The sequence below is a fragment of the Corynebacterium sp. Marseille-Q2823 genome (genome assembly GCF_903645345.1).
GTDB classification, from domain to species: domain Bacteria; phylum Actinomycetota; class Actinomycetes; order Mycobacteriales; family Mycobacteriaceae; genus Corynebacterium; species Corynebacterium hiratae.
The window spans coordinates 1-56,652 of the sequence record NZ_CAHJXS010000007.1 but is presented as its reverse complement, the minus strand read 5'-3'; the positions used below and the strand labels follow the sequence as shown (position 1 = coordinate 56,652).

The window sequence follows — 56,652 nt, the reverse complement described above, 5'->3', positions numbered from 1 at the left end:
TCGTGAACAGCTCAATGCAGTGATCAAGGCCTATGACGTCCGTGGCGTCGTGGGCGAGGATATCGATGACGCCCTCGTGCGCGATACCGGCGCGGCCTTCGCCGCCATCCTCCGTGAAGAAGGGGAGACCACCGTGGCGGTAGGCCACGATATGCGACCGTCCTCCCCGCAGCTGGCCGCCGCTTTTGCGGAGGGCGCTGCCGCGCAGGGCCTCAATGTCATCCAGCTCGGCCTGACGTCGACCGATGAGCTGTATTTTGCTGCTGGCCACCTGAATTGTGCGGGCGCTATGTTCACCGCCTCCCACAACCCAGCTAAGTACAACGGCATCAAGCTGTGCCGCGCGGGTGCTGTTCCGGTGGGCCAGGAGACCGGCCTGGAGCAGATTAAGGACATGCTGATCGACGGCACCCCGGCCTTCGACGGCGAGCCAGGCACCGTGACTGAGCGCGAGGTGCTCGGCGATTATGCTGCCTTCCTGCGCGGCTTGGTGCCGCTGGAGAATTCTCGCCCGCTCGTCGTCGCGGTGGATGCCGCAAACGGCATGGGTGGCCACACTGTCCCGGCGGTCTTTGAGGGGCTGCCTTTCGACGTGCGTGACCTCTACTTTGAGCTGGATGGTACCTTCCCTAACCACGAGGCCAACCCGCTGGATCCGAAGAACCTGGTGGACCTGCAGAAGTTCACCGTTGAGCAGAAGGCGGACATCGGCCTTGCTTTCGACGGTGATGCCGACCGCTGCTTCGTGGTGGACGAGAAGGGCCAGCCGGTGCCGCCGTCCGCCATCTGTGCGCTGGTGGCGGAGCGCTACCTGGACAAGTTCCCCGGTGCCACCGTCATCCATAACCTGATTACTTCGAAGACGGTTCCGGAGCTCATCGCGGAGAAGGGCGGCAAGGCCGTTCGTACCCGCGTGGGCCACTCCTTCATCAAGGCCCAGATGGCCAAGGAGAAGGCGGTCTTTGGTGGCGAGCACTCCGCTCACTACTACTTCCAGGAGTTCTGGAATGCGGACTCCGGCATGCTCGCCGCCATGCACGTATTGGCGGCCCTGGGTGAGCAGGACAAGCCGTTGAGCGAACTGATGGCGCAGTACTCACGCTATGAGGCCTCGGGTGAGATCAACTCCACCGTGGAGGATCAGAAGGCTACAACGCAGCGCGTGCTCGATGAGTTGGCGGACAAGATTGAGTCCGTCGACGAGCTCGATGGCGTGACCGTACAGCTGAAGGGCACCGACGCGTGGTTCAACGTCCGCGCCTCCAACACCGAGCCGTTGCTGCGCCTCAACGTTGAGGCCAAGACCGCTGACGAGGTACAGGCCATCGTCGACGAGGTGCTCGCTATCATCCGCGCCTAGCGTGTGAAGGCACGTGCCTTCACACTAATTCCTTGAAGAAAAACTGCCCTATCTGACGATTCTCCCCGCGTTCATTGCGGTGGGAGCGATAACTTCGTCAGATAGGGCAGTTTTAATTGGGACGAGCCGGCTTAGCCGCGCGAGTGGTTGACCATCTCTTCCCACTCGACGAACTTCTTGCGCTCGCGGCCCTCGGCCTCACCCAGTGCACGCTCGGCGGCGTCAAGCTTCTTCCAGCCCTCCCAGGTCAGGTGCTCCAGGCCCTTGGACTCGAAGAGCTCGACGATGTCCTCGTCACGGGAGTGGGAGAGGTTGCCTGCTTCGGCGTCGGCAAGCAGCATGCCGATGGTCTCCGTGGCATCGGATTTGGTGTTGCCGATAAGCCCCACCGGGCCGCGCTTGATCCAGCCGGTGGTGTACAGGCCCGGCACGACCTCACCGTCGAGGTCAACCACGTGGCCGCCGTCGTTGTTGATGACGTTCTTCTGCTCGTTGAAGGGGACACCCTCAATGGCATCGGAGCGGTAGCCCACAGCCAGGTAGACGGCCTGAGCCGGCCACTCGGTGAACTTGCCGGTGCCGGAGACGGAACCATCGCCGTTGAGTGCGGTGCGCTCGGTCTTCACGGCAGTCACCTTGCCGTTTTCGCCGATGAACTCCACCGGCTGCTCGAAGAGGTGGATCTGCAGGGTGTGCGGGGCGTCCTTCGGCTCGCGGATGGCGTAGCCTTCCAGGGTCTGGCACACCAGGTCGCAGGACTTGGCCTCTTCGCGGGCCTTGAGGGAGGCCTCGTCGTAGTCGATGTCCTCCGGGTCCACCACCACGTTGATGGTCGGGGAGTGGTCGAGCTCCTTGAGCTCCAGTGGAGTGAACTTGGCCTGTGCCGGACCGCGGCGGCCAAAGACGCGCACGGTGGTGGCCTGGTTCTTGGCCAGGGACTCGTAGACGTTATCGGGGATTTCCGTGGCTTCCTTAAGCTCATCGCCGGTCTTGGCCAGGATGCGGGCCACGTCGAGGCCCACATTGCCCACGCCGATCACTGCGACGTCGGTGGCGGAGAGGTCCCAGGAGCGCTCGAAGCGCGGGTTGCCGTCGTAGAAGCCAACGAACTCGCCCGCACCATGGATGCCCTCGAGGTCGGAGCCTGGGATCTGCATGCCCAAGTCACCAACGGCGCCAGTGGCGAAGACGATGGCATCGTAATACTCCTCGAGTTCGGAGACTGTGACATCGCGGCCCACGGTGATGTTGGACAGAAGGCGGATCTGGTCGGTGTCAAGCACGCGGTGCAGGGAGTTAATGATTCCCTTAATGCGCGGGTGGTCCGGAGCCACGCCGTAGCGGATGAGCCCGAAGGGGGCTGGCATCTGCTCGATGAGATCGATCTGAACGTTGCCGGCGGTCTTCTTCACCAGGATGTCGGAGGCGTAGATGCCGGCTGGGCCGGCGCCGATGACGGCTACTTTCAGGGGCTGCTGGGTCATGATGGCCTTTCGGAATGTTGTAGTAACTAACGAAAGCTTAGGTCTAAACAAGCGTGGGTTTCATTGAACCGGCTTGTCTGCTGTAGGGCAACTGGGCCTAATTACATTCGGAGAACATTGTGGCATAAACCCAGCGTGCTTTGCATATTCGGGAGAAAATAAAAAAGACCGCTTTGTCTGTTTTGGCTAGACCGGTAGGTTTTCACTAACCGACGGAAGGCAGCAGATTATGACCACCGCGACGAAGCGACCAGCCCGCGCAAAGAAGCCAGAAGGCCAGTGGAAGATTGATGGCACCGCGCCGCTGAACTCCGACGAGGAGATTAAGCAGGCCGACGATGCCCTGGCCGTGCGCCAGCGCGTTATCGATATCTATTCCAAGCAGGGCTTTTCCTCCATCCTCGCCGAGGATCTTGCCCCGCGCTTTAAATGGTTGGGCTTGTACACCCAGCGCAACCAGAACCTTGGCGGCGAGATGACCTCCAAACTCAGTAACGCCGAGTTGCAGGATGAGTACTTCATGATGCGCGTGCGCTTCGACGGCGGCCGCGCCGATCCCGCCAAGTTGCGTGCCGTAGGAGAGATTTCGCGCGACTATGCGCGCTCCACCGCGGACTTTACGGACCGTCAGAACATCCAGCTGCACTGGATTCAGATTGAGGATGTCCCCGCCATTTGGGAGAAACTGCGCTCTGTGGGGCTAGATACTCTGCTGGGTTGCGGCGACGTCCCCCGTGTCATCCTGGGCTCACCGGTAGCGGGAGTGGCCGCCGACGAAATTATCGATGCCACCCCGGCCATTGAGGAGATCAAGAATGATTACCTCTTGCGCGATGAATTCCATAACCTTCCGCGTAAGTTCAAGTCCGCCATCTCCGGCAACGCCCGCCAAGACGTCACCCACGAAATCCAGGACGTTGCTTTCGTGGGCACGAATCACCCTGAGTACGGGCCCGGCTTCGATTGCTTTGTCGGCGGAGGCCTGTCGACCAACCCGATGCTTTCGCAGTCCCTCGGCGCATGGATTCCGCTCGAGCGCGTGCCGGAGGTATGGGCCGGTGTGGCGCGCATCTTCCGCGACTATGGCTTCCGCCGCAACCGCAACCGCGCGCGCCTTAAGTTCCTCGTAGCGCAGTGGGGCATCGAGAAGTTCCGAAAGGTATTGGAAGAGGAATACCTCGACGCGCCGCTTCTCGACGGCCTCCCGCTCCCCATCACACCCGGCAACCGCGATCATGTGGGCGTGCACCGCCAGCAGGATGGCAAGTTCTACGTCGGCGTCAAACCCACCGTGGGGCATGCCACTGGTGAGCAGCTCATTGCCATCGCCGACGTGGCTGAGAAGTTCGGCATCAGTCGCATTCGCACGACACCGATGAAGGAGCTGCTCTTCCTCGACGTGGAAGAAGCGGATATCCCCGCCCTGTCCCGTGCCTTGGATGAGACGGGCCTGTACTCCCAACCTTCGGAGTTCCGCCGCGGCGTCATCTCCTGCACCGGGCTGGAATTTTGTAAGCTCGCCCACGTGACCACCAAGGCCCGCGCCATCGAGCTCGTCGACATACTGGAAGATACCCTTGGTGACCTCGACGTCCCGCTGTCCATCGCCCTCAACGGCTGCCCTAATGCCTGCGCACGCTCGCAGGTAGCGGATATCGGTCTTAAGGGGCAGATCGTCACCGACGCAGACGGCAACCGTGTCGAGGGCTTCCAGGTCCACCTCGGCGGCGCCCTCGGCCTATCCCCGGACTGGGGCCGCAAGCTGCGCGGACACAAGGTGGTGGCGGATGAGGTTCCGGACTATGTCATTCGCTTGGTCAACAAGTACAAGGAACAGCGCGAAGACGGCGAACAGTTCCGCCACTGGGTCCTGCGCGCGGACGAGGAGGACCTGCAGTGAATTTTCGCCGTCAGCCCAACCCGAACCGTAACCACCCAGCCTTTTGTCCCTACTGTGCCGGGACAAACCTATTTCCCGATGAGGAAGATGATTTTGCCTGGAAGTGCGAGGAGTGCCTCCGCATCTTTTCCGTACGCTTCCACGGCCAGGACGATGCCCCCGTAGCGCCTGCGCCGGCGGTCTCCTCCACGGAGGCGCTGCAGCGCTCTCTCGCTCGCCGCGGCCACTCCACCGCGAAAGCTCACACTTGAGGAAACACACCATGACCGCCCCGACCGCTACTACTGCTTTACTAACCCTGTCACACGGCTCACGCCACCCCGAGGCCGCAGCGAACGTTATGGCCCTGACCCACGCCGCTGGCGAGCTAGCCGGGGTGCCGGCTACCGCCGCACACTTGGAATTCAATGACCCGCCGCTCGATGAGGCGGCGCGCAGCCTAGCAGCGCAAGGGGTACGCGAGGCGGTCGTTGTGCCTTTGCTCTTCACCGAGGGTTACCACCAGCGCATCGACGTTCCTGAAGCATTAGCCCAGGCTTCTGCGGCATCTGGAGTGCGCCTTCACCAAGCCCGTGGACTCGGTACCGGTGAGGACATGGCGCGTCTGCTGGCTGAGCGCGTCCCGGAGGGGACAGATACCGTCGTGCTCTATTCTGTCGGCTCCTCTGATGAGCGTGCCAACGCCGCCGTTGCTGATCTAGCGCGTCGTGTCGGTGAGCTTGCCGGTTGCACAGCGAAGGTTGCCTATGCCACGCGTGGTGAGCGCCAGCCCGTTGGCGTGGACGGAAATCAGGAAGTCGTCGTGCCACTCTTTGTGAGCCCGGGGCTGCTCTTAGATCGCCTCGACGAGGATGCAGGGCGCAGCGATGGGGAGACTCGGCAGATTCTCCCTCCGCTGGGTGAGGCACTCGCCGGCATTGTCTCCCACCGTTATGCGGAGGTGGCCCATGCGTAGCCTCATTCTCATCGCGGTTGCGGGTGCTGCCGCGCAGCTTGTCGACGGTGGCATCGGCATGGGCTTTGGTGTTACCTCCACCACCATCCTGTTGCTGGCGGGGTTGGGGCCCGCGACGGCCTCCGCCGTGGTGCACGCCTCGGAGCTGGGTACCACCTTGGTCTCCGGAATTAGCCACTGGCGTTTTGGCAACGTGCATTGGCCTACGGTGCTCAAGCTCGGTGTGCCGGGAGGCCTGTCAGCCTTCATCGGAGCGACGGTTCTGTCTAACCTCTCTCTCGAAGCTGCCGCGCCCGTAACGTCTGCGATTCTCGTGGTCCTAGGCATCAACCTCGTCTGGCGCTTCTCGCGCCCACGGAGCCGCACACCGAAGGAGACTCGACAGCACTCCACTCCTCTTCTCGCGGGGCTCGGCCTGGTGGGAGGCTTTGTCGATGCTTCGGGCGGCGGTGGCTGGGGCCCGATTTCCACCTCGACGCTCATGGCGGTCGGCCGGGAGCAGCCGCGGCGCATCGTCGGCACGGTCAACACCGCAGAATTCCTCGTTACTTTTGGCGCCACGGCGGGCTTCATCGTTGGCCTCTGGGAGGAGATCGTGGCTAACGCTGCGGCGGTCGTAGCGTTGCTTATCGGCGGGGTGATCACCGCACCGATTGCAGCCTGGCTTATCTCGCGCATCAACCCCACGCTCCTTGGGGGATTCGTGGGCACGGCTATCGTGACGCTGAATATTCCTAGGGCCCTAGGGTGGGCGCTGGCGCATCAGCAGATCCTTCTTTTGCAGGTCGCTGCGCTGGTCCTCGGAGTTGCTCTCACGGTCTGGGCGAATCAACGCCGGGCTCGATCCGCGCAGGGCGCGGAGGGGGATAGCGCTTCGCAGGAGCGCACCAGCAGCCGTGTCGTTGAAACGACGGAGCCGACCGGCCGCGAGGGCGCCCATGCGGGAAGCTCCGCGGATTCGGAGGACGAGCGCGTCGGAGTGGACTAGAGCTCGGGGCTAGAGCCCAGCAACCTCGCCGATGACGATGACCGCCGGGGGAGCCACCGAGTTCTCCTCCATGGTTGCGCCTAGCTCGGCGAGCTCGCAGTGGAAGGCCCGCTCACCATCGAGGGAGCCTTCCTGAATGATGCGCACGGGGGTGTGGGGGGAGAGGGAGGCGTCGATCAGCGCGGCGGCGATGGCAGCTGCGTTCTTGACGCCCATGATGACGGACAAGGTAGCCCCGGAACGTGCCAGTGCTGCCCAATCCACCAAGGACTTGGGGTGGCCTGGCGGCAGGTGCCCGGAGACCACAGTGAAGGCGTGCACAACCCCACGGTGGGTCACCGGCGTTCCCGCCAGTGCGGGTACCGCGACCGCCGAGGTCACCCCGGGGACGACCTCCACCGGGATGCCTGCCGCAGTGAGTGCAGTGAGCTCTTCGAAGCCGCGCCCGAACACATAAGGATCCCCACCTTTGAGGCGGACCACGCGGCGCCCCTGGCGGGCGTTGTCAACCAGAATCTCGTTGATGCGCTCCTGGGCTACTTGGGCGCGGTAGGGGATCTTGGAGACGTCGATAAGCTCCTTGGCGTCAATATCGCACAGCTTATCCAGCTGGGCGGTGGGGCCGAGGTGATCGGCCACGATGACCTCGGCTTCCTGCAGCGCCCGCATGCCGCGCACGGTGATGAGATCCCACGCGCCAGGGCCGCCGCCGACAAGGACTACCGGATGAATGCTCATGGAGGCTCATCCTAGCTATGCTCGGGCCTATGACTTCCTATGACCCCGAGTCCGTGAGCTTCTTCGACATCGCCCACGAAGGCGCGCAAGCTCGCGTGGTGGCCGCCGCCGTACCGGAGCTGGCTCGCGTGCTGGGTGGGCTGCGCCCGCGCAGTATCGTCGTCCTTGCCGCTGACCAGGTTTCCCGCGCAGCCGCTCACGTTGCTGTGGGCTTAGCCGAGCCCGCCGAAGTCCCCATCATGGTCAGCGAGTCACTACCGCGCTTTACCGGTGCCCTCGACGTCGTGGTGGTGGCGGGAGATAGCCCATGGGCGGAGCGCGCGCTGCATACCGCTGCGCGCCGGGGTGCGACGACCGTCCTCCTCAACGAGATCGAGGACGCCCCCGAGGACACCATCGTCATCGACAACCTGCCCACCGCCGAAGGGGTCTCCCCGGTGCGCGCCATCGCGGCATTGCATGCAGTGCACGCGGTGCTCAGTGAAGACCCGGTACTCGTCTCCCGCCGGCTGGAGGATGTCGCCGATGCCGTGGACCGCGAGCTGGAAGCACTGTCCCCGCAGCGCGATTCCACGACGAACCCTGGCCGCGCGCTGCGTGAGTTCGTGGACGGCGGCCGGGTTATCCACAGCAGCGGGCCCGATCCCTATGCGCTGTCAGAAGAGCGCACGCGCGTACACCTCGGCGCGCTTGTTGCTCGCATGGCCGGCGCGTTGTGGGCGGCCCACGGTCTGGGCGGGACCGTTGTTGATGCGGAAGGCTTAGGGCCAATCTTGCAGACCGCTCCGACGGATATCTTTTATGACCCGTTTGAATCGGAAGACCCTTTGGTACCCTTGAGAGTTGTTTTATGGGGACAGGAAGAGGCGAACCTTCCCCATTCTTTCGCAGCGGCGAGCGCCGACACCTCCTGTGGGGAATTGGCCCGCGCGCTGCAGCTGATTACGCGCAGTTATGCCGCGACCGCCTACGACGTGAAATAGAGGAAGTCAATGAAGTTGCTCACCAGTGCAGCCCGCAATTACTCGTGGGGCTCACGCACGCTGATTCCGACGCTGCTCGGCGAGCCGGAGGCTCAAAGCCCGGTTGCTGAGCTGTGGTTTGGTGCGCACCCGGCGGATCCTTCAACGATTGAGGGAGAAAAGCTGGATGAGATCATCGCCGCGGATCCACAAGGACAACTGGGGAAGCGGGTAGCGGATACATACGGCGCCAGCTTGCCCTTCCTGTTGAAGATCCTGGCGGCGGCCGAGCCGTTGTCGCTGCAGGCGCACCCGTCTAAGCAACAGGCCGAGGAAGGCTTTGCTCGCGAGAACGCGGAGGGTATCGAACTCACAGCGGCCAATCGCAACTACAAGGATGACAACCACAAGCCGGAGCTCATCGTGGCACTCACAGAGTTTTACGCCATGGCGGGCTTCCGCCCCCTCTCGCAGACCCGCAGCCTCTTCGCGGCTTTGGACTGCGAAGAGCTCGCGCACTACGAGGGCATGCTCGATCCGGACCCCGCTGCCGAAGGCGACAGCCTCCGCGCGCTGTTTACCACGTGGATCACTATCCCCAGCGCTAAGCGCAAGGAGCTTATCAGCGCGGTGGTAGCCGCGGGTGAGCACCTGCGCGAAAGCCAAGCTGGTGAACCGTGGATGTCTACCGTGATGGGGACCGTGTCGAAGATCAACGAGCAATACCCGGGGGACATCGGCGTGCTGGGCGCGCTGCTGCTGAACCACATCGTCCTGCAGCCGGGTGAGGCGATCTACCTCGACGCCGGACAGCTGCATGCCTATGTGTCTGGTCTGGGCGTGGAGATCATGGCCAACTCCGATAACGTGCTGCGCGGCGGCCTGACCCCGAAGTTCGTTGACGTTCCTGAGCTGGTCAAGGTCCTGACGTACCAGGCGGCGGAGGATCCGCGAGTGGAGCAAATAGCGCACGCAGACGCAGCTGGAAAGGAAGCAACGGGCAGTATTACGGGGGCCACGGCGTGGGCCTACCCGGTGCCGATTGAGGAATTCTTGCTGGACCGCGTGGAGCTTTCCGCTGCGGACTCCGCCGAGGTAGACAGCGACGGCCCGATGATCCTGCTGTGCACCGCTGGCGCGGCCACGGTGAGCAACGACGAGGGGGAGAGCGTGGACTTCAGCGCTGGCCACGCGGCATGGATTCCAGCCAGCGACCCAGCCGCCACGATCCGTGCCGCGGAGACCGAAGGCGCGGAGGTATTTGTCGCTCGCGTCTAGAGCTTAAAGGTGCACCTTTTAAGGTGCACCGCTTCTAGAATGCAACGCTTTAAGGATGCACCGCTGCTGGTTCGGCGGCGGGTTCCATGGGGTTCTCGCCCGGCTTAACGGCGGTGGGGGTTTCTGCGGACGGTTCCTCCGCGGCGGGGACGTCATCCGTTGGGGCTGCCGGGGTGGGGGCCTCATTGGTCCGGTGCGCCTCGGATTCACGCGCCAGCGACTCTAGCGCTCGTTGCCGTGCTGGGCAGACTCGTCCCACTGCTTTCGCTCTGCTTCGGTCGGCTCCCGGTGTTCCGTCACGAAGTCAGGCTCTGCCGCAGGCTTCGGTGCTTCTTGGGCGAGCCCGGCCGGCCGCGGGATGAAGGAATCAGAAGCCTTAGGGGAGTCCTCGCCCTGCGGGGATATAGGGGCCTCGGTGGGTTGCTGCTCGGTCAACTGGGGGTTGTGCTCGCGTTCCCCGCGGGATTCCTGTGGGGCCGAATCCTGCGGTGCGGCAGTCTGCGGCTCCAGGGTGGCCGGCGGTGGCGTTGACTCGGTGTGCTGCGGGGTAGAGCCAGGTGCCACGGATTCGGAGGCCGTAGACGGGTCAGTCGAGGGAGCTGTCGCTGGGGTGGTAGCAACCGGTGCCGGCGGGTTCTGCACGTTCTGTGTCGCCTGCGGTTGCTGGTTCTGCAGCGAGGAGACGTTATCCGGGCGGTAGACGGCCGTGGGGCCAGCGGGCTCCGTGTTGTTGACAACGGCGTTCGGCGCTAAGTACGGATCCTCTGCCGGTGCAGCAACCGGCGTGTGCGAGTCCTTCGACTGGGTGGTCGTCGGAGAAGCCGTGGTGGTGTAGGAGTGCGTCGCTGATGAGGACGTGGTGGCTGTGCTGGACACCGCGGTGGCGGCCGAGGGCTTAGCCACGACGGATTCGGGTGCGCTCATGCGCCACACCGCGACGCCCACGGCGACGGCACACAGGAGGCCGGCCGCCACGAAGGCGAGGATGCGGCGTGAACTGCTCGTCATGCGGGGCGCTCTCCTAACTGCACAAAGGTCACAAGTCGGTAACAACGATAGCACGAATATAGGGATAGTAAATGGCCTGGGCAATAACCCCTGTTCATAATTCTTTCTACGATGCAGGCAGGTCGGCGTTACGGAGAACTGTGGCGCAGCTGTAATAAACGGGCTCATTGGCCGAAGCCTTGCATAAGGGCGCCTAAAGAATGGTAGAAATTGGATTAGATAGCGGCTGGCGGTGGGCGCGCCCCACGACGCCACACTGACCCACCGTGGACACAAGAAAATAGACCCCAACATAAACCCCCTATTCGCGTAAAAGATGAAGGAGAAACAATGAGCTCATGGGATGAGGACATCTTCGCCGACGAAGTCAACGTCGACTTCTTGGATGAACTGGCAGACCTTGAGGACGAAGAGATCGTTGCCGCGGTCGATGATGCCTGCGCCCTGGCGGTCTCCGGTGAGGATCAGACCGAGGACGAGCAACGCAACGCGCTGGCGGCGGCCACGATCGCCGCGATTTGGGCGGGCGCCCCGTTCAGTGCCGGGGAGGTCGTTGAGGACTACCCGTTCATTCGTGATCTGGCCGGTTCCGGTAGCGAGAACCTCAACGAGCACGCCCTCGAGCTGCTCGAAGGCGTCGAGGAGGACTACGACCTCGAGCCCTTCATCGAGGCGCTGTCCTAGTACGCCAGCATGCTGATCAGTATTGAAGGAATCGATGGTGCGGGAAAGAACACCATCACCCGGCGCCTGCGGGAAGAGCTTGCTTGTGAGGTTTCGGTCTTAAGCTTCCCGCGCTACGAAGACTCCGTGCACGCGCAGCTCGCACAGGAGGCGCTCTATGGGCGCATGGGAGATCTCACCGATTCGGCTTACGGGATGGCCACTCTCTTCGCCCTGGATCGGTGGGGCGCTAAGGAACAGCTGCTCGCCGCCGCCGAATCCACAGACTCCTTGCTCATCCTGGATCGCTACGTGGCATCGAACGCGGCCTACTCCGCCGCAAGGGTGGGCGGGGAGCTCATCGTTGACTGGGTCTACGAGCTCGAATTCGAGCGTTTTGGCCTTCCCATTCCGCAGTTGCAGATCTTCTTGGACACCGACGTCGAAGTCGCCGGCCAACGCGCCGTGGCCCGCGCGGCGGAGGATGAGGGGCGCCATCGCGATCGCTATGAGCGGGATGCGGGGCTGCAGGCCCGCACGGCCGCTGCTTACCGTCGTCTAGCGCAGCAGCAGTGGGCTGGGCAGTGGATCGCCACCGCGGATGCCGATATGATTATCCAAGCTGTCAAAGAGCTTGTAGGAGAACAATAACGTGGCACCAAAAATCTTGGTCGTGGATGATGACCCGGCAATCGCCGAAATGCTCACCATCGTGCTCGAGGCAGAGGGGCTGGAACCTATTGCCGTCAACGATGGTAACGAGGCCATCCCAGCCTTCCGTGAGCACGACCCAGATCTGATCCTGTTGGATCTCATGCTGCCGGGCATGAACGGCGTCGATATTTGCCGTGCCATCCGCACCGAGTCCTCCGTGCCCATCGTCATGCTCACGGCGAAGACGGACACCGTCGACGTGGTCCTCGGCCTCGAATCGGGGGCGGATGACTACATCACCAAGCCCTTCAAGCCCAAGGAACTCATTGCCCGCATCCGTGCGCGCCTGCGCCGGATCGACGGGGGCTCGGGAGAGGTCATCGAGGTAGGGGACCTGCTTATCGACGTTCCCGAGCACACCGTCACCCGCAAGGGCGGCGAAGAAATCTCGTTGACCCCGCTGGAGTTCGACCTCCTTTTGGAAATGGCCCGCAAGCCCGGGCAGGTCCACACCCGTGAGGCGTTGCTCGAATCCGTTTGGGGTTACCGCCATGCCTCGGAGACTCGCCTCGTCAACGTGCACGTTCAGCGCTTGCGCGCCAAGATTGAGCACGATCCGGAGGATCCCCACATCGTCCTCACCGTGCGCGGTGTGGGGTACAAGACTGGAAAATCCGCCGAGTAAAGGACTGCCGCTATTTTTGGTTGGTTAGGGCGAGCCCGGGATGGCATCGTCGAGCGCTGGCGTACGTCCCTGCAGACACGCGTGCTGGGCATGATGCTGGTGGCCTCCACGGTGGTCATGATCATCCTGGCCTACGCTCTGGTGTCGGTGCTTACGCAGCAGCTGGTGAGCCAGAAAGAGGACACCGCGCTGCAAGAGCTTGACCGCGCCCGCGTAGCCGTGGAGCAACAGATTGATGCGACAGGAACGGCTAACTCAACGCAGGTGCGCATCAACTCCGCACGCGCCGCACTGGGGCAGATGTCGGCACAGCAACCCGATGCTCAGGCCGTGTACGAACCGGTTATCCTCGTGGAAAACTCCGACGGCACGGCCACCACCTCGCCGGAGGGCTACCGCATCCCCGATGGCATGCGCGAGCTCGTCGGTCAGGGCCAAGTCGTGCAGCAATACGCCACGGTGGACCAGCAGTCGGGGGCAACATATAACGCGCTGATGGTGGGCACGCCCATTGAAAGCGATATCCCGAATACCCAGGTCTACCTCGTGCTCTCCATGGAGTCTGAGGAATCGACGATGGCGCTCATGCGCGGATTGCTCTCTGCTGCTGGAGTGGTCGTCGTGGTCCTCCTCGTGGGCATCGCGTGGCTGGCTACCCAGCAGGTGATCGTGCCGATTCGCTCTGCTTCCCGCATCGCGCAGCGCTTTGCCGCCGGCCACCTGCGTGAGCGCATGGTGGTCAACTCGGATGATGAGATGGGCCGCCTTGCCTCCTCCTTCAACGACATGGCGGATAAGCTCTCCAAGCAAATCGCCCAGCTGGAGGAGTATGGCGATCTCCAGCGGCAGTTCACCTCCGACGTGTCGCACGAGTTGCGCACGCCGCTAACCACGGTGCGCATGGCGGCGGATGTCATCGCGGAGGACGCGGATGAGTTCAACCCTTATACCAAGCGCTCGGCGGAGCTGCTTATCAAGGAGCTGGATCGCTTCGAGGACCTGCTGGCGGATCTGTTGGAAATCTCTCGCCACGATGCGGGCGTGGCGGATCTGTCCACGGCCTCTATCGAGATTCGTTCCTGCGTAGACTCCGCGCTGAGTCAGGTGGAACGCCTTGCCGCCGAGCTCGGTGTGGAGGTCATCGTCCATGTTCCGGAGGAACCCGTGGCCGTCGAATGCGATTCACGGCGTGTCGAGCGCATCCTGCGCAACCTGCTCGCGAATGCCATCGACCATTCTGAGGGAAACCCCGTCACCGTGGATATCGGGGCGACGGACGACGCCGTCGGCATCGCCGTCACCGACTCCGGTGTCGGCCTCAAGGAGGGCCAGGAGGAGTTGGTGTTCAACCGATTCTGGCGCGCGGACTCTTCCCGTAAACGCCATTCTGGCGGAACCGGTCTCGGCCTCGCCATCGCCCGCGAAGATGCGGTGCTGCACGGCGGTACGTTGGACGCTATTGGCTACTTCGGCGTGGGCTCGCGCTTCCGCCTTATCCTGCCCCGCACACCAGACCAGAAGGTAGAGTCCGAGCCCATCGCTTTGGAGGTCCCAGGTGCACCGGAGCAGGTCGAGGCAGAAGAACAATCCGCGCTCGAGTTGACCTCGGAGCCGGACATGCCTGTGTTGAAAGGTGATTCGGACACAGGAATCGTGTGGCCTTCAGAGCGCGAATCCCGTGGCGTGGACACGCCTTTCAATCACAACACCGTTCCTGATTTCGAGGAGGAGGCCCAGCGATGATGCCGGCCCGCCGCCCACTCGCAGTGTTCAGCTGCGTTGCGCTCATAGCCCTCGTCGGGTGCTCGACCTTGCCGAACAACACGGATCCGCAAGTGATCGGGACTTTCGAACCGCATGACCGGGCAGACGATGCTGTCGTCGAACCGCGTACAGATAGCGAGCCTGATCTCCTCGTGCGTGACTTCTATTCGGCGGTGGCGATTCCCACCGGTAACTACGCCGCCGCCCGCACCTTCCTTTCGACGAATATAGCTAATTCCTGGGACCCCACGGATACCGTTCTGGTGGTGGATTCCATCGATCTCGTGACGTCCAATATGGAAGACGGCGACCTGGAATACTCGGTCCGCGGCAATATTATTGGCCGTTTGGCCAATGGCGGGGCTTATGTCCCCGATAATTCGCGCATCGAAGCAACCGTCCGACTGCGCCAGTTCAATGGGCAATGGCGCATCACGGATTTGCCCACTGGTGCTGTGATTGAGCGCACCGAACTGCGCAACCGCTACCGGCCGCAGTCGCTGTACTTTTTCGATACAACCCAACGCCTGCTGGTGGCGGACCGTCGTTGGCTCTATTCGGGGAAGGAGTCAATCGCCTCGGAGCTAGTGACCCTGCTGCTGCAGGGGCCGTCCTCCGATATCGCGCCGGCGACGTCCACCTTAAGCCCCAAGGACGCTACCTTCTTGGGAATCAACGATGGCGTCTACGAGTTCAGCGGGATGGCAGGAATGACCCAGGAGGAGCGCCTCAAGTTCGCCGCCCAGTTGGTCTGGACCCTCAACAACGCAGAGATCACGAATTCAGTGCGCGCCACCATCGATGGCAGCCCGCTTGTCGACGGCATGGAGGAAATGACCATCGATGACTTTGCCGAGTTCAACCCAGAGGTGGCTGCCCAGTCCGTGCCTAAGCTCTACGCGGTCAATGACGGCTCACTCCTCGAGGTTAAAGGTGAAGGCAGCACCGAGGTGCAGGGAATGGCCGGGCAGATTCACGATATCCAGTCCGCGGACGTCTCCGATGAGGGCATGGTCGCCGCGGTACGCAAGCGCTCTGAGAAGGAGTCACAGCTGGCGATGGGCGAGCTCGGCCACGAGCTCAAGGATTCGGTCAAGGGTGAAACTTTAGCCCGCCCCACCTTCGAGGTGGGAGGACAGGTGGCGTGGACCGTCGTCGACGGCAAGCACGTGGTCCGCGTGACACGCTCGCCGGCCACCGGCGAGCTGAGCACCGCGGAGGTGGACACCTCCGCATTAGAGAACGTGGAAGGCGAAATCTCCGTCATCCGGCTGTCCCTGACGGGAGCGCGTATCGCCATGATTATCGATGGCAGCATTTATACCGGTGTGGTTGCCCGCGCGACGTCGGGTGAGCGGCGCATCGTCAACGTTCACCAGGTGGGCCCAGAGCTGGCCGGCTCTGCTTTGTCGGTGGAGTGGCAGACAGACGGCTCCCTGCTCGTGGGTACCTCGGCGTCGAGCTCTCCGGTGTGGCGCATCGAGCAAGACGGATCTTCGGCCACCACACTGCCCACCGGAAATATCACCGCACCCGTGGTCGCGGTGGCCTCTTCGCCGTCGACGCTTTATGTCACCGATGCGCATGCGCTGCTGCAGCTTCCCGCGGGTGGATCCGAGCGTTCTTATTGGCGTGAGGTCGAAGGCCTGCAGGGAGTGCGTTCCTCTCCGATCATCGCGCGCTAGAGGACAGCTCAGGAGTCAGGCTAGAGTAGGGCGCATGCCGAAACATCGGGGGATAGGGGAGGCCACCGCCGCGCTCGTGGAGCTGTTCCTACCGCGCCCGTGCGCCGGGTGCGGGGGCGAGACCTCTGCGGGTGGGGTGCTGTGCGCAGCCTGCCAGCACCACCTGCGGCAGATACCGCGCCGCGTGGAACGTCCCCAGCCATTAGGTTTTCCGGCGTGGGCGCTCGGACCGTATTCCGATACCCGCCGCGGGGTCATCATCGCGATGAAGGAACGCGGACACCAGGCGGTGCGCGCGCATTTGGGCGCGGTGCTTGCCGCTGGCATCGACTACCTGCGTGCTCGCGGCGACATTCCGGAGACCGCGCTGTTGGTTCCCGCCCCGACACGAGCGTCGTCGGCCCGCAAGCGTGGTGGTGATCCGGTGGCCGCGCTGTGCCGGGCGGCGTCTGCTCGGCTTCCTGGTTGGGACGTGGTTAATGCCTTGATGACGGTCGAAGGCAGTGCGGATCAGTCGCAGCTCAACGCCGCGGAGCGCACAGACAATATGCGCAGTGCCGTGCGGTTGCTGCCGTCCGCCCGGATGTTGGCGGGGCGCAGCGTGCTGCTTGTCGACGACGTCATCACGACCGGCGCGACACTCCGCGCCAGCGCCGCTCGCGTGTGGGCCGTCGGGGGTGACGTGGCGGGGGCGATTGCCCTGGCAGACGCGTAGGGTGGAGCGACATCAAGCCTCTGTAGAGGGGGCCAGTGAACCCGTTGGTTATGACCAGTGGTAGCATGAGGGGTGTCACAGGGAAGCGGACACTAAGCCCCGAATCACAGGCTTGAATAAGGTCCGCAGAATGTGCAGTCATTCAGTCCCCACGAGTAAAGGGAGGCATTACATGTCCCAGCAGACCAACGCTCAGGTCACCATCACCGGTCGTAACGTGGAGGTTCCGGAGCACTTCCAGGAACGTGTCACTGAAAAGCTAGCCAAGATCGAGCGCCTTGATCCGACCCTGACCTTCTTCCACGTGGAGCTGCAGCACGAGCCGAACCCGCGCCGCGAGTCTGAGGCAGAGCGCCTGCAGATTACCGCTACCGGCAAAGGGCACATCGCCCGCGCTGAGGCTAAGGAAGATTCGTTCTACGCGGCACTCGAGACCGCTCTGGGCAAGATGGAGCGCTCCCTGCGCAAGGTAAAGGTGCGCCGCGAGAACGTGAAGTCCGGCCACCGCGCTCAGAAGGGTACCGGTCAGATTGCTGCCGAGCTGGTCGCCGAGGCTGAAGCGGCTAAGCCGGGTAAGGAAGAACGCTACATCGATCCGTACGCAGAGACGGTCGAGGACGTTCGCCCGGGCCAGGTTGTGCGCTTCAAGGAGCACCCGGCTACCCCGATGTCCGTGGATGATGCACTCAGCGAGATGGAGCTGGTCGGCCACGACTTCTACCTCTTCATCAACGAGGAGAACAACAAGCCGTCCGTGGTCTACCGCCGCCACGCCTTCGACTACGGCCTTATCTCCCTGACGGACGCTTAAGGGCTAAGCGTCCTAAGGGCTAAGTATTAAGCCCTTCGGGAAAATTATCCCGGCTACAACACGTTTCCCCGCGCTGAACATGCAGCGCGGGGAAACGTGTTTTCGTTTATCGCGACGCAGCTATATTCCGAATTGGCTGGACAGGTGCACTTCGGCCTCAGCTAGCTTTTGCAGTGGCAGCATGAGCAAGGCCACCGGGGTGACCAGAATCAGATCCAGTCCGAAGTTTTCGGTGGGATGCGACCCCGGGCGGTGGGAAGTGGCGACGGCATCCATGGTTCCGGTCATGATCGCGTTATAGGTCCACATGGCGCTACCACCGCGCGGCGCTTCGGAATCATCAGCCACGGCGGCGGGGGCGGTTATGGTGCTCAAAGCTAGGGCTGCGGAGGTAGCGGTAGCTACGGCAATCTTGGAGAACTGCATAGTCATTCCTTTTCTGTCTCGCTCTGCGTCCGGGTGAGTTAGGGAACTTCGGGTTGGGGAAGTGGGCGCCCTTGTCGCGCCCTTACATAAACCTTCGTTGTGAGGCGCGCAACTGTTAGCAGTTGGCTGCGGCGCACAGCTCTTTGGACGACTAGCTCTTCGGTTCTGAGAAAACACAGGATGGGCGCGCGTGCGGGCGCGGGTTAAGTATCGGGTTTTGCGTTTTGGGTTGGGTGGCGAATCGATACGGAAAAGCTAGTGAGTACAATGGCGACGAGTTAACTTTATTGTCGCGACCAGAAGGACTATCTAGACGTGTTTGGACTTTCCAAGCTGCTCCGTGCCGGTGAGGGACGCACCGTCAAGCGCCTGGCTAAAATTGCTGATGATGTTATTGCCCTAGAAGATAAATTCGCGGCGCTGTCGGATGATGAGCTTAAGGCTAAGACAGACGAGTTTAAGAAGCGTCTGGCGGATGGCGAAAAGATGAATGACATGCTTCTCGAAGCATTCGCCACCGTGCGTGAAGCCGCCTGGCGCGTGCTCGACCAGAAGCACTACAAGGTACAGATCATGGGTGGTGCCGCCCTGCACTTTGGCAACGTTGCCGAGATGCGCACGGGTGAAGGTAAGACCCTGACCTCGCTGCTGCCGGCGTACCTTAATGCCCTGGAAGGCAAGGGCGTCCACATCGTGACTGTCAACGACTACCTGGCTAAGCGTGACGCCGAGATGATGGGCCGTGTTCACCGCTGGCTGGGACTGTCCGTTGGCGTCATCCTCTCCGAGATGCGCCCTGCAGAGCGCAAGGAAGCCTATGCCTGCGACGTCACGTACGGCACGAACAACGAGCTGGGCTTTGACTACCTGCGCGACAACATGGTCCGCTCGCTTGATGAAACCGTCCAGCGCGGCCACAACTACTGCATCGTGGATGAGGTTGACTCCATTCTTATCGATGAGGCGCGTACCCCGCTCATCATTTCCGGCCCTGTCGATGGGTCCTCTCAGTTCTACGGAGTCTTTTCCAAGCTGGCCCCGAAGATGCGCGAGGGCATCCACTACGAGGTGGACCACAAGAAGCGCACCATTGGTGTGCTTGAGGACGGCGTGGAATTCGTCGAAGACCAGTTGGGCATTGAAAACCTCTACGCACCTGAGCACTCCCAGCTGGTGTCCTACCTCAATAACGCGCTGAAGGCGAAGGAGCTCTTCACCCGCGATAAGGACTACATCGTGCGCAACGGCGAGGTCCTCATCGTGGATGGATTCACCGGCCGCGTGCTGGCTGGTCGCCGTTACAACGAGGGTATGCACCAGGCCATTGAGGCGAAGGAAGAGGTGGAGATCAAGAACGAGAACCAGACGCTGGCGACCGTTACCCTCCAGAACTACTTCCGCCTTTACGATAAGATTTCCGGTATGACCGGTACCGCAGAAACAGAGGCGGCCGAGCTGCACTCCATTTACGGTCTCGACGTGGTGCCAATTCCGACCAACAAGCCGAACCAGCGTACCGACCACTCCGACCGCATCTACAAGACCCAGGAAGCGAAGTTCGCTGCGGTGGTCGATGACATCGAGGAGCACGTGGCTGCCGGTCAGCCGGTGCTCGTTGGTACCACCTCCGTGGAACGCTCCGAGTACCTCTCCCAGCTGCTGAGCAAGCGCGGCGTCAAGCACTCGGTGCTCAACGCCAAGCACCACGAGGAAGAGGGCCAGATCGTCGCCCGTGCTGGCCGCCCTGGCACCGTCACCGTGGCCACCAACATGGCCGGTCGTGGTACCGATATCGTGCTCGGTGGCAACCCCGAGGTCATCCTGGATGAGAAGCTGCGGGACCGCGGCCTCGATCCCTTCGAGGACGAGGAGAAGTACCAGGAAGCCTGGGACGCTGAGATCGAGCAGGAGAGGGAACGCTCCAAGAAGATGGGCGATGAGGTCCGTGAGGCCGGCGGCCTGTACGTGCTGGGCACCGAGCGCCACGAGTCGCGCCGTATTGATAACCAGCTGCGTGGCCGTTCCGGACGTCAGGGTGACCCGGGAGAGACCCGCTTCTACCTGTCCATGCGCGAGGAGCTCATGGTGCGCTTCGTGGGCCAGTCCATGGAGAACATGATGAACCGCCTCAACGTGCCGGATGACGTGCCGATTGAGGCCAAGATGGTGTCGAACTCTATCAAGGGTGCGCAGGCACAGGTGGAGAACCAGAACTTCGAGATGCGTAAGAACGTGCTCAAGTACGACGAGGTTCTTAACGAGCAGCGCAAGGTGGTGTACGCCACCCGCCACGATATCCTTGAGGCCAACGACATCAAGGACAACATCCGGACGATGATCAATGACACCGTGTCCGCCTACGTGGCAGGGGCTACTGCTACCGGTTACGTGGAGGACTGGAATCTCGATGAGCTGTGGAATGCGCTGGAGTCCCTGTACGGGCCGACCATGACGCATGAGGAGCTCGTTGACGGCACCGAATACGGCGCCGCCGGCGAACTATCTGCGGAGCAGCTGCGGGATGCCCTCCTGGCTGATGCCAACTCCGAGTACGACAAGCTCGAAGATGCTGTGACTGCCATCGGCGGTGAGAACCAGATGCGCAATACCGAACGCATGATCATTCTGCCGATCATCGACCAGAAGTGGCGCGAGCACCTTTATGAAATGGATTACCTCAAGGAAGGTATTGGCCTGCGTGCTATGGCGCAGCGCGATCCCCTGGTGGAATACCAGAAGGAGGGCGGCGACATGTTTAACGCCATGAATGACGCAGTGAAGGAAGAAACCGTCCGCCAGCTGTTCATGTTACGCAAGCAGTTCAAGGCCCAGGAAGAGGCGAGCGCAGCGGGTGAAGCAAACGCGGAAGCGGAAGCTTAATCTGACGCGGCTTGAAACTGCGTTGACGCGCTGGCGCTAGAAAGCGCGGAAAGTGATGAGGCGCCGTGTGGGAAGAACTCCCCACGGCGCCTTTTTATTGGAAGCAGTTAGGTATATACTGTCAAATTATTAATTGTTCTGCTTCGGAAGGTTGAGTTAGTATGCGCCGCTTGTCTCTGCGAGTAGGTCTCTCCGTGTTCGCATCTGCCACCCTGTTGGGCGGCGGCGCAGCTGCGTCAGCTATCGAGCTTGCTCCCGAGGAGCAGTGCCAGCTCTCTTCCGTCTTGAGCTCGCAGGACGATGAGTCCTCCAAGGACGCCGTGCTCAGCTCCCAGGACACCGTGGCCACTCAGTGCGGCGCTGTGTCTGCTCCGGAAACCTCCGAGGAAGCTGCAAAGAACCTGCCTGTGGTCGGAGCCACCATGTTTGGCGGTATCAGCTTGGCCTTGGTGAGTGCGTCCGCGGCGTTCGCCGGCATCGATTGGACGCCCATCTTGATCAAGCTCGGTTCGCTTTTTTAATCTCCCGCAGTTTCCAGCCAAGGTTATCCCTTGGCTTTTTGTTTAGCCTCCCGTAGCCTGCCGGTCGCTTCCAGCGATACTGGGGCTGGGGCCGACTGAGAGTAACCGGAAGGAACGTATGTGCCGCCCGGCTGCGGAGCCGGTGAAAGCACGCTGGTGCGAACCTATCAGCACTGAACCGAAGAACTCGCCGTTTGCGCGCGCATGCAAGCTGGTGAGTGCCATGCCCCCGCGGAGCTCTGCCGCTGCATGGGCCTTCCGCCACGCGCGTACATGGGTGATGATTTCTGGAGCAAAGCGCGGGTTGTTGAGATGGCTCATCGGCCGCAAAGCGGCGGCAACTTCTAAAACAATGACGACGAGCCCGTGGATCTCGTCACGTGTGGCGAGGTCACCAGCAGTGGGCTCGCGCTCATAGCGGATACGCTGTGGAGCAACATAGAGCTGCAGATGGCTCATGCCGGGGATGGGGGTGTACATGTGGAATCCGGTCCTTATCCGCGACGAGCAGCGCGGAGAAAGGCGTTCGGGCAGGAGAAGGCGAGCGGAGGAAAGGAAGCTGGACGCACGTTCATTGTGCCACGCTGGCGGCATCCTCGGCTAGAAGGCGCTGCGCCTTGGCCTGTGGGAGCAGGCGAGCGGTATGTTCGCTATACTTTCGGACGATAAACACAGCTCAATGCGAAGGGTAGATAATATGCGTGGACTCATCGTCGATTTTGTAGGCGTGCTTGACGGCACCGAAGAAGACGTCAAGCGCTGGCGGGAGCTGTTCGCCGCCGCGAAATCCAACGGAGTCGCCACCGCTATTCTCTCTAACGATCCGGGCGGCCCAGGCGCGGAGCACATTCGCGAGTGGGAATACCGCGGCATCGTTGATGCCGTCGTGCTTTCCGGCGAGGTCGGTGCGGAGAAGCCGGATCGTGCCGCCTTCCAGGCTGCAGCGGACGCTATCGACCTGCCGATTAATGACTGCGTCATGGTAGATGATTCCATCGTCAACGTCCGCGCCGCGGTGGAAAATGGCATGGTGGGCATGCTCTACACGGTCTTTGACCGCACCAGCGTGGAAGTCCAGGCAGTCTTCGACATTGAAGGTGAGTTCTAAGTGTCGAAGGATGTGCGCGTCTTCCTGCCAGCCACTTTTGCCATGCTGACAGAGCTGGAAGAAACCGGCCAGCTTGCCGCCCGCAGCGGCTGGGGATTTACAGTAACCCCGGCGCTGCGCGAGTTTTACACGGAGGGCGACGAAGAAGAGATCGAATACTCTGCCTTCCTCGAGGCTTCCATGGCCTCCCTGCGGCTCTTGGCCATCGGCGATGAGGACAAGTTCCCGCACCGCCGAGTCGTCATTTCCGTCGACGTGGACGAGTCCGTAGTGACCCCGAAGCCGGACATGGGTGAACCAGTCGTGGCGCTCAACCCGGCCACTATCACGAAGGACAATCTGCAAGCTATCCACGTGGACATCGAGGAATCCGAGGCTGCCACCGCCAAGGCTATCGCCGCTATCGACAATGCTGACCTCGGCGACGAAGACGCCGAACTCGCCGTCGGTGATGCCCTAGATAACTTCATGGCTTTCTATGATCCCACCGAGCTGCCCATCCTCGTAGAACTGCTCTAGAATTCACCAGCGTTAACAGCCCTAACGCGAATGGTGGTGCTACTCTAAGCCCTTATTGCCATTGCTTGAGAAAAGGAGCACCATCATGAAGGCAACTCGCCTTGCTAGCCTTATCACCGCTGCAGCCCTGAGCGTCACAACCCTCGTTTCAGCACCAATTGCCGGGGCAGAGGAAGCAGTAGCGCCGGCAGCGCAGAAAAATCAGACCGCGCAGGGGAGCTCTGCTCAGGAAGCGGCTCCCAGCGAACCTGACCCCAACAATCCGGACCCCAACATGGCCGTGATGCCTAAGACTCCGTGGCTGCGCATCGTTGAGGGCTCCTCGCAAGGACCGATGGGGGTTATCGTCGCCATTCTCTTCGGAATTATCAGCATCGGCTTCGCTGTGTACAAGGAGTTCGGTGATTACCTGCCCAAGTTGGGCTAAATGCTGATAGTCTGCTGGAGTAAAACTCAGCTCGATCGAAAGGTCCCCTCAGCATGACTTCCTCTCGTCTTCGCCGCGTAGTTGCTACCTCCACCTTGTCCGTCGCACTTGTTGCTGGCGGAATCGCTGCCCCCACTGCGGGTGCGGTGACCACCTCCATCAAGAATGACAAGTGCACCATCACGTTGAGCGAGGACGAAGCCAGCGACCTCAAGAACGCGGAGTCCAAGGACAACGACGTCGACAGCAGCCTGCTGAAGGATGGCCTTAAGATTTCGCCCAAGGACGCGGAGAAGCGTGCTCGCGACGTAGAGAACCAATCGGACGAGCTCTACCGTGCTCTGGCTGGCTATGAGGCAGAGGTCGAGCTCGGTGACGAGGACGCCGTCAAGCGCGCTAAGAACAACATCAAGGTAGCCGAGACTTTCCGCGACATCGCGCCGGAGTACGTCAAGGCTCTCGATGCGTGTGCCAAGAAGGAAGAGTTCAACAAGAAGGCACCGAGCGGTGATAACACCTCCTCCAACATCGACAAGGGTGGCGCCATCATCCTCGGTGTATCCGGCGCCCTGACGGTGTTCTTTATGGCTCTCCGCGCTGCCAGCCCCTTCCTGAAGACCGTCCTGCCGCCGCAGCTGGCGGCTATGCTTCCGGCCTAAGCTTGAGGGCTTAAGGCCTAAGCCCAATCGACGTTGGTGCGCAGGGAGGCCAAAAGGCCCCGCACTGCGTCGCGACGGCGCGCAGAAGCAGTGCCTTCCTCGATGTTTAAGTCCAGGCCGCACTCAGGGTCCGCGGGCGGCCCAGCATGCGTGCAGCCGCGCGGGCAGTCCTCGATGGCTTCGGCCAGATCATCGAAGACCTCGATGACGTTCTCCGCGTCAATGTGGGCTAAGCCAAAGGAGCGGATGCCGGGGGTATCAATGATCCACCCGCCATTCGGCGTGCTTCCTTCCGCCGGCAGGCGCAATGCCACCGACTGCGTCGAGGTGTGGCGGCCCTTGCCCACGGCGGAAACCTCGCCGGTCTCTCGGTTGGCGTCCGGGACAAGCCGGTTCACCAGGGTGGACTTTCCCACGCCCGAGTGGCCTATGAGGGCCGTGACATGTCCATCAATTGCGGCACAGACCTGCTCCAGCCCATCGTCGACGCCGGCCTCCACCACCGTGACATCCAAGTCCGCAAACTCTTGGGCAAACGGAGTGGGGTCGGTGAGGTCGGTCTTCGTTAGACATAGGACCGGCTGGATATTGCCGGCAAAGGCCGCGATGAGTGCACGTTCCACGAATCCGGAACGCGGCGGCGGATCCGCCACGGCGCTCACGATAAGTAGGCGGTCCGCATTCGCCACCACGATGCGCTCATAAGGATCCGTGTCATCCGCGGTGCGCCGGAGGACGGAGCGGCGCTCCTCGAGCTTCACGATGCGCGCGAGGGTGTCTTTCTTACCCGAGGTATCACCCACGACGCCGACGCGGTCGCCGACTTCGACGGGCGTGCGGCCCATCTCGCGGGCGCGCATGGCCGTGACGACCGGGCCATCGTTATCTAGAGCGACTCCCCAACGGCCGCGATCCTTGGTGATGACCATGCCGAACTTGGCATCCTTGTGCTTTGGGCGGTCCTTCGTGCGCGGGCGCGAGCCTTTGCCGGGCCGGATGCGGACATCGGATTCGTCATAGCTGCTTGCGCGCCTAGCCACGGATCATGGCCTCCCACATCCCGGCGAAGCCGGGCAGAGTCTTGGACGTGGTATCGATGTCCTCGACCTCGACCCCTTCGACTGCCAGGCCGATGATGGCGCCGGCGGTGGCCATGCGGTGGTCGGCGTAGGAGTGCCATACCCCGCCGTGGAGTGGGGCAGGGGTGATGCGGAGGCCGTCGTCAAGCTCGGTGACGTTGCCTCCCAAGCCGTTGATCTCGGTAGCGAGGGCCGCCAGACGGTCCGTCTCGTGACCGCGCAGGTGCGCGATGCCGGTCAACGTCGAAGGCGTGGAGGCCAGCGCGCACAGCGCAGCCACGGTCGGGGTGAGTTCACCGATATCGCCCATGTCGAGATCGATACCGCGCAGGCCTGCTAGACCCTCCTCTGGGCCGGTGACCTTCAAGTAGGGATCCTGGTGAGGTGCCTGCGGGACGTACTCAACCTGAGCTCCCATCTGTTCCAGGATGCCGCGGAAAGCATCACCCGGCTGGTCCGTTTCCTCCGGCCAGTTCGGGATGCTCACGCTTCCGCCACAGGTGGCAGCAGCGGCAAGGAAAGGAGTGGCGTTGGAGAGGTCCGGCTCGATATACCACTCGCGGCCTTCAATCTTTCCAGGGCGCACGACCCAATTATCTTCGCCCGCGACCACATGCACGCCGGCATCACGCAGCATGCCGATGGTCAACAGGATGTGGGGCTGGGAAGGTACGGTGCCGCCTTCGTGGCGCACGCTGAGCCCGTAGCGGTAGCGCGCACCGGCCAGGAGCAGGCCAGAGACGAACTGTGAGGAAGCGGAAGCGTCAATGGTGACCTCGGCGCCCTCTGGGACACCATGGGGCGTGATGGTCAGCGGCAGGCTATCGCCCTTGACGTCAACGCCCAGCTCACGCAGGGCCTTCGTCATGGTGGACATGGGGCGCTTGCGCGCATACGGGTCGCCATCGATGATGACGGGGCCATCCGCCAACGCGGCTACCGGTGGCAAGAAGCGCATAATCGTGCCGGCCAGGCCGCAATCGACGGTCGCCCCATGCAGCTGGCCCGGGGTCACACGCAGGTGCGGGCCCCAGTCGGAGATACCTACGCCCATGGCCATCAGAGCTTCTTTCATCAGGTCAGTATCGCGGGAGATCAGTGGGTTGTAGATGATAGAGGGGGAGTCAGCCAGCGCGGCGAGGATGAGGGCGCGGTTGGTCATCGACTTCGATCCGGGGACTTCTTGAGTCCAGGACAGCGGGCCGGTGGGTTGTGGAGCACTCCAGTAAGCAGACATGTAGTCCATAATAAAGGGCATGTGCGGAAGATTTGTTCTGTTCACCGAGTCCCTACTGGAGGAAGTCGGAGCGTGGGAGTCCATTACGGAAGTTCATGCGCCGGAAGGCCTGCCGCCAGCACGCTATAACATTGCTCCGACCCAGCCCATCGCCATCGTGCGGGTTGCGGAGGAGACCGCCCGTGTGGAGCCAGCGCGCTGGGGACTTATTCCGCATTGGAAGAAAGACCTCGACGGCCCGCCCCTGTTTAATGCCCGCGCGGAGACTGTGGCGCAGAAACCTTCCTTTCGCGATGCCTTCAAGGCGCAGCGCTGCGTCATCCCGCTGGATGGCTACTACGAGTGGAAAGCCGGGGAAGATAAGAAGGCCAAGAAACAGCCCTACTATGTGACCGGACCCGATGGCCTGCTGTGGGCGGCTGGTTTGTGGGCCACGGGGATGGAGAGGCTCTCGGCCACGATGGTAACCACAGATGCCACGGAGGAGATGGCGTGGCTGCATCACCGCCTGCCCAAGTTTCTGACTACAGATGAGATCGCACCTTGGCTGGCGGGGGAGGCGCTGTTGGAGCCGAGCTCTGTGCGCGGCTTTCAGGCACGCCCGGCAGACCCCGCGGTGGGCAACGTGCGCAACGACTACGCAGAGCTTATCGACGAACCACCGGCCACCACCTTGTTCTAGTGCGCGAAAACTAGTCGGCGAGCACGTCGGCAAAGGAGAGCTCCAGGACGCGGGGGAGATCCTCCGGATTCATCTCGATGTCGAGGCCACGCTTGCCGCCGGAGAAAAAGATGGTGTCGAAGAGTAGCGCCGTCTCGTCAACAACGGTGGGCAGGACATGCTTGTGCCCTAACGGGGAGATGCCGCCGGGGATGTAGCCGGAGGACTTGGAGGCGTCGGCAGGCGCGGCCATTGTGGCCTTGGACGCACCGAAAGCGGCGGCGGCCTTCTTGAGGCTGAGCTGGTTGGTAACCGGAAGGACGCACACGGCGAGCTGGCGCTTGGGGCCTTTGCCGGCGCTCAGATCAATGACGAGGGTTTTGAAGATGCGTTCAGGAGCAACATCGAGGGCCGCAGCGGCTGCCTCGCCGAAGTTTTCGCGACCGCCGTCGAAGGTGGAGACGTGGTGGTCAATGCCTGCCTCTTCGAGGAGTTTGAGAGCGGGGGTAGCGGCACGCGGGGTCTTCTTGGACATATAAACCACCCTAGTCCGGAGCGCTAGGATGGTCGGTATGGCCACAGAATCGACGAGCGAGACGCTTCAGAAACAGCGGTTGTTTGAGGAGCAAGCCTTGCCCTTGCTGGACCAGCTCTACGGCGGAGCGATGCGTCTGACGCGGAACCCGCAAGACGCGGAGGATTTGATCCAAGAGACCTACCTCAAGGCCTTTAGCAACTTCGATTCCTTCAAACAGGGCACGAACTTGAAGGCGTGGCTGTACCGCATCATGACGAATGCCTACATCAATTCTTACCGGAAGGCCAAGCGCCGCCCGGTGGAATCCTCAGCGGATGAGCTGAGTGACTTTCAGCTGTATACCACGTCCGGGCATGATTCCACGGGCCTGGAATCAGCGGAGGTCGAAGCACTCAAGCAGATGCCGGATTCGGAGATTTCCGAGGCCATGAATGACCTGCCGGAGGACTACCGCATGGTGGTGTACTACTCGGATGTGGTGGGTTTGGCTTATAAGGAAATCGCAGAAGTGATGGGCACCCCGTTGGGGACGGTCATGAGCCGCCTCCACCGCGGAAGAAAACTACTCCGCGCGGCGTTGAAGGACGTAGCACGAGAAAAAGGCATTGGTCGCAACCACCCAGAGATGGAGGAGAAGTAATGGAACGCGCAACAGGACGCAATTGCGGTGCGTGTAACTCTCCCGAGGTTGAAGCGCTCTTTCGGGAGCTGTTCGATGAATCAACGAGCTATGCGCGAGCACTGGAAATCCGCGAGCACCTCGCGCAGTGCGATGCCTGTCAGCAACGCGTAGAGAGTGAAGAAGTAGTCCGAGCGCTTGTGCGCAAATGTTGCGGGGGACAGGCTGCACCGCAGTCACTGCGCCAGCGCATTTGCGTGGAGATTACGCGGACTGAAATCACCTGGGGCTAGGGCGGCCAAGGCCAAGTTAAATAGGCCTCGGCGTATAAGCAAAGAGCTCGTTCCCGTCCTCGGAATGAGGAAGGAAACGAGCCCTGAATGCTGACGTTATGCGTTAGGACGCTTGCCGTGGTTAGCGGACTTCTTACGGCGATCCTTGCGCTTACGGCCACGCTTGCTCATCGCGTACTCCTTCTGTTAAGGGTAAATGAACTTATTTAACTGTAGCGGCAGGGTATGCCGGAGTGTTAATCGGGGGTGTGCCTTCTGAGGGTTCTTTAGGCGGAAACGCGGGCGCGGGCGCGGCTGCGGTTGCGGCGCTTGATGGCGCGGCGCTCCTCCTCGGAGAGACCGCCCCAGACACCGGCGTCCTGGCCGGATTCCAGGGCCCACTTGAGGCAGGAAGAGGCAACTGGGCAGCGGTTGCAGACCAGCTTGGCCTTAGCGATCTGGGTGAGTGCAGGGCCGGAGTTACCGACGGGGAAGAAGAGCTCCGGGTCTTCGTCGCGGCAAACAGCTTCGTGGCGCCAATCCATGATTGAAATCTCCTAACAAATTTTTGACAGCAGTGGGTGAAAGTAGGCGCACCTAGGGCAGTTCACAGCTGTGAACTGTTCCGAGTGCTACGGGGTGAAGTGGACTGGTCTGCGGTCAGTGGGGCCCTGTCTCGAGTTGGGGCCAGCGTCGACGCCGCCGTGGTTCACTTTCTGTTAACTCGAAGTTTGCTCCGAGTTATGAACTGATTTAACAGCTCGTTGTTTTTGCTACCTGAGAATAATGACACGTTTACTCAAAGTCCGCTAGGGGTAAAGGGTAAAAAGTGTCCAAAGTCACTAAAGAAATGCAGTCGGTTTAGGATTTACTAATGGATTGGAGGCTGTAAGAAGGCTGTCAATAATCCGTCTACCAGCGTTGATGGGGGTAAAACTGTGAGTGTGGTGACCTGGATCGCGTCAAATCCATATTCAGTCCTCTGCCCCCGAAGACTGGGCGTGTGGGAAGGTCTAGCTGAATGCCGAGGACTGTGTCTGCGGGGCGGGGGAGTCTGCGGTGTGGAGATGGCCTAAACCGAAGGGGTAAGAAGTAGACTAAGCGGCCGTGAACAAGAAGAAGAAACAGTCATCGGCTACGTCTCCCCGGACCGTAGGGAATGGCGCGCCGGCTTCGGTCATCGCGGCTGCGGGAATCGCGGTGGTTCAGTCCATCGCCGTTATCATCTTTGGCATTTTCCTCATCGTCCGTGAGGTATCTGGCGCTGAAAACGACTCGATGGTTTCCGACTCAGGCGCGACAGGCTTCGTCGGCCTGGGCACGGCCATCTTCATTTTTATCGTCTTCGGCTTTGTCATCGTTGGCTCCTGGGCCTTCGTGAAAGGCAAACGCTGGGGGCGCGGGGCCATCGTGCTCGTGGAATTCATCCTGGGCGCCATCGCCTTCCAGATGTTCAGTGGGGGCTCAGCCCTACTCGGTGCACTAACCCTAGCGAGCGCCGGACTGGTGCTGTACCTGCTCATGGTGCGACCCGAGGCGGCGCAATGGGCTGAAAGCCACTTCTAGGATGCCTTGAGCGCCACGGCCGTGTCCCCGCGCTGTTCAACGATGACCGTGCCGGACAAGGTCAGCGAAATCGGGCCTGAATAGCCATCACGGTCGACGGGGATGGTGCGCTCCGTCTTACCGGTCGACCAATCCACCACGTCGATCCCTTCTTCAGTGGGCACGAGAACGCGTTCGTCAACGGCTACGCCGGTGCCCAGCGCTTGCTCTAAAACGTGGTCAACCTTGAGCTGAGTTGGCGTAAAGAGGTAGAGGCGCTCGCCATCAAACCACGTCATGTGGTGGGGCAGATCGGCTACGGCAGGAGCAAAGGGGGAGGCGGAGTTGGTGATGGACGTCGAAGGTTCCACGTCCGTGGACGACAGCGCTTCACCCTCAAAGTTATAGGACACAATGCGAGGCGTATCGCCCGGCAAGAAGACTGCGGCCGCCTCCTGACCGTAGGCGACGAGGCGCGCGCCCGGATCCTCGATCTTGATGTCTTTGGAAATCTCCGGGGAGCGGGAATCCTCCGGTGTGGCGGTCTGGATACGCAACCACGTGGCATCCGGGGAATCCGGGCAGGATTCGGTCACTGCCATCGTCTCGGTACGGGTCAGCGCTGATGTGATGGCGCAGTCCTCGTGGGGCTGCATGTTGGGTTCCTGCTTGGCATCGACATCGCCGTACTCCACCGTGCGCACGAGGTCGGAGCGCCACAGCTCTACCCGCTCGGCGGAGACCGTTCCCACGCGGTCGTTCGAGACGATGGGGACCACCTCGTCGGAATTGCGGGCGCTGCGGGTATCGGAATACTGGCCGGAGGCAGCATCGATCGCCACCACATCACCGCAGCCGTTGCCCGAATCATAGGAAGCGACAATCTTGTTCCACGCCGTGCCGAGCGAACACAGGTCGGCATCGCGGCGCTCATAGGTCCACACCTCATCGCCGGCAGCATTCGTGGCGCTCAGGGTGTCGCCGTCATGGGTCACCAGCAGACCCTTCGACGACACAGCCCGGGCTTGGCCCGGGACTAAGGCGTTGGGCAGGCTGAAGGATTCGGTGAGGGAGTTCGGGACGGCGGTGAAAAGCGCTGGCTCGGCGTTGGCAGCAGCATCGACTGCCGGGGTGAGCTCAGCCTTGTGGATCGGTGCGGTGATGACCGCACCGCCGATGGCGATGGCGCATACCGCGCTGATCGCGCCCACGGCAATCCAGTCCGCCTTCGTGGAACGCAAAATGGGTGCCTTCTTCGCAGCGGCGTTGTCGACCGGGGATTCTTGGGCGTGCTCGGTGCTCATCGGCGTCCTCCTTGGCGGGGATTGCGTTTACGGGAACGAGTGCGGCGCGCAGCGCGGGCTGAGCGCGTGGATTCGCCACGCGGGGAGTCTCCGCGCGGGGAACCCGAGCGCCGCGGGGCACCCAGCACCTTGGTGGGTGGGCCGACCGTATCGGCAACCCCTTCCGGAACATCAAGTGCTTCCATAAGCTCCGGAGAAGTGCTGAACCACTGCGGTGGCTCCGCCTGGCCCAAGTCGAGCTCATCGTTGATGACCTGCCATTTACCCAGCTCATCGTAGCCCACGAGGGTGATCGCCGTGCCTGTATGCCCCGCGCGGCCGGTGCGGCCGATGCGGTGAACAAACGTCATTGGATCGTCCGGAACCTGATAGTTGATGACGTGGGTGACATCATCAATGTCGATGCCGCGGGCAGCGACATCCGTGGCCACGAGAATCTCCACGGTGCCGTCGCGGAAGGCATCGAGCGAGCGCTCGCGTGCTTTTTGATCCATGTCGCCATGAACCGCGCCCACCGCGAACCCGCGCTGCGCCAGCTCCTCCGCGACGGCGGCCGCCGAGCGCTGCGTGCGCGTGAAAATGATGGTGCGCCCGCGGCCGTGAGCCTGCAGGATCTTTCCCAGTACCGCAATCTTGTCCATGCGGTGCGCTTGGAAGGTGACCTTGCGGGTGGAGGCATGGGTCTGCTGGGCGTCGGCAGATTCAGCACGGATATGCACCGGCTGGTCCAGGAAGGTGCGAGCCAGCGTCACGATGGGGCCAGGCATGGTCGCGGAAAAGAGCATGGTCTGGTGCGGGTTGCCGTGCAGCAGGGAGAGAATCTTCTCGATGTCCGGAAGGAAGCCCAAGTCCAGCATCTCGTCGGCTTCATCCAATACAAGAACGCTGACCTGCTCGAAGGATAAGTGCTTCTTCTGGCAGAGATCGAGGAGGCGGCCCGGGGTACCCACGACAACGTCCGCGCCTGCGTTGATCTGTTTGATCTGCTCCTCATAGGGGCGACCGCCGCACAAGGTGATGACGCTGAGCGGCAGATTCGCGGCAGCGACCTGCAAGTCCCCGCTGACCTGGATGGCTAGCTCGCGCGTTGGCGCAATGACCAGCGCGCGGGGGGTTCCGTCAAGCTCCGGGATGTCGGCATCATCGAAGACGCGATCGAGAAGCGGTACACCGAAGCCGTAGGTCTTTCCCATGCCGGTGCGCGCTTGGCCAATGAGGTCCTGGCCATTGAGCGCGATGGGGAGCGTGAGCTCCTGGATGGCGAAGGTGTGCGTAATCCCGTTGTCAGCGAGGGCATCGCAGATCTCTACGGCGACGCCGAGCTCGGCAAAGGTAGGGGATTCGCGGGAATCGCGGGAAGATTTCGGGGCAAGCACACCTTGATAGTAGAGGACGTGGCTATAGTGGGGCCATTAGAGCGCCGGGGGCGCAGGCCTCACGGAACCGATTAATGACAACGATCTAAGGGAGACACACCACATGGACATCAAGTTTGGTTTTGCCGATACCGCCCGCGAACTGGTTATTCATGCCGAAGGCGAGCGCGAAGAACTGACCCAGACCATTAACAATGCCTTGGCGGAGAACTCCACCCTCGAATTGAAGGACACCAAGGGCCGCGCCTACATTGTGCGCACCGAGCGAGTCGTCTACGTAGAAATCGGCACTGCACGCGCCCACACCGTCGGTTTCGCGGGCTAAGTACGCGCACGCCGTCTCAGCGGGTAGCCTAAATGGCCATGGAGAATCCCGCGGATCTTGGACAGCACCCACAGCGCCTTTCAGCGGTGGAGCGTTTCGCTCGCGAGTATGGCTGGTGGCGCGTGGTGGCGATCCCCGTCATGGTCGTCATCACCGTGTGGGTGCTCGTTGACGTTTTCCGCTCCCCAGCTCAGGAGGCGGACGTGACGGCGGCAGGGGAGACGTCGACAAGCAGCGCTACCGCAACCCCGTCCCTGCCCAAGGGGCCCGATCCTGCCAACGCCAGTGCGGTCGCTGCTGCCAAGGATGGCTTGCCCGCCGGCGGTGCCTTCACGGAGCAAGGTGATGAAACCTACCGCGATGCCGGCCCTTCCACCATGCACGCGGGCAAAGGTGGAAAACAGACCATCCGTTTTTCCGTGGAGATCGAAAATGGCGTGGACACCTCCGCCTACGGTGGGGATGCTGCGGTGGTCGCTCTGGTCGACGCCACCCTGTCCGACCCCCGCGGGTGGACCGCCAACGGAGACTTCGAATTCATCCACGTCAAGGCCGATGACAACCCCGATACGCACATCCGTCTGACCTCACTGGGGACCACGGCGAAGTTGTGCGGTGCGCAGTTGGAATCGGAAACCTCGTGTCACACGACGATTACCGGTGAATCCGCGGTCAACCTCAACGAGTCTCGCTGGGTGCGGGGCGCTGCGCCGTTTGAGGGGGATTTGGGCAACTACCGCCAGTACCTGATCAACCATGAGTTCGGCCACGCCATTGGTTACGCGGCCCACCAGCCCTGTGGTGGCGAGGGTAAGCTCGCGCCCGTCATGATGCAGCAGACGCTGAGTCTCAACAACGGGAAGCTCTTTGAGAAGGAACCAAACGAGGTGTATCCGGACGAGGACGTCACCTGTGAGCCGAACCCGTGGCCCTACCCGAATCCGGCAAATTCTGATCACGCCAAGCCCGAGTAAGCCGCTCGAAATTTAAGGACTATTTCCCCATGCCACTGCCACCTGAGCCCGTTCTTGCCGCCTTCAACGCCGAGTTTCACCCGCGCCGAACGCAGGGAGAGCTCGTGGGGTCTGCCTGGGATAACGGGATTCGCGTCGGGGATATAGTCTTTGCCGAGGCGCGGCCGTGGACTGGTTGGTCCGCCAAGGTACGCGAGAAACTCAGCGTGCCGGGAGCGCGTATCGCCCGCCCGGTTCTGACCGCCGATGGGCGCTACACAGCCGCTGGGTGGAAGGCCACGCAATTCGTGGAAGGTCAGTTGCGAGGCCGCATCGATGAAACCGTGCAGTTGGCGCTGCGCCTTGATGACGCCCTCGATGTGGCCCCGCTGCCCACCATGGACCGGCGCGAGGATGTGTTTGCGCGGGCGGAGCGGGCCGCGTGGGAGGAGAGCGGCGAGGCTTATTCTGATGCTGAGCTTGCGCACCTCCCGTTGGTTACCGCTCACATGGATCTTCTGGGAACCACCATTTTTTCCGGGGCTAATCCGCCGGCGCTGATTGATATCGTGCCTTCTGCCGCTCCGCGTCCGGCGGGCTGGACTGCAGCGATAGTCATGGTGGATGGTCTGATCGCGGGGGCGGTGGATGGTGATATTTGCACCCGCTTTGCGTCGGTGCCCGGAATACAGCAGCTCTTGCTGCGTGCGGTGGCGTATCGCCGGTACGTCAATATCCTGCACCCGCGCTCCAAGGCGACCGTGCGTTCGAACATAGAAAGGGTGGAAGAGGCCCTCGTGTCCGCGGCATCTGACAGACTGTAGGGCGTGAAGTACAGCAGCGAATCCCCCACACGTACCGGCGTCACGCTTCCTCCCTCGCCGGAAGTCCGCCTCATTCCCCGAACCCGTCGCGCCACGTCGCGCGAGTGGGATGTTCCTTTGCCACAGCAAGGTACCTGGCGGGTGCTTGGTGCGGCGGGGTCAGGGGTGTCGAGCCTGCTGATCGACGTGGTCTTGGGCCAGCTCAACGCCGGGGCCGATGCCTCCGGCATCCTCGTCGTCGCCCCGTCCAAGGAATCGGGTTCGCTGCTGCGCCGGGAATTGGCAGAAAACCTCGATGATTATGCGGCACAAACATCGATGGTGCGCTCGGTGCACTCGTTGGCCTTTGCATTGATGCGCCAGAGCAGCGAGGAGGAGCTGCGCCTGATTACCGGCGCAGAGCAGGATGCGGTCATCCGCGAGCTGCTCCAAGGCCATGCTGCGGATGGCAGGGGTGCGTGGCCGGAGGAGATGCGGCCGGCCCTGGAGTACGTGGGTTTTGCGCGCCAGTTGCGTGACTTGTTGTTGCGTGCCATCGAACGGGGGCTGGGCCCGACAGAGCTCGAGGAGCTCGGGGAGCGTCATGCTCGGCCCATGTGGACTGCCGCCGGCGAGTTCCTGCGCGAATATGAGCGGACTCAGGCGCTGGCGGGTTCGCATTCCTATTCCGCGGCAGAACTGGTCAGCCAGGTGCTTTTGCGCCCAGAGCTGCTGCGCGAGCACCCGTGGCACACCATCGTGGTCGATGACGCCCAGTTGCTCGACCCGACCTCCGGCCAGCTGATCGCGGAGTTGGCGAAGACCGCCCGCCTCACCGTGATTGGTGGTGACCCTGACCAAGCGGTCTTTGCTTTCCGTGGTGCTAATTCGGAATTCCTCACCACGTGGGAGGCGGAGAACGAGCTGCGCTTAGACTCGACGCACCGCACTCCCTCCCCGGCCTGCGTGAGCGTCGTGGAGTCCCGCGGCACCTTGCGCGATGTCCTGGCCAACACGGTTCGCCGCCGGCACCTCGAGGACGGCGTGGACTGGCGTGATATCGCTGTCATCGTGCGCTCTACCGGGGATATCGGCCCCGCCCGGCGCACGCTGCTGTCTGCTGGCGTGCCAGTGCACATCAACCCCACGGACGTGGTGCTGGCGGAACAGCGCTTGGTCAAGGCGGTGCTTCTGGCTCTACGTGCTTTGGAGAATGAGCTTGAGCCCGTGGAGCTCGAGGACCTGATTACCGGTCCTGTCGGCGGTGCGGACCCAGTCACGCTGCGGAGGCTCATTCGCGGCCTGCGCCGTTGGAAGCCGGAGCAGCGCGGTATGGACACGCTGCGAGAGCTGCTGGATGGTGAGTTGCCGGACTTCAACAACCTCCTGACAGAGCGCGAAGAAGCGATCCTGGCCCGTATTCGCGGGGTGCTATCCGCCGGGCGCGCGGCCCTGCACGCAGGCGCCGCAGTCGAGGAGGTTCTCTGGGAGGTGTGGCAGGCCACTGGTTTGGACACGCGCCTGCAGGCGGCAGCCTTGCGCGGCGGTGCCGCGGGTTCGCAGGCGGACCGAGACCTGGATGCCATGATGGCGCTGTTCGATGCCGCCGGTGACTATGCCGAGCGCCGCCCGGCGGCCTCCCTAGAGTCCTTCATCCTGCACATCACGGAGCAAGAATTGCCCACCGGCGTGCGGGATCGTCGCTCGGCGCTGCCTGATGCAGTTGAAATCCTCACCGCGCACGGCGCGGTGGGCCGCGAGTGGGACACCGTCATCGTGGCGGGCGTTCAAGAAGGAACGTGGCCCTCGGTAGGAGAGACCGGCTCTCTCTTCGGGCAAGAGGACCTCATCGATCTCCTAGATCGCGGCATCACACCCGGCACCCCAGTCAGCCACGTGTCGGGGCGCTTGGCGGAGGAGCGCCGGCTCTTCCACGTGGCCACCACGCGCCACCGATGCCGCCTGCTCGTCCTCGCGGTGGATTCGCCCGAGAGCGATGTGGCTGAGGAGCCGTCGCGCTTCATCGATGAGTTCCTGTCCGCCCGCGGTGTCGATGTCCCAGGAGCACAAGCGCGCCGGGAAGCGGGTAAGCGGCTGGCGCGCCAGGCCTGGCCACGCGAGCTGGGCCTCGAGGTTCCGGAACCGAATCCCGTGACGTTGCCCAGTGCGGCTAGTGGGGAGGAAGAGCTCGATCCCCTTGACGTCTCCGTGCTGTCGGTTCCCGCCTTCGTGGCGCAGCTGCGGCGTTGCGCTACCGATCCGGAGACGGGTGAGGCCGAGCGCTCCCAAGCGGTGCGGCAGTTGGCCCGTCTGGCGGAGGCTGGGGTTCCGGGGGCGCACCCAGAGCAGTGGTGGGCCGCCCGCGGCGTCGCCTCGGAGCTGCCTCTGCATGGTTCCAATACCGTGTCGCCGTCCCGGGTCGATGCCCTGCTCACGTGTCCGCTCAACGCGGTGCTCGGGCAGCTCGTCGAGGATGACTCAGCGGATATCAACCTTCTGCGGGGAAACTTGGCGCATGCTTTCCTGGAGGCGCTGGGCCGGGGAGCTGCCGCTGAGCCCGCGAAGCAGCTCGTGGTTGATGCCTTCGCCGCGCTGCTTGATGGCCCCGCGTGGCGCCGCGAGGCTGAGCACGCGGACTTTGAGCGCCTTATCGACCGCACCCACAGCTGGGTGCTCTCGAGCTCGACGTCACTCGAACCCGTCGGCGTTGAGGTTCCCGTCACCGTGGACATCGGCCCCGATGTCACCATTCGTGGGTTCATCGACCGGCTGGCGAAGGCCGGTGAGGACTACGTTGTGGTGGATCTCAAGACCGGAACAACGGTTCCCTCTAAGGCCAGCGCCCAGGATAATACCCAGCTCATGACGTACCAGCTGGCCCTGGCACACGGTGAACTCGTCACGGCACCAGCAGACTCTGACGGCGAGCCTCAGTCTGTATCCATCCGGACCGGTGCCGGCCTGCCGCGTGGCGGCGGTGTGCTGGTGTACCCGCGATCCAGCGCTGCCTCCGTGTCCACCCGGGAACAAGCCACCAAGCCCCCGGAGGAACTCGAGGAATTTGCGCAGGCGCTACCTGCACTCGTAGCCGAGCTGCGCGGACCGGGGCTGACCGCGCGTGAAAACGCCGATTGTGATCGGTGCCCGATCCGCCCTATTTGCCCTGTGATGAATGAAGGAGCTCTGGTAACCGATGCCTAAGAACCCCACCCAACACTTCAGTCCTGAGGAGCTGGCCAGCGCGCTGGGGAAGCCTTTTCCTCCCACCGCAGAGCAAGCCGCAGTCATCGACGGTCCACTCGGGCCGAAACTGGTCGTGGCCGGCGCGGGCGCTGGTAAGACGGAGACGATGGCCTCGCGCGTGGTGTCGCTGGTCGCAAACGGGTTGGTGCGGCCCGAGCAAGTCCTGGGCCTGACCTTTACCCGCAAGGCAGCCCAGCAGCTGGAGCAGCGCATCCGCCGCCAGTTGCTGACCCTGCGTTCCTCAGGAATCCTTGCTCCGGGCAGCCCAGCGGCAGAGGCAGTGGAGAATATCGCGCCTAACGTCTCCACCTATGACTCCTACGCGGGTGATCTGGTCCGCGAGTATGGCTTGCTCATGCCGGTGGAGCCGAATGCCCGCATTATCACTGAGGCGGAGCGCTATGCCATCGCCCACGAGGTCGTCAGCAACTACACGGGCTCGCTGAGCACTGATAATGCCGTGGCCACGGTCACCGCCACCTTGCTCAAACTGGCGGAGACCATGGACGGGGAGCTCAAGGATCCCCACGATCTGTATGAGCATGAGGACATCTTCCGCAAGACCGCTGAGGACCTAGAGAAGAGCAAGAGGACCAGCGGTGAGTACAGCCAAAAGCTGCAGGGATACCTGGATACCCAACGCCTGCGCCTGGAGTACCTGCCCTTGGTGGAAGCACTGAAGAAGGAACAGGCGGAGCGGGGCGTCATCACCTTCGGCGAGCAGATGTCCATCGCTGCCACCCTGGCCAAGAACTTCCCCCTCTTGGGCGAGCAACAAAGCGCGCGGTATCGCGTGGTCATGCTGGATGAGTACCAGGACACTTCCCACGCGCAGCGCATCCTGCTGCGTTCCCTCTTCGGTGGTAAGCGCGAGGGGCTCTCGGTTACCGCGGTCGGTGACCCCATGCAGTCCATCTATGGCTGGCGCGGGGCGACGGCGGAAAACCTCGAGGCCTTCGTCACGGACTTCCCGCAGGCTGACGGCACCCCGGCACCCAAAGACCAGCTGACCACCTCCTGGCGTAACCCTTCGACGGTGCTGGGAATGGCCAATGACGTGGCCTCGAAGCTCTTCTCCGAAAGCCCGGGTGAGCGGCCGGTGGATGAGCTATCGCCGAAGCCCACCGCGCCGGCAGGCACGGTGGAGCTGGGCTATTTCGCCTCCGAAGATGAGGAACGAGACTTCATCGCAGAGCACCTGCGTCAGCTCTATGAGTCCACGCCGGAGGGTGAGGATTTCAGCGCCGCAGTACTCGTGCGCACCAATAAGCAGTCGCCGTTGATTGCATCGGCCCTGGACAAGGTCGGGGTCCCCAACGAAATCTTTGGTCTCGGTGGGCTGCTCTGGCAGCCGGAAATCCAAGATCTCGTAGCGGTGGCCACCTTGCTGGTGCGTCCGCAGGACACCGCGGCGGCGCTGCGCGTGCTGACCGGGCCGATGTGCGGCCTAGGTATCGCCGACATCCAGGCGCTGCATTCGCGCCAGCGCAACCTTGCCGGTGCCGCGGAGGGGCGCACGCGCTGGGAGGGCGGTGATCCCTTGGCACACCTGGCTACCCAGATCGAGGACATCACCGCAGAGGGGCCTGACCAGGTGCTGGGGCTTGCCGACGCCCTCGCAGACCTCGGCGAACGCGAGCGCTACAGTACCGAAGGTCTAGAGCGCATGGAAGAGGTTTCCTCTAAACTGCGCTACCTCCGCACCTATTCCCTGGGAAAGTCGCTCAACGACATTGTCGCCGATATTGAGCTGCTCTTTGGTCTGCGTACCGAGGTCTTGGCCTCCGGGAAGCCAGGCGGGGCAACACACCTCGACGCCTTCGCCGACGTCGTCGCTGGTTTCCACGGGGAGGGCCTAGCCGGGCTCCTGGACTATCTTGAGCTGGCTAAGGAGAAAGAAGACGGCCTTGAGCTGGGAGAGGTCCCGCTCGTGCGCAACCGCGTCCACATCATGACGGTGCACAAGGCTAAGGGCTTGGAATGGGAACACGTCTGCGTGGCACACGCGGATTCCACAAGCTATAAGGCGCAGGCGGAGACTTTCCTGACCAAGATCGAAAAAGCACCGGGTGATGAGGATGTCATCGATGTCCCCGAGGACGCGGTGACACGCTCCGACTTCGACAAGGCGTGTGAGGCTTTCAAGGAACAAAACCGCGAGTTCCAAGCAGAGGAAGCAGCCCGCCTGTTCTACGTGGCGATGACCCGCACCGAGTCCACCCTGACGGTGACTGGCTCCGGAACCAATAAGGCGAAGGGCAAGAGCAAGAAGGGCCCGTATTCCTACCTGCAACTGCTGGCGGATAAGCACCCAGAGCTCGTCGTCCACTGGGAGGTCCCCGAGAACCCCGTGGAAGACGAAGAGCGCTCTGTTACGGAGGCCTCCTTCCCTGCACTAACCCCGCAACCGGAAGCGCTCAAGGCCGCAGACGCGGTACGCGCGGCAATGGAGAACCTGCCGCCGTTGCGCGATGGTGAGATCTTCGGGCTCTGGGAGCAGGAGGCGAGCGCGCTCATCGAGGAACACAAAGCCCTCCAGGCCCCAGTGGTCGATGTGGAGCTGCCTGGCGAGTTGACAGCCTCCGACATGGTGGCGATGTCAGCGGATCCCACTCAGTTTGCCCGCCGCCAGCGCCGCCCCATTCCCTTCAAACCCAACTCCTATGCCAAGCGCGGCACCGCCTTCCACGCCTGGCTGGAGGATCGGTTTGGGGCGCCTGCCTTGCTGGGGGAGGACGAGCTGCCCGGCTCCCACGATGAGCCGGACCACGACCTGGAATCACTCAAAGAGTCTTTCCTAGCTTCGGAGTGGGCGCAGCGCACGCCTGCCTATGTGGAAGCGCCTTTTGAGATCACCATTGGGGACTCGGTAGTCCGCGGCCGCATGGACGCGGTTTTCCAGCAGCCGGATGGCTCGTGGCTCATCGTGGACTGGAAGACTGGCCGTCGCCCCCAGGGCGCTGCACTGAACTCGGCGCAGATTCAGCTCGCCGTGTACGCGGAGGCATGGCGGCGTATTCACGGCGTGGAGACCGTCCGCGCGGCGTTCTTCTATGTGCATGAGAACTACCTTTTGGAGCCGGATGACTTGCCCACTGGAGCACGGCTGGCTGAGCTTTTAAGCTCTGCAGTTTCCACGCCACCAGGGTTGAGTCTAAGGTAGTCTCACGAGGAAATCCGCATCATCTAGGGAGGTTGGCGCTTCGTGCCCAAGCACTTAAGAAAACGCATTACGTCGCGTTTTTTATCGCAGGTTGAGCTGACCTCGCAGCCTGACCACGCGTTGCTCGATGTCATCACGATTCCGCGCACGCAAAGCACCAGCCCGTGGAAGCAACTGGCGCGCCGCGTGATATGGGCCATGGGGCTGATGGTCTTTGTCACCATCATCGTCTTTTTCGACGGTGACGGGTATAGCGAGGATTTGTCTTTCTTGGATGCCGCTTATTACTCAGCGGTGTCGTTGACCACTGTGGGCTACGGCGATATTGTCCCCGTGACCCCCACCGCGCGTTTCATTAACCTTATTATCGTCACCCCGGCCCGCCTGCTCTTCCTTGTTTTGTTGGTCGGTGCTACCTTGTCGGTTCTGACGGATCGAGCCCGTCGCACGTTTGAAATCCAGAATTGGAGAAAGCAATTGCGTAACCACACCGTCGTCATCGGCTATGGCACCAAGGGCGCCGGTGCGGTCGCCGCGCTGATCGCCGACGACGTCCCAGCCTCCCAAATCGTGGTCGTAGACAATAACCGTGCGGCCCTAGCCAGTGCCGAGCACCACGGCCTCGTCACCATCTATGGCTCCGGAACCAAGCAGGACGTCCTGCGCATCGCCGGTGCGCAGCACGCCTCCTCCGTGGTGGTGACTCCGTCCACGGACGATACCGCGGTGCTGTGTACGTTGTCCGTGCGCGAGCTTAACCCTAAGGCCAAGGTGGTCGCGTCTGTGCGTGAATCTGAAAACCGCCACCTTCTCCTCCAATCCGGCGCTGATTCGGTGGTGACCTCGGCGGAGACGGCCGGCCGCCTGCTGGGCCTTGCTACCGTAACGCCAACCGTGGTGGAGATGATGGAGGATCTCCTCTCACCAAATGAGGGTTTCTCCGTGGCGGAGCGCGCGGTGCGCGAATTCGAGGTGGGCTCCAACCCGCGCCACCTGGCCGACATTGTCCTGGCCGTCTTGCGCAACAACGAGCTGCACCGCGTCGACACGGCAGATGCGTACGCGCTCAAGCCCGGTGACCGCCTGCTCTATATCAAGCACGAGATGCAGCAGGCCGCGGAAGATTCCGATGAAGACGAGGACGAAGGCAACTAATGTTCCTTCCTGTCACCGAGACCGGCCGCGTCCCGGTTACGCCACAGGGCCAGCCGGTCTTTCTGGCTGAGCCGGCGGGGGACATCGTGGTCACGGCCGGGGCCATCCATGCTTTCCTACTGGGCACCGAGGCCGCCGAGCGGCTCGGCGCGCTGCGTGATGCCACCTTCTTTAACGGTCAGCGCGACATCCTCAAAGCCCTGCATCTGATCCGTAACCGTCGGGAAGCGCGCTTTGATCCGCGCAGCGGCCGCGAGCTGTCTTATCCCGCGCCCGGGGCGGTGGGGCGCGACGGCGAGCGCCTCGTCTTCCCACGCCTTGATCCCGCAGTCATCGGCATTATCCGTCACGCAGAGTCGGACCAGATCCTGTTGGCGCGTAACCGCCACCGTCCTAACTTCTTCTCCTTGATTGCCGGCTATGTGGATCCCGGTGAGACCCTCGAAGAAGCGATGATCCGGGAGGCACTGGAAGAGACCGGCCGCCGCGTGGAGTCAGTCAAGTACTGGGGTTCACAGCCGTGGCCGCCGAGCGGTTCGTTGATGGTGGGCTTTTCCGCGGTCACGGAGGATGTCCAACCCGTGTGCGATACTGACGAAGAGCTCGCTGAGGTGCAGTGGGTGTCCCGCGCCGAGCTTCCAACATTGACCATTGCCCGCCAGGGCTCAATTGCACACACGATGATTATGGAGTGGTTCCACGGTGATGAGACCGGATCTGTCCCTGCTCGATGAGGACCAACGGGCCGCCGCCACGGCGCCGCGCGGCCCGGTCTGCATCCTGGCCGGTGCCGGAACGGGCAAAACTCGCACGATCACCTATCGCATCGCCCACATGGTGGATCAGGGCTTCGTCAACCCGCAGCGTGTTCTGGCTGTCACTTTTACCTCTCGTGCCGCGAGTGAAATGCGCGAGCGTCTCAACCAGATGGGTGTCGGGGGAGTACAGGCTCAAACCTTCCACGCCGCGGCGCGCCGCCAACTGAAGTACTTCTGGCCGCAGGTCGCCGGGGATCTGCCGTGGCAGCTCATCGATAATAAGTTCAGTCTGGTTGCACGTGCGGCGCGTTCGCTCGGTCTGGACAATAACAAGGACACCATCCGTGACTTCCTGGGGGAAATCGAATGGGCGAAGTCTTCGTTGATCAGCCCCGAGGGCTATCCCGGCGTCATCGAGTCCACGGACCGTGAAGCACCGGGGGATCCGGCCAAGGTGGCGGAGGTCTTCCGCCGCTACGAGGATATGAAGGCCACCCCGGATCTCATGTACCTTGATTTCGATGATTTGCTCATGCACATCGCGGGCGCCATCGAGAACGTACCTGCGGTGGCGGAGGTCTTCCGTGAGCAGTACCGCACCTTTGTCGTCGATGAGTACCAAGACGTGACGCCGCTGCAACAGCGCGTGCTGGAGGCCTGGCTGGGGGAGCGCGATGACCTGACGGTCGTGGGCGATGCTAACCAGACCATTTATTCCTTCAACGGAGCTTCCCCGGAGTACCTGCTGAATTTTTCCCGCACGTATCCGCAGGCCACGGTGGTAAAGCTGCAGCGAGATTACCGCTCCACTCCGCAGGTGACGGATTTGGCCAACGAGGTCATCTCGAAGGCCACGGGCCGCGCGGCGGGAACCCGCCTGGAGCTGCAAGGTATGCGCGAGCCTGGCCCCGAGCCCACTTTTAAGGCCTATGAGTCTGAGGAGATCGAAGCCAAGGAGGTCGCGGGCCAGGTTCTGACTTTGCTCAACCAGGGCGTGAAGGCTTCCGAAATCGCAATTCTCTACCGCATCAACGCGCAATCAGAGCAGTTTGAGCAGGCGCTTGCCGACGCCGGAGTGGTCTACCAAGTCCGCGGCGGCGAGGGATTCTTCCGCCGCCCAGAGATCTTGGAGGCCATCCGCGTGCTCATCGCTGCCACGCGCCGTGATGATCTGCCGAATGATCCTGTGGCCGTGGCACGTGCGGCCTTCGTGGAGCTGGGGCTGTCCGCCACGGAGCCGCAGGGCGCGCAGGCGCGTGAGCGCTGGCAGTCGCTCACGGCATTGGTGGATCTCATCGCGCAGATCGTGGAGGACCACGAAGGGATCGACCTGCCTGGCGTGCTGGGGGAGCTGCACCGCCGATCCGAAAACAAGCACAACCCCACGATGGAGGGCGTGACCCTAGCGACCATCCACGCTGCCAAGGGCTTGGAGTGGGATGCGGTCTTCCTCGTTGGCCTCACCGAAAAACTCTTGCCCATTAACCACGCCATCAAGGCCGGCGATGAGCACGTGGAGGAGGAGCGCCGGCTGTTCTATGTCGGCATTACCCGTGCGCGCGAGCACCTGGCTTTGTCGTGGGCGTTAGCCAAGACCACCGGTTCGCGGGCTTCGCGTGAGCGAACTCGCTTCCTTGACGGCGTGGTGCCGGGAATCGAGGAGAGCCAGTCATCGAACCGTCGCTATCGCCCGCGCCGCTGCCGCGTGTGCTCGGGCCAGCTCAGCAGTCCCGCCGAAAAGGTTCTGGGGCGCCACGAGTGGTGCGAATATGAGGGCGATGAGGATGTCTTCAACGCGCTGCGCGCCTGGCGCGCGTCCGTTGCTAAGGACTCCCAGGTTCCTGCCTACGTCGTGTTTTCCGATGCCACCCTGCAAGCCATCTCGGAGGCGCTTCCCGCCAGCGAGGCCGAGTTGCTCGACATCTCCGGGGTAGGCCCCTCCAAGCTGGAGCGCTACGGCGCGGAGGTGTTGCAGATCATCGCCTCTACCCGGGGTTAGGCACCGGCGCAGAACGTACAGCGTGGGTGCTCCATCAACAGCCGGTGTTGCTCGATCCCGTAGGGGTCTATCTCCTTAAGCTCCCCGGCTAACGGCTTGCCGCCGGGAGCCCCGGGCGGGGCGGGCCTTCCCAAAAGGCGGCGGATGGTGACCACAGCATGCATCACTATTGCGGTGCGCACGATCGGATCCCCCGGCGGTTCTACCGCGGCGGCGCGGCGCGCCACCTCGTGCCACTGCTCGTCCGCATCGATGCGGTGCAGATGCGCGCACAGTGGGCAAGGCCCCGCGCCGGCTACGCGGACCGGACCGATGATGCCGCGGGCATCCAGCATCGATACCGGTAGCCACGTCGCCGAGGGTTTGTGCAGGGCTTGTGCCCATTCCGTCGCGCCGTCCAGCATGTCGACGGCGACAATCGGCAGGTGCCCGGCCACGTTCGCGATGTACTCGGAGGGTGTTTCGCTGTGGAGAGGGGAGCGGGGCTGGAAGGAATCGTTCAGGAGGACGTCGCGTAGCTCGTTAGCGAGGGCCGACGTACCCAGCACGGCCACGCGCTGCGGCTGGGGCGCTGGCCACAGAACGCGGTAACTGATCAGATCATCAACCAGGCTGCGGGCAGCAGACGGGCTGGTGCCGGTATTTTCGATGGATTTTTCAATGGTCTGCCGGGTCAGCGGGGTGCGCAACCGATTGAGCAGGCGTGCCAGTTGTGGGTGGGCCTCGAACACGCCGACGCGCGTGGCATCCATCCCACACTGGAGCATCCCGGGCTCGCGCTCCAGGATTGTGGTTTCCGGCGCCAGCATATACGTCTGTGCAGACATGGTTTCCTCCCCGTTGATGACCCACCCCAGCTGTGCTTAGCCATCATTGCACCACAGGTAGAATGCCCTGTCATGTCGAACAACCCCGAGGTCCGTGTCATTCGCTCCGCCCGGCGCCGTCGCACCGTCCAAGCCCGCGTTGTTGATGGCGTTCTCGAGGTGCGCATTCCTGCCTGGATGTCGGCAGCAGAAGAACAGAAAGCAGTGGATGAGATCGTGGCGAAGGTGCGCAAGAAGCACACCTCGTCGCAGCGTTCCGATGCCTCTCTCACCGCCCGCGCACGCACGTTGAACACTCGCTATTTGGACGACCGCGCCACGGTGGGATCCATTCGGTGGGTCAGCAACCAAAAATCCCGCTGGGGTAGTTGCACTACCTCAACGGGAGATATTCGGATTTCTGACCGGCTGCAGGACGTCCCCGACTATGTGCTCGATGCGGTCATCATCCACGAGCTGACACATACCTTCATTCCGGGCCATGGCCCGGACTTTTGGGAGTGGGCCGACCGCGCCCCCAAAGCAGAACGCGCGAAGGGGTACCTCGAGGCCTACCAGCGTTTCCGCTAGTTCTCTTCCTCCGGCCCGTCCTTTTTGTCCTCGTCGCCGTCGGCGTCTGCGCCCTCACCAGCGCTATCGCTGGCATCGTCCCCGGCATCCTGCTGGCGGAGCATCTCCTCCAGCTTGGAGAATTCTGCCTCAAAGCCCTCATCGGGATTGTCATCGAGCAACCCGTCGATGAAGGACGCCGGGTTCTCCAAGTGCTCGGCCGTGGGCAGAAGATCCGGATGGTCCCAGGCGGAATCGCGCTTATCGGCGCCCACCGCGATGGTGGCGCGGCGCCACAGCTCAGCGGCGGCCTCCACCTTCGGGGCGTTGAGTTCGATGCCGACGACCTGGGAGAAGGCCTTCTCCGCGGAGCCGCCAGTGGAGCGGCGGTGCGTCCATGCCTCAGTCATTGCCTTTGTGGACGGGATGCGCTCTCCCAGGGCCTCGGTCACCACGTGCTCAACCCAGCCCTCGACGAGCGCTAGGAGGGTCTCCAGGCGGGAAGCGGCTCCCGCGTTGCGCGAGGTGATCCGCGGGGACAGGTCCATGCCCTGTAGCTTGTTCATCGCGTCCTGGATGGCCTGCGGGTCACCGGGTTCCAGGTTGAGCTCGCGTGTGGCTTCCTCGATATGGGAGGTATCGATGACCAAGCCCATGGCGTATTCCTCGACGGAGGAGACGAGGCGCTCGACCAACCACGGCACATGCTTGAACAGGCGCTGGCGGGCGGCTTCACGGGCGCCGATGTAGACGAGTACTTCCTGGCCCGGAACGTTGAGATCGCGCGCGATGGCCTGGATATTGTGCGGCAAGAGTGCGGTGGTGCCTGCGGGGGAGACAGGCAAGCCGAAGTCGGAACCGGTCAGCGCCTGCGCAGCTAGGTCACCGAGGGCGTGGCCGAGCTTCATCCCGAAGTTCATGCCAGACATCGAGTTCATCATCGAGGTCATCGGGCCCATCATCTCGCGGGCCTCCTCCGGTAGGGATTCCAACTGCGCGGAATTCATGTGTTCGGCTACCGGAGTGACCATGCGCTGCCACATCGGCAGCGTCTCATCCAGCCACTGCGCGGAATTCCACGCGGTCACGGTGCCGGACGCGGTGGGCAGAATCGTGGCATCATCCAGCCACAGTTCTGCCAGCCGCACGGCTTCTTGCACAGCGGTGCGGTCTTGCTCGCTGACCTCTTTATCGCGGGAGATCTGCTGGTGCGCGATGCGCTTGGCCAAGTCATAGTTGACCGGGCCAGCACCCTCCGGGGAGTTCATGGAGGAACCCATGCCGGACAGCATCTGGCCGAACTGATTCAACAGGTCTCCTAGGCCACCGTTGCCCGCGCTGAAGCCGAAGGCGCCGAACGGGTTCTGGTCGCGACGATCGTTATCATCGTCATCGTCGTTATTGGGGAAGGAAAAACCGAATCCGTTGCTCATGGGCCCTAATCTACTAGGTTTCCTAGCGCGGATTCTAGGACCACGGCAACGCTGAGAGCGAACAGGCAGCCTAAGGCTGTAGGCTGATCCTCCGTGAAAACCCCGCAGAACCCCCGAGCCCGCCGCCTGTCCACCCTCACGTGGGGAGCCATTCCGGTGGTGTTGACGGGAGCCCTGCTCAGCATCGACCACATTCCCGGCACCGATATCACCTTGTCCGTTCCCTACGCCGCCGAAGGACCAGGGCCCACCGTGGACACTTTGGGCGAGGTGGAAGGTGAGCCGGTGGTCAACGTCGAAGCCCCAGAGACGTTCCAGCCGAAGGGGCATCTCAACATGACCACGGTCTCTGTGCGCACCAACATGACGCTAGCCCAGGCCCTGGGCCGGTGGCTGTTGACGGATGACACCATCGTCCCCATCGAGAATGTTATCCCGCAGGGCAAGACAGATAAGGAGGTCCAAGAGGCCAATCAGCAGGCCTTTACCCAGTCCGAGTCAGCGGCCACGGTCGCCGCCATGGACTATCTGGACAAGCCCGTGCGGATTGAGGTCGCACAAGTCCTCGACGACGGCCCCGCAGCAGGCGCGCTTGACGACGCCGACATCATCACCACCGTCAACGGTGACAAGGTCACGGAGCCTGGCCAAGTGCAAGAGAGGATTCGTGCTCTTCAGCCTGGCGATGAGGTGGAGCTAGGCATCGTTCGCAAGGGCGAGGAAAAGACTGTCGGGGTCACCCTCGGCTCCCACCCAGAGCAGGGGGACGTGGCCCTGCTAGGCATCCTTATGACCTCGGTGCCCACCGAGGACATCACGGTGGACTACAACCTGCAGGACATTGGCGGGCCCTCGGCCGGCATGATGTTTACCCTGGCGGTGATTGACAAGCTTTCCAGTGAGGACCTCACCGGCGGGCGCTTCGTTGCCGGCACCGGCACCATCGGTGAGGACGGCGAGGTCGGCCCCATCGGTGGCATTGTGCACAAGGTAAGCGCAGCGCAGGAGGCAGGCGCCGAGCTTTTCCTCGCCCCAGCCGATAATTGCGCGGAGGCGGTTAGCCGCGATACCGGGGACATGGTGGTGGCCAAAGTCCACACGCTGGACGACGCCATCGAGGCCATGCACAACTTTGCCGAGGGAAGCCCCGTCGAGACCTGCGAAGGCTAGACCTTAAGGCAGTTGCGGCCCTAGACCAGGCCCAGCTCCTTAAGGCGCTCTTCCGGATCGTCCTGGTCCGTGGAGATCATCTGCTGCATGATAAGGCCCTCATCGTTATCAACCACGGTGAGGATGGCCGTGTTGCCCAGCATGGACCAGCCCACGACGCGGCTACCGCTGTCCTCGAGGACGCGGGAGCTGCGCAGCTCGGTGAGCACCTGGGTGGTCTGGGAAGCCTTGGTCTTCGACTTGAAGAACTGGAACTGGCCCACCTCCGATCCGGAGCAGTTGAAAGAATCCGTCACACCATTGGGATCGCAGCGGTCGAATTGCGCGAAGATCTCTTCCGGCACGAGGCCACCGAAGATCTCATAAGCCTGCTCCACAGAGTCGGTGAACTTGCCGCTGGGCTCAGCGGACTCGCTTGCGTCTTTGTCCTTCCGAGCAGCGGAGCTTCCGGCTGCAGAGGATTCATCCTCCGTCTCCGAGCTGTCAGCAGACTCGGACGTGGCGGGAGTAGTCGTCTCGGATTCCTCGGCGGAGGTGGCCGGGGCCGGCGCGCTGGTCTTCTCCGCAGCGGTGGTTGCTTCGCTCGCAGGTGCCGGCTCAGGGGCGGGCACATCGTCCTTCCCACATGCGGTGAGCAGGCAGCCGGTGGCAAGCACGGCCGAAGCTGCGGCGGTGAAGCGGGATGTCAAGCGCACGAGAGACTCCTCTATCAATTGCGTGCCCAGCCCCGAGAGCTGAGCGCTAATGGCCACTGCATTCTGAGTTTAGTCGATTAGAGTATTTCCTCCGGATCCTGCTCCAACCCGTAGCGCAAGGCAGCGATGACCCCCGGTGCCACATTCGGACCGCCGCGCAGCTGAATATCATCTTCCGCGAAGGGGCCGGCTTCCGCGAGTTCCTCCTCGGTTGGACGCAGTTGCAGCAGGGTGAGCTCGGCGCCGTTCTCCTCGAACTCCGTGGTGCCGTCCGCGGAGCCACCGTCCATAGCTGTAGCGCGCAATACCCCGGAGAAGAGGCGGGCGGGGCGGGCGTCGGCAAGCGCGGCGTCTGAGGTGTCCTTAAACGTGATCTCCTGTGCCAGGATGACCCCGGCGATCTCCTGTGGCCAGGCCAGGCGGGAGACGTAGTCCGCGAGGTGCTCGGAACCCGGCTCGATGCCTTCCGGCAACTCTTGCACCACGAGCGTGAGGGGAGAGGAGTCGTCGACGTCACCGAGCTGTGCGGCCACCAGCTCAGTGGGGACGAGAGCAAAAAGGGTAGGAGGCGCATCCCAGCCCTCGGCGTGGATGAAGTCCACGGCTTCGCGCATGGCCTTGTTGAGCGCGCGGTGTACAGCGGGCTGGGAGGAAGGTTGGGAACTCATAAGCGTCCTTGTTCGTTGACGGTCATAGTGCTTCTCTAGACTAGAAGCTTGATACCTCTATATTCGCACGACACTTGATTGGAGCTGGAGTTGGCTTCCGGACTCAACCGACCCACCGCCCCGATGAAACGTCCACCCAAATTTCTCTCGTGGGTTGTCGCCATCATCGCGGTCCTCTTGTTCATTGGCCCCATGCTCGTGGGCTTTTATACAGATTGGAAGTGGTTCGGCGCGATTGAGTACCGCGGGGTCTTCACCAAGACCCTGGTGACGCGCATCGTGCTTTTCTTCCTCTTCGGCCTCGTAGCGGCAGCCATCACCTACGTGGCAGGCCTCGTGGTCTGGCGGGGGCGCGGGGACTCGATGGACATGGCGGATTTCAATTCCCCGGTCTACCAGTACCGCAAATCCATTGAGAGCACGATGAACGTGTTCTTGAAGGTTATCCCGGTACTCGTCGGTGTCGTCTCAGGCCTGTTGGGGCAAGCAAACTGGCGGACCGTCATGCTCTTCCTCAACTCTCACGATTTTGGGGTAAAGGATCCGCAGTTCAACCACGACCTCGGCTTCTACGCCTTCAGCCTGCCGGTGTGGACGATGTTGGTCAGCGCCTTCTCCATGCTGCTGGCAGTGTGCTTCCTCATTGCGTTGGTGGGGCACTACATTCTCGGCGGTATTCGCCTGGGTAACCGCGCCGCTGGCGTGCGTGGTTCGCTCTCGAAAGCCGCACGCACCCAGCTGGCCGTGACCGCCGGCCTGTGGATGTTGCTGCAGGTGGCTGGGTACTGGTTGGGCCGCTACCAGCTGCTCTACACCGAGCACTCGCTGTTTACGGGTGGTTCCTACACCGACATCAACGCCTACCTGCCGGCCAAGATCATCCTCATGATCATTGGCGTCTTCGTGGCCGTGGCAATCTTCTCTGCAGTGGTCATCAAGGACCTGCGTATCCCTGGCCTGGCCGTGGTGCTCATGGTTCTGTCCTCGTTGGTCATCGGCCAGGGCTGGCCGCTCATTATGGAGCGCTTCTCCGTCAACCCGAACCGTCAGGCCAAAGAGGCGGAGTCCATCTCCCGCAACATCGAGTCCACCCGCTTTGCCTACGGCCTTACCGATGACAAGGTGACCTACGAGGAGAACTGGGGCGCGGAGGACGTCGCCGATGACAAGGTTGCTTCCGATGACTCCACCATTTCCAACCTGCGCCTGCTGGACCCGGATATTTTGGCGCCGACGTTTACTCAGATGCAGCAGCTGAAGAACTTCTACGGTTTCCCAGAGACGCTGGCGATGGACCGCTATGAAATCGACGGCGAGCTGCGTGACTTCGTGGTTGCGGCCCGTGAGCTGGATCCGAATGAGCTGCAGAAAAACCAGCAGAACTGGATTAACCGCCACACCGTGTACACCCACGGCAACGGTTTCATCGCGGCGCAGGCCAACACGGTCGATGAGGTGGCTCGTGACGCCGGTTCCGCCCGTGGTGGTTTCCCCATCTTTACTGTGGCCGACCTGCAGACCCAGGCAGGCGAGGACGCTGAAGGTGAGGGCGAGACCCAGAGCGCTGAGGAGTCGCTCGGCATCAAGGTGGACCAGCCGCGCATTTACTACGGCCCGGTGATCGCCAGCGCCCAAGACGGCATGGACTACGCCATCGTGGGCCAGACGGGCGACGCCGCCGTGGAGTACGACACCGATACCGCCACCTACACCTACGACGGCAAGGGTGGCGTGGACATCGGCAACATTGTCGACCGCACTGCTTTTGCCCTCAAGTACCAGGAACTGAACTTCCTGCTCTCGGACCGCGTGGGCTCGGAATCCAAGCTGCTCTATGACCGCGATCCGCGCGAGCGCGTAGAGAAGGTCGCCCCGTGGCTGACTACGGATTCCTCCACCTACCCGGCGGTCATTGACGGCCGCATCAAGTGGATCGTTGACGGCTACACCACCCTGGATTCCTTGCCGTACACGCAGCGCACCTCCCTGACAGAGACCACCCAGGATGCACAGAACCCGACGGGTACGACGCAGCGTTTGGTCAACGATCGGGTGGGCTACATCCGTAACTCGGTCAAGGCGACTGTCGACGCCTACGATGGCACCGTCGATCTCTACGAGTTCGACACCGAAGACCCCGTGCTCAAGGCATGGGAGGGTGTCTTCCCGGGCGTCGTCAAGCCCGAGTCGGAGATCTCCGACGAGCTGCGTCAGCACATGCGTTACCCGGAGGACATGTTCAAGGTGCAGCGCAACCTGCTGGCCAAGTACCACGTGGATGACCCGGGCGTCTTCTTCAACAACGACGCCTTCTGGTCCGTGCCGGAAGACCCGACCGCAGGCGAGGCTCAGGGCCTGAACCAGCCGCCGTACTATGTGCTGGCTTCCGACCCGGAGACTAACAAGCCGAGCTTCCAGCTCATCACCTCCTACCGCGGTCTGAACCGCCAGTTCCTCTCCGCACACATGGCGGTGTCCTCGGACCCGGACACCTACGGTGACATCACCGTGCGCGTGCTGCCGACGAACACCCAGACCCAGGGCCCGAAGCAGGCCCAGGATGCCATGATGTCTTCCGACCAGGTGGCGCGTGACCGTACCCTGTGGGAAGGCTCGAATGATCTGAAGAACGGTAACCTGTTGGCCCTGCCGGTGGGTGGGGGAGAGATCCTCTACTTGGAGCCGATTTACTCGCAGCGTAAGGGCCAGGAGTCTGCGTTCCCGAAGCTGCTTCGCGTGCTCGTTTCCTACAAGGGCCGCGTGGGCTATGCGCCGACGATTGGTGAGGCCCTGGAGCAGGTGGGCATCGACCCGAAGGCCGCCCAGGACATCACCGAGATTGAGGGTGACTCCGGCAATGAGACGGAGAAGGATGGGCAACCTGCCGATGGAGACAAGAAGGACGCAAAGGACTCTAAGGAGTCCGAGGCTGCCGCACCGGCATCCGCACCGAAGGCATCTAGTGAAGGCGAGGCTATCGACGCCATCAACAAGGCTCTCGATGGCGTGGACAAGGCCAAGAACGGATCCTTCGAGGAGTACGGCAAGGCCTTGGACGAGCTGGATAAGGCAGTGGAGGACTACCGCTCCCTGCAGTCTCAGTAATTCCGGACTGGCGCCGGTGCAAAAGCCCGGCGCCCGACCGTGAAATGGCGCCTGCCCAGGGGATTTGGGTGGGCGCCATGGTGTCTGTATAGTTACATCCGTCGCCAGCACACGGGACAGTGTGCAGAGCGCTTGATGTTTGGAAGTACATCTCGACGCGGGGTGGAGCAGCTCGGTAGCTCGCTGGGCTCATAACCCAGAGGTCGTCGGTTCGAATCCGGCCCCCGCTACCAACTTCCGAGACCCACCAGTCTCTTCGGCTGTTGGGTCTTCTCGTTTTGCTGTCCTCGCCGCCCATCGCAGCTCAAGCCATTTGATGATAGATTTAAAGTGTCACTCAGTTACTTGATTGACAGCTGTTCGAATGGCCTACTAGGCCTTGCCCCCAGTTCCGCTCAAATACAAGGAGACTCGCATGAAACGCACGCTCAAGGGAGTGCTTGCATCCATCGTGGTTGCTGGACTAGTCCTTGCAACTCCCCAAGCTATTGCTCAAGAAAATCAGTCCGAACCATCCATCCCTTATAGTTTCGAACGAATTTTAACATGGGATGAAGAGGGGAACCCCACTTCGGGGGTTGTGACTTTTGATGTGGACACCACAATCATAAAACCCCGGGCCACGGAGAATGTCGGCGGTGGCACCTGGACCTATGGGAGCCGCTACACATCTGACGGTTCCAAGATTTGCACGTCTAAATACATACACAGGACAAAGACCCACACCGCCACGGCCACTATGGGTACCAAAACTAGCTCCAGGACCGCTAAGCCCGGGAGCTGGGCTTCCGCTAGTGTGACAGGCGGGAGCTCCGCGGGAATCTGCAACGCGTACTGGTCCACCCAATAGGTCCTTTCGTTAGGCCTCATGAACAAATTCATTCTCCCGACAGCCTGCCTAGCCATCGCCGTGGGTTATGCATTTTCCCATGCAACATCAACAGCTATGCTCGAAGGGCAGGCGAACGGGCTACTTTTCTCACGCAATCTAGTGGGGCAAATCATGGGGTCGGCGTCTTTATGGATAAGCTGCGCATTTCTGGCAGGAAAATCCATATCGGGCAGAACACTACTCTCATCGTTTGTCGGAGTACTTACACTCCTTTTTATGTTGGCAGTCCACTATGCGACGGGCGCGCTTCTCGGATTTTTTTCATCTAGTATTTTTTCTGATAACCAGATTTGGTTCCTCGCTGCATTGCCTGCAGGAATGATATTTGGCTTATTAGGCTCTTTATCGAACAGAATCCCTTTGCTTAGCTTAATTCTCGCATTGTGTTTCTTAGCTGAACCTTTCGTAGTTGGATATATACCTGGGTTGAAATCTCTTCCCTGGACAACTGTTCTTGCCGGCCAGATTGCCGGAATTTTCTTGATATGTGTAGGTATTCTTATTGGTTATATAGCCTGCAAGGAAGCCATTAAGGGTGGTAGAAATGGGTAACATGCTTATATACGGGGTTAGCTCCGAGCAATCTTGGGACGTAGCGGAACAACTGGCTGCAAGCTTTTCTGTAATAGTTAAAGATGATGAAATTCAGTACGATTTCCCAAGGGATATTACAGTCGTGCAAGAGGGTGAAGATTTACCTGAATTATCCCCTCTAAGAGGGTTTATCGTGTTTTTCGACGTCAGCGATGAACCAGAATCGGTAGCGCGAAAGATTTATATCGATGAATACTTTGAAAAACTTCAGCATCTGACTAGTCAGGCACTCTCTGCTGTATCCTCCGGTGGGAGCATTGTTTTTGCAGCTCTCAATTCCTATGGACCACCAAATACCAAGGAGGCTGAAAGGTTTTTCAGGGTTCTTGAGAACCTTGACAAATCGGATGTGAGCAAGCACTTTTTGGGAACACATAAGGCGATGCAGGCGCCTGGAATAGAGATTTGCTCCCCTGAGGAACTTAGCGGTTCTGTCCGGGCTCGGGTGGCACTTTCCTGAGTGAATGTCATTCGACCCAATCGGGAGAGCGACAAAAGGTTTGTCCGGGTTTTGTCCCGTGTTGGGGGTTAGGCTCCTATCCATCTTTTTGTACGCCTAGGTTGTGGTTGTAGTCGGTTGGGATAGCGTTGTCGTAGAGGGCTGGTCGTCCTGTTTATTGTTCGGCTTTGTTCTCGTTGTGGACCGTGGTGTTGACTTTGGCAAGTTCTGCCGGAAGTTGGACCTAACGGGTCAGGTCCAAGCGCTTGCGCTCACTCGTGAGGACGTGACGAATACGCAAGACTCACTGGCAGTAACAGTGCGGGCAGAACACTCCAAGACTCACCGGGGTCGAACCGTACCGATGCTCGACTCACGGTGTAAGTGGTTCTGGTTAGAACGAATCAAGACAATTGACCCCAGCGATCCGCTTATTCCCGCACAGGGGGATACACACTCGCATTGGCGGACAGATAATGCAGTCAAAGCGTGCGCGGCGCTCTATAAAGATATCGGTGTTCAACTCGAAGACCAGGCTATCTCCTCGATGAGGTCTCACGCCTGGCGTACCGTGCTGATTAACCGCGCGATCGCTCGCGGCGTTCCCGCTGAGATCCGTAGCGCCTCCTTTGGACACACTGAAGCGATGAACGCGCGAAATCACACCGACCTCACTGATGTGTCGGCCATGCAGTCGGCACTTGAAGATGGTGCACTAGATGGTGCACTAGAGGGATGATTCTGGAAGATTCTAAATGGTTCTAAATGATCGAAAATGCCTCTAAACAGCATGGTCAGAATCGAATAACGCCTGTTAGGCTCGAATGTAATCCGATAACCCAGAGGTCGTCGGTTCGAATCCGGCCCCCGCTACCAACTTCCAAGAGGGATTCGCGGAACTGGTTAGTCCAGATTCGCGAAACTCCCCAGAAACAGAAAAAGCACCCTTCACCGGGTGCTTTTTCTGTTATTAAACCGTTCTCCCGCACACCAAACCGGGATGATCCGCACATCCCACATACTACGTGCCCCCCTCACCCGCACCACCCCAATTCTCACG

Annotated in this window: 55 protein-coding genes, 1 tRNA gene and 1 pseudogene (1 of these 57 only partly in view); 39 read left to right on the top strand and 18 right to left on the bottom strand. The window is 61.9% G+C overall.

Features of this window, described 5'->3' with window-relative positions:
* Positions 1–1,360, top strand: partial view of a phosphomannomutase/phosphoglucomutase gene (locus tag HWX44_RS09160; protein WP_175974298.1) — the 3' portion only. 8 nt of this gene lie to the left of the window's left edge; 1,360 of the gene's 1,368 nt are visible here — the last part of the coding sequence; its start codon lies beyond the left edge, outside the window; its stop codon occupies positions 1,358–1,360.
* A 131-nt stretch (positions 1,361–1,491) separates the two neighbouring features.
* Here HWX44_RS09160 and HWX44_RS09155 read toward each other — a convergent pair whose 3' ends face one another.
* Complete coding sequence (locus HWX44_RS09155; RefSeq protein ID WP_175974296.1) at positions 1,492–2,844, bottom strand: FAD-dependent oxidoreductase; 1,353 nt, start codon at positions 2,842–2,844, stop codon at positions 1,492–1,494.
* Between the two features lie 229 nt (positions 2,845–3,073).
* Between HWX44_RS09155 and HWX44_RS09150 the strand changes: the two genes are divergently transcribed.
* Genes HWX44_RS09150 through HWX44_RS09135 form a run of 4 tightly spaced genes read left to right on the top strand, consistent with a single transcriptional unit; the run spans position 3,074 to position 6,687 of the window.
* Positions 3,074–4,744, top strand: a complete 1,671-nt coding sequence (locus HWX44_RS09150) for a nitrite/sulfite reductase (RefSeq protein ID WP_175974294.1) — start codon at positions 3,074–3,076, stop codon at positions 4,742–4,744.
* The gene (locus tag HWX44_RS09145) at positions 4,741–4,995 is read left to right on the top strand and encodes a hypothetical protein (RefSeq protein ID WP_070754060.1); all 255 of its coding nucleotides are present in this window, start codon (positions 4,741–4,743) and stop codon (positions 4,993–4,995) included. Before HWX44_RS09150 ends, HWX44_RS09145 begins: the two co-directional genes overlap by 4 nt.
* 11 nt (positions 4,996–5,006) lie before the next feature.
* A complete protein-coding gene (locus HWX44_RS09140; RefSeq protein ID WP_175974292.1) occupies positions 5,007–5,699 on the top strand; it encodes a sirohydrochlorin chelatase in 693 nt (230 codons plus the stop codon).
* On the top strand, positions 5,692–6,687 hold the full coding sequence (locus tag HWX44_RS09135) for a sulfite exporter TauE/SafE family protein (protein WP_175974290.1): 996 nt from the start codon (positions 5,692–5,694) through the stop codon (positions 6,685–6,687). Before HWX44_RS09140 ends, HWX44_RS09135 begins: the two co-directional genes overlap by 8 nt.
* Positions 6,688–6,696: 9 nt before the next feature.
* Here HWX44_RS09135 and cobA read toward each other — a convergent pair whose 3' ends face one another.
* A complete protein-coding gene (cobA, locus tag HWX44_RS09130; protein WP_175974288.1) occupies positions 6,697–7,425 on the bottom strand; it encodes a uroporphyrinogen-III C-methyltransferase in 729 nt (242 codons plus the stop codon).
* A 29-nt stretch (positions 7,426–7,454) separates the two neighbouring features.
* Between cobA and HWX44_RS09125 the strand changes: the two genes are divergently transcribed.
* Positions 7,455–8,408 carry an exopolyphosphatase gene (locus HWX44_RS09125; RefSeq protein ID WP_254868155.1) on the top strand — a complete coding sequence of 318 codons (954 nt, stop codon included), beginning with the start codon at positions 7,455–7,457 and terminating at the stop codon, positions 8,406–8,408.
* Positions 8,409–8,417: 9 nt separating this feature from the next.
* Positions 8,418–9,665, top strand: a complete 1,248-nt coding sequence (gene manA, locus HWX44_RS09120) for a mannose-6-phosphate isomerase, class I (protein ID WP_175974284.1) — start codon at positions 8,418–8,420, stop codon at positions 9,663–9,665.
* Between the two features lie 49 nt (positions 9,666–9,714).
* Here the strand turns inward: manA and HWX44_RS13325 are convergent, their stop codons facing one another.
* Together HWX44_RS13325 and HWX44_RS09115 are read right to left on the bottom strand one after the other, a co-directional pair.
* The gene (locus HWX44_RS13325; RefSeq protein WP_254868154.1) at positions 9,715–9,924 is read right to left on the bottom strand and encodes a hypothetical protein; all 210 of its coding nucleotides are present in this window, start codon (positions 9,922–9,924) and stop codon (positions 9,715–9,717) included.
* A complete protein-coding gene (locus HWX44_RS09115) occupies positions 9,888–10,673 on the bottom strand; it encodes a DNA-directed RNA polymerase II (protein ID WP_254868153.1) in 786 nt (261 codons plus the stop codon). Before HWX44_RS09115 ends, HWX44_RS13325 begins: the two co-directional genes overlap by 37 nt.
* A 330-nt stretch (positions 10,674–11,003) precedes the next feature.
* On the opposite strand from HWX44_RS09115, the gene HWX44_RS09110 reads away from it, so the two are divergent.
* The 7 genes from HWX44_RS09110 to hpf all read left to right on the top strand — a co-directional run bounded on the left by HWX44_RS09110 (position 11,004) and on the right by hpf (position 17,650).
* A complete protein-coding gene (locus HWX44_RS09110) occupies positions 11,004–11,357 on the top strand; it encodes a DUF4259 domain-containing protein (protein ID WP_046647442.1) in 354 nt (117 codons plus the stop codon).
* Positions 11,358–11,366: 9 nt separating this feature from the next.
* Positions 11,367–11,987 carry a dTMP kinase gene (locus HWX44_RS09105; protein WP_175974282.1) on the top strand — a complete coding sequence of 207 codons (621 nt, stop codon included), beginning with the start codon at positions 11,367–11,369 and terminating at the stop codon, positions 11,985–11,987.
* Between the two features lies 1 nt (position 11,988).
* Positions 11,989–12,675, top strand: coding sequence for an MtrAB system response regulator MtrA (gene mtrA, locus HWX44_RS09100; protein WP_175974280.1), 687 nt, complete (start codon positions 11,989–11,991; stop codon positions 12,673–12,675).
* Between the two features lie 69 nt (positions 12,676–12,744).
* Positions 12,745–14,418 carry an MtrAB system histidine kinase MtrB gene (mtrB, locus tag HWX44_RS09095; protein WP_303049255.1) on the top strand — a complete coding sequence of 558 codons (1,674 nt, stop codon included), beginning with the start codon at positions 12,745–12,747 and terminating at the stop codon, positions 14,416–14,418.
* Complete coding sequence (lpqB, locus tag HWX44_RS09090) at positions 14,415–16,124, top strand: MtrAB system accessory lipoprotein LpqB (protein WP_046647445.1); 1,710 nt, start codon at positions 14,415–14,417, stop codon at positions 16,122–16,124. Before mtrB ends, lpqB begins: the two co-directional genes overlap by 4 nt.
* 34 nt (positions 16,125–16,158) lie before the next feature.
* Positions 16,159–16,839, top strand: a complete 681-nt coding sequence (locus HWX44_RS13320; RefSeq protein ID WP_046647446.1) for a ComF family protein — start codon at positions 16,159–16,161, stop codon at positions 16,837–16,839.
* A gap of 172 nt (positions 16,840–17,011) precedes the next feature.
* Positions 17,012–17,650 (top strand): ribosome hibernation-promoting factor, HPF/YfiA family, encoded by a 639-nt coding sequence (hpf, locus tag HWX44_RS09080; protein ID WP_046647448.1) that lies wholly within the window; start codon positions 17,012–17,014, stop codon positions 17,648–17,650.
* 120 nt (positions 17,651–17,770) lie between these two features.
* Here hpf and HWX44_RS09075 read toward each other — a convergent pair whose 3' ends face one another.
* Positions 17,771–18,076: a hypothetical protein gene (locus HWX44_RS09075; protein WP_175974278.1), complete on the bottom strand. Its 306-nt coding sequence runs from the start codon at positions 18,074–18,076 to the stop codon at positions 17,771–17,773.
* A 315-nt stretch (positions 18,077–18,391) separates the two neighbouring features.
* Between HWX44_RS09075 and secA the strand changes: the two genes are divergently transcribed.
* Together secA and HWX44_RS09065 are read left to right on the top strand one after the other, a co-directional pair.
* Positions 18,392–20,956: a preprotein translocase subunit SecA gene (gene secA / locus HWX44_RS09070; protein ID WP_175974276.1), complete on the top strand. Its 2,565-nt coding sequence runs from the start codon at positions 18,392–18,394 to the stop codon at positions 20,954–20,956.
* A gap of 161 nt (positions 20,957–21,117) precedes the next feature.
* On the top strand, positions 21,118–21,477 hold the full coding sequence (locus HWX44_RS09065) for a hypothetical protein (protein ID WP_175974274.1): 360 nt from the start codon (positions 21,118–21,120) through the stop codon (positions 21,475–21,477).
* Between the two features lie 42 nt (positions 21,478–21,519).
* Here HWX44_RS09065 and HWX44_RS09060 read toward each other — a convergent pair whose 3' ends face one another.
* The gene (locus HWX44_RS09060) at positions 21,520–21,957 is read right to left on the bottom strand and encodes a hypothetical protein (RefSeq protein ID WP_046647452.1); all 438 of its coding nucleotides are present in this window, start codon (positions 21,955–21,957) and stop codon (positions 21,520–21,522) included.
* A gap of 217 nt (positions 21,958–22,174) precedes the next feature.
* Between HWX44_RS09060 and HWX44_RS09055 the strand changes: the two genes are divergently transcribed.
* From HWX44_RS09055 to HWX44_RS09040, 4 genes are all read left to right on the top strand, one after another.
* The gene (locus tag HWX44_RS09055; RefSeq protein ID WP_010189184.1) at positions 22,175–22,585 is read left to right on the top strand and encodes an HAD-IA family hydrolase; all 411 of its coding nucleotides are present in this window, start codon (positions 22,175–22,177) and stop codon (positions 22,583–22,585) included.
* 12 nt (positions 22,586–22,597) lie between these two features.
* Positions 22,598–23,104, top strand: a complete 507-nt coding sequence (locus HWX44_RS09050) for a DUF6912 family protein (RefSeq protein WP_175974375.1) — start codon at positions 22,598–22,600, stop codon at positions 23,102–23,104.
* Positions 23,105–23,189: 85 nt separating this feature from the next.
* Positions 23,190–23,531 (top strand): hypothetical protein, encoded by a 342-nt coding sequence (locus HWX44_RS09045; protein ID WP_070517843.1) that lies wholly within the window; start codon positions 23,190–23,192, stop codon positions 23,529–23,531.
* Positions 23,532–23,584: 53 nt separating this feature from the next.
* On the top strand, positions 23,585–24,190 hold the full coding sequence (locus HWX44_RS09040; RefSeq protein WP_070512186.1) for a hypothetical protein: 606 nt from the start codon (positions 23,585–23,587) through the stop codon (positions 24,188–24,190).
* Between the two features lie 17 nt (positions 24,191–24,207).
* On the opposite strand, the gene rsgA is transcribed toward HWX44_RS09040, so the two are convergent.
* Both rsgA and aroA read right to left on the bottom strand, forming a co-directional pair.
* Positions 24,208–25,230, bottom strand: a complete 1,023-nt coding sequence (rsgA, locus tag HWX44_RS09035) for a ribosome small subunit-dependent GTPase A (protein ID WP_070512182.1) — start codon at positions 25,228–25,230, stop codon at positions 24,208–24,210.
* Positions 25,223–26,527, bottom strand: a complete 1,305-nt coding sequence (aroA, locus tag HWX44_RS09030) for a 3-phosphoshikimate 1-carboxyvinyltransferase (protein WP_175974272.1) — start codon at positions 26,525–26,527, stop codon at positions 25,223–25,225. Before aroA ends, rsgA begins: the two co-directional genes overlap by 8 nt.
* Between aroA and HWX44_RS09025 the strand changes: the two genes are divergently transcribed.
* Positions 26,526–27,188, top strand: a complete 663-nt coding sequence (locus HWX44_RS09025; RefSeq protein WP_070680673.1) for an SOS response-associated peptidase — start codon at positions 26,526–26,528, stop codon at positions 27,186–27,188. The genes aroA and HWX44_RS09025 overlap by 2 nt on opposite strands.
* A 10-nt stretch (positions 27,189–27,198) precedes the next feature.
* On the opposite strand, the gene ybaK is transcribed toward HWX44_RS09025, so the two are convergent.
* Positions 27,199–27,702: a Cys-tRNA(Pro) deacylase gene (ybaK, locus tag HWX44_RS09020; protein WP_175974270.1), complete on the bottom strand. Its 504-nt coding sequence runs from the start codon at positions 27,700–27,702 to the stop codon at positions 27,199–27,201.
* A gap of 37 nt (positions 27,703–27,739) precedes the next feature.
* On the opposite strand from ybaK, the gene HWX44_RS09015 reads away from it, so the two are divergent.
* Complete coding sequence (locus HWX44_RS09015; protein WP_175974268.1) at positions 27,740–28,345, top strand: sigma-70 family RNA polymerase sigma factor; 606 nt, start codon at positions 27,740–27,742, stop codon at positions 28,343–28,345.
* Positions 28,345–28,617, top strand: a complete 273-nt coding sequence (gene rsrA / locus HWX44_RS09010; protein ID WP_080975102.1) for a mycothiol system anti-sigma-R factor — start codon at positions 28,345–28,347, stop codon at positions 28,615–28,617. The genes HWX44_RS09015 and rsrA overlap by 1 nt, the downstream gene beginning before the upstream one ends.
* 96 nt (positions 28,618–28,713) lie before the next feature.
* On the opposite strand, the gene HWX44_RS13575 is transcribed toward rsrA, so the two are convergent.
* Together HWX44_RS13575 and HWX44_RS09005 are read right to left on the bottom strand one after the other, a co-directional pair.
* Positions 28,714–28,788 carry a 50S ribosomal protein bL37 gene (locus tag HWX44_RS13575; protein ID WP_012714902.1) on the bottom strand — a complete coding sequence of 25 codons (75 nt, stop codon included), beginning with the start codon at positions 28,786–28,788 and terminating at the stop codon, positions 28,714–28,716.
* Positions 28,789–28,883: 95 nt separating this feature from the next.
* Positions 28,884–29,141 (bottom strand): WhiB family transcriptional regulator, encoded by a 258-nt coding sequence (locus HWX44_RS09005; RefSeq protein WP_042529827.1) that lies wholly within the window; start codon positions 29,139–29,141, stop codon positions 28,884–28,886.
* A 562-nt stretch (positions 29,142–29,703) separates the two neighbouring features.
* Here HWX44_RS09005 and HWX44_RS09000 point away from each other — a divergent pair.
* Entirely contained in the window at positions 29,704–30,162 is a 459-nt protein-coding gene (locus HWX44_RS09000; RefSeq protein WP_071407243.1) for a hypothetical protein, read from the top strand.
* Here the strand turns inward: HWX44_RS09000 and HWX44_RS08995 are convergent.
* Entirely contained in the window at positions 30,159–31,445 is a 1,287-nt protein-coding gene (locus HWX44_RS08995; protein WP_046647463.1) for an Rv3212 family protein, read from the bottom strand. The genes HWX44_RS09000 and HWX44_RS08995 overlap by 4 nt on opposite strands.
* Entirely contained in the window at positions 31,442–32,821 is a 1,380-nt protein-coding gene (locus tag HWX44_RS08990) for a DEAD/DEAH box helicase (protein ID WP_175974266.1), read from the bottom strand. Before HWX44_RS08990 ends, HWX44_RS08995 begins: the two co-directional genes overlap by 4 nt.
* Before the next feature lie 103 nt (positions 32,822–32,924).
* Here HWX44_RS08990 and HWX44_RS08985 point away from each other — a divergent pair, with 103 nt between their 5' ends.
* Genes HWX44_RS08985 through HWX44_RS08950 form a run of 8 tightly spaced genes read left to right on the top strand, consistent with a single transcriptional unit; the run spans position 32,925 to position 45,220 of the window.
* Complete coding sequence (locus HWX44_RS08985) at positions 32,925–33,146, top strand: DUF3107 domain-containing protein (protein WP_175974264.1); 222 nt, start codon at positions 32,925–32,927, stop codon at positions 33,144–33,146.
* A gap of 32 nt (positions 33,147–33,178) precedes the next feature.
* A complete protein-coding gene (locus HWX44_RS08980) occupies positions 33,179–34,120 on the top strand; it encodes a DUF3152 domain-containing protein (protein WP_049156095.1) in 942 nt (313 codons plus the stop codon).
* Between the two features lie 29 nt (positions 34,121–34,149).
* Positions 34,150–34,923, top strand: coding sequence for a hypothetical protein (locus HWX44_RS08975; RefSeq protein ID WP_070680661.1), 774 nt, complete (start codon positions 34,150–34,152; stop codon positions 34,921–34,923).
* 3 nt (positions 34,924–34,926) lie between these two features.
* The gene (locus tag HWX44_RS08970; RefSeq protein WP_303049254.1) at positions 34,927–38,103 is read left to right on the top strand and encodes an ATP-dependent DNA helicase; all 3,177 of its coding nucleotides are present in this window, start codon (positions 34,927–34,929) and stop codon (positions 38,101–38,103) included.
* Positions 38,096–41,308: an ATP-dependent helicase gene (locus HWX44_RS08965; protein ID WP_175974262.1), complete on the top strand. Its 3,213-nt coding sequence runs from the start codon at positions 38,096–38,098 to the stop codon at positions 41,306–41,308. Before HWX44_RS08970 ends, HWX44_RS08965 begins: the two co-directional genes overlap by 8 nt.
* A 42-nt stretch (positions 41,309–41,350) precedes the next feature.
* Positions 41,351–42,463, top strand: coding sequence for a potassium channel family protein (locus HWX44_RS08960; RefSeq protein ID WP_049156104.1), 1,113 nt, complete (start codon positions 41,351–41,353; stop codon positions 42,461–42,463).
* Positions 42,463–43,197: an NAD(+) diphosphatase gene (locus HWX44_RS08955; protein WP_175974260.1), complete on the top strand. Its 735-nt coding sequence runs from the start codon at positions 42,463–42,465 to the stop codon at positions 43,195–43,197. Before HWX44_RS08960 ends, HWX44_RS08955 begins: the two co-directional genes overlap by 1 nt.
* The gene (locus HWX44_RS08950; protein WP_175974370.1) at positions 43,169–45,220 is read left to right on the top strand and encodes an ATP-dependent DNA helicase UvrD2; all 2,052 of its coding nucleotides are present in this window, start codon (positions 43,169–43,171) and stop codon (positions 45,218–45,220) included. Before HWX44_RS08955 ends, HWX44_RS08950 begins: the two co-directional genes overlap by 29 nt.
* Here the strand turns inward: HWX44_RS08950 and HWX44_RS08945 are convergent.
* Positions 45,217–46,047 carry a hypothetical protein gene (locus HWX44_RS08945; RefSeq protein WP_175974258.1) on the bottom strand — a complete coding sequence of 277 codons (831 nt, stop codon included), beginning with the start codon at positions 46,045–46,047 and terminating at the stop codon, positions 45,217–45,219. The two genes, HWX44_RS08950 and HWX44_RS08945, sit on opposite strands and share 4 nt — an antisense overlap.
* Positions 46,048–46,119: 72 nt before the next feature.
* Here HWX44_RS08945 and HWX44_RS08940 point away from each other — a divergent pair, with 72 nt between their 5' ends.
* A complete protein-coding gene (locus HWX44_RS08940; RefSeq protein WP_071407235.1) occupies positions 46,120–46,617 on the top strand; it encodes a M48 metallopeptidase family protein in 498 nt (165 codons plus the stop codon).
* Here the strand turns inward: HWX44_RS08940 and HWX44_RS08935 are convergent.
* Positions 46,614–48,029, bottom strand: a complete 1,416-nt coding sequence (locus HWX44_RS08935; RefSeq protein WP_175974256.1) for a zinc-dependent metalloprotease — start codon at positions 48,027–48,029, stop codon at positions 46,614–46,616. The genes HWX44_RS08940 and HWX44_RS08935 overlap by 4 nt on opposite strands.
* Positions 48,030–48,122: 93 nt before the next feature.
* Here HWX44_RS08935 and HWX44_RS08930 point away from each other — a divergent pair, with 93 nt between their 5' ends.
* A complete protein-coding gene (locus HWX44_RS08930; RefSeq protein ID WP_175974254.1) occupies positions 48,123–49,199 on the top strand; it encodes a YlbL family protein in 1,077 nt (358 codons plus the stop codon).
* Between the two features lie 20 nt (positions 49,200–49,219).
* Here the strand turns inward: HWX44_RS08930 and HWX44_RS08925 are convergent, their stop codons facing one another.
* Together HWX44_RS08925 and HWX44_RS08920 are read right to left on the bottom strand one after the other, a co-directional pair.
* The gene (locus tag HWX44_RS08925) at positions 49,220–49,894 is read right to left on the bottom strand and encodes a beta-N-acetylglucosaminidase (protein ID WP_175974252.1); all 675 of its coding nucleotides are present in this window, start codon (positions 49,892–49,894) and stop codon (positions 49,220–49,222) included.
* 77 nt (positions 49,895–49,971) lie between these two features.
* Positions 49,972–50,562 (bottom strand): PPA1309 family protein, encoded by a 591-nt coding sequence (locus tag HWX44_RS08920; RefSeq protein WP_046647475.1) that lies wholly within the window; start codon positions 50,560–50,562, stop codon positions 49,972–49,974.
* 123 nt (positions 50,563–50,685) lie between these two features.
* Between HWX44_RS08920 and HWX44_RS08915 the strand changes: the two genes are divergently transcribed.
* The 5 genes from HWX44_RS08915 to HWX44_RS08895 all read left to right on the top strand — a co-directional run bounded on the left by HWX44_RS08915 (position 50,686) and on the right by HWX44_RS08895 (position 55,613).
* Positions 50,686–53,667 (top strand): UPF0182 family protein, encoded by a 2,982-nt coding sequence (locus HWX44_RS08915; RefSeq protein WP_175974250.1) that lies wholly within the window; start codon positions 50,686–50,688, stop codon positions 53,665–53,667.
* A gap of 156 nt (positions 53,668–53,823) precedes the next feature.
* Positions 53,824–53,900: transfer RNA gene (locus tag HWX44_RS08910), tRNA-Met, on the top strand.
* A 182-nt stretch (positions 53,901–54,082) separates the two neighbouring features.
* A complete protein-coding gene (locus tag HWX44_RS13515) occupies positions 54,083–54,517 on the top strand; it encodes a lactococcin 972 family bacteriocin (protein ID WP_074432572.1) in 435 nt (144 codons plus the stop codon).
* 18 nt (positions 54,518–54,535) lie between these two features.
* Positions 54,536–55,111 (top strand): hypothetical protein, encoded by a 576-nt coding sequence (locus tag HWX44_RS08900; protein WP_175974248.1) that lies wholly within the window; start codon positions 54,536–54,538, stop codon positions 55,109–55,111.
* On the top strand, positions 55,104–55,613 hold the full coding sequence (locus HWX44_RS08895; protein WP_157034525.1) for a hypothetical protein: 510 nt from the start codon (positions 55,104–55,106) through the stop codon (positions 55,611–55,613). Before HWX44_RS08900 ends, HWX44_RS08895 begins: the two co-directional genes overlap by 8 nt.
* Before the next feature lie 68 nt (positions 55,614–55,681).
* On the opposite strand, the pseudogene HWX44_RS08890 reads toward HWX44_RS08895, so the two are convergent.
* A pseudogene (locus HWX44_RS08890) lies at positions 55,682–55,821 on the bottom strand (IS256-like element ISCoam1 family transposase); the annotation flags it as partial.
* Between the last annotated feature and the right edge of the window lie 831 nt (positions 55,822–56,652).

Coding starts and splice junctions, on each gene's coding strand:
- HWX44_RS09155 (WP_175974296.1), bottom strand. CDS start 2,844: ATGACCCAGCAGCCCCTGAAAGTAGCCGTCATCGGCGCCGGCCCAGCC.
- HWX44_RS09150 (WP_175974294.1), top strand. CDS start 3,074: ATGACCACCGCGACGAAGCGACCAGCCCGCGCAAAGAAGCCAGAAGGC.
- HWX44_RS09140 (WP_175974292.1), top strand. CDS start 5,007: ATGACCGCCCCGACCGCTACTACTGCTTTACTAACCCTGTCACACGGC.
- HWX44_RS09135 (WP_175974290.1), top strand. CDS start 5,692: ATGCGTAGCCTCATTCTCATCGCGGTTGCGGGTGCTGCCGCGCAGCTT.
- cobA (WP_175974288.1), bottom strand. CDS start 7,425: ATGAGCATTCATCCGGTAGTCCTTGTCGGCGGCGGCCCTGGCGCGTGG.
- HWX44_RS09125 (WP_254868155.1), top strand. CDS start 7,455: ATGACTTCCTATGACCCCGAGTCCGTGAGCTTCTTCGACATCGCCCAC.
- manA (WP_175974284.1), top strand. CDS start 8,418: ATGAAGTTGCTCACCAGTGCAGCCCGCAATTACTCGTGGGGCTCACGC.
- HWX44_RS09115 (WP_254868153.1), bottom strand. CDS start 10,673: ATGACGAGCAGTTCACGCCGCATCCTCGCCTTCGTGGCGGCCGGCCTC.
- HWX44_RS09110 (WP_046647442.1), top strand. CDS start 11,004: ATGAGCTCATGGGATGAGGACATCTTCGCCGACGAAGTCAACGTCGAC.
- HWX44_RS09105 (WP_175974282.1), top strand. CDS start 11,367: ATGCTGATCAGTATTGAAGGAATCGATGGTGCGGGAAAGAACACCATC.
- lpqB (WP_046647445.1), top strand. CDS start 14,415: ATGATGCCGGCCCGCCGCCCACTCGCAGTGTTCAGCTGCGTTGCGCTC.
- HWX44_RS13320 (WP_046647446.1), top strand. CDS start 16,159: ATGCCGAAACATCGGGGGATAGGGGAGGCCACCGCCGCGCTCGTGGAG.
- hpf (WP_046647448.1), top strand. CDS start 17,012: ATGTCCCAGCAGACCAACGCTCAGGTCACCATCACCGGTCGTAACGTG.
- HWX44_RS09075 (WP_175974278.1), bottom strand. CDS start 18,076: ATGCAGTTCTCCAAGATTGCCGTAGCTACCGCTACCTCCGCAGCCCTA.
- HWX44_RS09065 (WP_175974274.1), top strand. CDS start 21,118: ATGCGCCGCTTGTCTCTGCGAGTAGGTCTCTCCGTGTTCGCATCTGCC.
- HWX44_RS09060 (WP_046647452.1), bottom strand. CDS start 21,957: ATGTACACCCCCATCCCCGGCATGAGCCATCTGCAGCTCTATGTTGCT.
- HWX44_RS09055 (WP_010189184.1), top strand. CDS start 22,175: ATGCGTGGACTCATCGTCGATTTTGTAGGCGTGCTTGACGGCACCGAA.
- HWX44_RS09045 (WP_070517843.1), top strand. CDS start 23,190: ATGAAGGCAACTCGCCTTGCTAGCCTTATCACCGCTGCAGCCCTGAGC.
- HWX44_RS09040 (WP_070512186.1), top strand. CDS start 23,585: ATGACTTCCTCTCGTCTTCGCCGCGTAGTTGCTACCTCCACCTTGTCC.
- HWX44_RS09025 (WP_070680673.1), top strand. CDS start 26,526: ATGTGCGGAAGATTTGTTCTGTTCACCGAGTCCCTACTGGAGGAAGTC.
- aroA (WP_175974272.1), bottom strand. CDS start 26,527: ATGCCCTTTATTATGGACTACATGTCTGCTTACTGGAGTGCTCCACAA.
- ybaK (WP_175974270.1), bottom strand. CDS start 27,702: ATGTCCAAGAAGACCCCGCGTGCCGCTACCCCCGCTCTCAAACTCCTC.
- HWX44_RS09015 (WP_175974268.1), top strand. CDS start 27,740: ATGGCCACAGAATCGACGAGCGAGACGCTTCAGAAACAGCGGTTGTTT.
- rsrA (WP_080975102.1), top strand. CDS start 28,345: ATGGAACGCGCAACAGGACGCAATTGCGGTGCGTGTAACTCTCCCGAG.
- HWX44_RS09005 (WP_042529827.1), bottom strand. CDS start 29,141: ATGGATTGGCGCCACGAAGCTGTTTGCCGCGACGAAGACCCGGAGCTC.
- HWX44_RS08995 (WP_046647463.1), bottom strand. CDS start 31,445: ATGAGCACCGAGCACGCCCAAGAATCCCCGGTCGACAACGCCGCTGCG.
- HWX44_RS08985 (WP_175974264.1), top strand. CDS start 32,925: ATGGACATCAAGTTTGGTTTTGCCGATACCGCCCGCGAACTGGTTATT.
- HWX44_RS08980 (WP_049156095.1), top strand. CDS start 33,179: ATGGCCATGGAGAATCCCGCGGATCTTGGACAGCACCCACAGCGCCTT.
- HWX44_RS08975 (WP_070680661.1), top strand. CDS start 34,150: ATGCCACTGCCACCTGAGCCCGTTCTTGCCGCCTTCAACGCCGAGTTT.
- HWX44_RS08965 (WP_175974262.1), top strand. CDS start 38,096: ATGCCTAAGAACCCCACCCAACACTTCAGTCCTGAGGAGCTGGCCAGC.
- HWX44_RS08955 (WP_175974260.1), top strand. CDS start 42,463: ATGTTCCTTCCTGTCACCGAGACCGGCCGCGTCCCGGTTACGCCACAG.
- HWX44_RS08950 (WP_175974370.1), top strand. CDS start 43,169: ATGAGACCGGATCTGTCCCTGCTCGATGAGGACCAACGGGCCGCCGCC.
- HWX44_RS08945 (WP_175974258.1), bottom strand. CDS start 46,047: ATGTCTGCACAGACGTATATGCTGGCGCCGGAAACCACAATCCTGGAG.
- HWX44_RS08940 (WP_071407235.1), top strand. CDS start 46,120: ATGTCGAACAACCCCGAGGTCCGTGTCATTCGCTCCGCCCGGCGCCGT.
- HWX44_RS08935 (WP_175974256.1), bottom strand. CDS start 48,029: ATGAGCAACGGATTCGGTTTTTCCTTCCCCAATAACGACGATGACGAT.
- HWX44_RS08920 (WP_046647475.1), bottom strand. CDS start 50,562: ATGAGTTCCCAACCTTCCTCCCAGCCCGCTGTACACCGCGCGCTCAAC.
- HWX44_RS08915 (WP_175974250.1), top strand. CDS start 50,686: ATGAAACGTCCACCCAAATTTCTCTCGTGGGTTGTCGCCATCATCGCG.
- HWX44_RS13515 (WP_074432572.1), top strand. CDS start 54,083: ATGAAACGCACGCTCAAGGGAGTGCTTGCATCCATCGTGGTTGCTGGA.
- HWX44_RS08900 (WP_175974248.1), top strand. CDS start 54,536: ATGAACAAATTCATTCTCCCGACAGCCTGCCTAGCCATCGCCGTGGGT.
- HWX44_RS08895 (WP_157034525.1), top strand. CDS start 55,104: ATGGGTAACATGCTTATATACGGGGTTAGCTCCGAGCAATCTTGGGAC.